General features: G+C 44.0%; 37 protein-coding genes and 4 tRNA genes. 6 read left to right on the top strand and 35 right to left on the bottom strand.

The features are described 5' to 3' along the window. The 5 genes from istA to DV872_RS20965 form a co-directional block, all read right to left on the bottom strand. Nucleotides 1-835 (bottom strand): IS21 family transposase (gene istA / locus DV872_RS20985; RefSeq protein WP_158547093.1); only part of this gene is annotated, 835 nt, incomplete at its 3' end. 346 nt (nucleotides 836-1,181) lie between these two features. Then, nucleotides 1,182-1,586, bottom strand: a complete 405-nt coding sequence (locus tag DV872_RS20980; RefSeq protein WP_114631927.1) for an NUDIX domain-containing protein — start codon at nucleotides 1,584-1,586, stop codon at nucleotides 1,182-1,184. A gap of 165 nt (nucleotides 1,587-1,751) precedes the next feature. After that, nucleotides 1,752-2,309, bottom strand: a complete 558-nt coding sequence (locus DV872_RS20975; protein ID WP_114631926.1) for a cyclase family protein — start codon at nucleotides 2,307-2,309, stop codon at nucleotides 1,752-1,754. 648 nt (nucleotides 2,310-2,957) lie between these two features. Next, nucleotides 2,958-3,030, bottom strand: a tRNA-Pro gene (locus tag DV872_RS20970). Nucleotides 3,031-3,079: 49 nt separating this feature from the next. Then, nucleotides 3,080-3,153, bottom strand: a tRNA-Asp gene (locus DV872_RS20965). Nucleotides 3,154-3,373: 220 nt separating this feature from the next. On the opposite strand from DV872_RS20965, the gene DV872_RS20960 reads away from it, so the two are divergent. The 4 genes from DV872_RS20960 to DV872_RS26670 are packed head-to-tail and all read left to right on the top strand — an operon-like array spanning nucleotide 3,374 to nucleotide 7,540. Further along, nucleotides 3,374-4,921, top strand: coding sequence for a SurA N-terminal domain-containing protein (locus DV872_RS20960; protein WP_114631925.1), 1,548 nt, complete (start codon nucleotides 3,374-3,376; stop codon nucleotides 4,919-4,921). Nucleotides 4,922-4,930: 9 nt separating this feature from the next. Further along, on the top strand, nucleotides 4,931-6,523 hold the full coding sequence (locus DV872_RS20955) for a 6-hydroxymethylpterin diphosphokinase MptE-like protein (protein WP_114631924.1): 1,593 nt from the start codon (nucleotides 4,931-4,933) through the stop codon (nucleotides 6,521-6,523). An 18-nt stretch (nucleotides 6,524-6,541) separates the two neighbouring features. Then, on the top strand, nucleotides 6,542-7,390 hold the full coding sequence (locus DV872_RS20950; RefSeq protein WP_114631923.1) for an Ldh family oxidoreductase: 849 nt from the start codon (nucleotides 6,542-6,544) through the stop codon (nucleotides 7,388-7,390). A gap of 12 nt (nucleotides 7,391-7,402) precedes the next feature. Further along, entirely contained in the window at nucleotides 7,403-7,540 is a 138-nt protein-coding gene (locus DV872_RS26670) for a hypothetical protein (RefSeq protein ID WP_158547092.1), read from the top strand. Here DV872_RS26670 and DV872_RS20945 read toward each other — a convergent pair. From DV872_RS20945 to nadC, 13 genes are all read right to left on the bottom strand, one after another. After that, nucleotides 7,537-10,686, bottom strand: coding sequence for a glycoside hydrolase family 38 C-terminal domain-containing protein (locus DV872_RS20945; protein WP_114631922.1), 3,150 nt, complete (start codon nucleotides 10,684-10,686; stop codon nucleotides 7,537-7,539). The two genes, DV872_RS26670 and DV872_RS20945, sit on opposite strands and share 4 nt — an antisense overlap. A 138-nt stretch (nucleotides 10,687-10,824) precedes the next feature. Further along, entirely contained in the window at nucleotides 10,825-12,636 is a 1,812-nt protein-coding gene (gene lepA / locus DV872_RS20940) for a translation elongation factor 4 (RefSeq protein ID WP_114631921.1), read from the bottom strand. A 40-nt stretch (nucleotides 12,637-12,676) separates the two neighbouring features. Beyond that, the gene (locus DV872_RS20935) at nucleotides 12,677-14,476 is read right to left on the bottom strand and encodes a S1C family serine protease (RefSeq protein ID WP_114631920.1); all 1,800 of its coding nucleotides are present in this window, start codon (nucleotides 14,474-14,476) and stop codon (nucleotides 12,677-12,679) included. Further along, nucleotides 14,473-16,077 carry a hypothetical protein gene (locus tag DV872_RS20930; protein ID WP_114631919.1) on the bottom strand — a complete coding sequence of 535 codons (1,605 nt, stop codon included), beginning with the start codon at nucleotides 16,075-16,077 and terminating at the stop codon, nucleotides 14,473-14,475. The genes DV872_RS20935 and DV872_RS20930 overlap by 4 nt, the downstream gene beginning before the upstream one ends. Before the next feature lie 9 nt (nucleotides 16,078-16,086). Further along, nucleotides 16,087-17,958 (bottom strand): ATP-dependent zinc metalloprotease FtsH, encoded by a 1,872-nt coding sequence (ftsH, locus tag DV872_RS20925; protein ID WP_114631918.1) that lies wholly within the window; start codon nucleotides 17,956-17,958, stop codon nucleotides 16,087-16,089. Then, entirely contained in the window at nucleotides 17,945-19,354 is a 1,410-nt protein-coding gene (gene tilS, locus DV872_RS20920; RefSeq protein WP_114631917.1) for a tRNA lysidine(34) synthetase TilS, read from the bottom strand. The genes ftsH and tilS overlap by 14 nt, the downstream gene beginning before the upstream one ends. Further along, nucleotides 19,329-19,958 (bottom strand): aminoacyl-tRNA hydrolase, encoded by a 630-nt coding sequence (gene pth / locus DV872_RS20915; protein WP_147283231.1) that lies wholly within the window; start codon nucleotides 19,956-19,958, stop codon nucleotides 19,329-19,331. Before pth ends, tilS begins: the two co-directional genes overlap by 26 nt. Beyond that, a complete protein-coding gene (locus tag DV872_RS20910; protein ID WP_114631915.1) occupies nucleotides 19,912-20,529 on the bottom strand; it encodes a 50S ribosomal protein L25 in 618 nt (205 codons plus the stop codon). The genes pth and DV872_RS20910 overlap by 47 nt, the downstream gene beginning before the upstream one ends. 27 nt (nucleotides 20,530-20,556) lie before the next feature. Continuing rightward, nucleotides 20,557-20,628: transfer RNA gene (locus DV872_RS20905), tRNA-Gln, on the bottom strand. Between the two features lie 22 nt (nucleotides 20,629-20,650). Then, nucleotides 20,651-20,938, bottom strand: a complete 288-nt coding sequence (spoVG, locus tag DV872_RS20900; RefSeq protein WP_114631914.1) for a septation regulator SpoVG — start codon at nucleotides 20,936-20,938, stop codon at nucleotides 20,651-20,653. A 37-nt stretch (nucleotides 20,939-20,975) separates the two neighbouring features. Further along, a complete protein-coding gene (gene ispE, locus DV872_RS20895) occupies nucleotides 20,976-21,866 on the bottom strand; it encodes a 4-(cytidine 5'-diphospho)-2-C-methyl-D-erythritol kinase (RefSeq protein WP_114631913.1) in 891 nt (296 codons plus the stop codon). Nucleotides 21,867-21,868: 2 nt separating this feature from the next. Beyond that, nucleotides 21,869-23,461, bottom strand: a complete 1,593-nt coding sequence (gene nadB, locus DV872_RS20890) for an L-aspartate oxidase (protein ID WP_230391628.1) — start codon at nucleotides 23,459-23,461, stop codon at nucleotides 21,869-21,871. 3 nt (nucleotides 23,462-23,464) lie between these two features. After that, a complete protein-coding gene (gene nadC, locus DV872_RS20885; protein ID WP_114631912.1) occupies nucleotides 23,465-24,301 on the bottom strand; it encodes a carboxylating nicotinate-nucleotide diphosphorylase in 837 nt (278 codons plus the stop codon). Nucleotides 24,302-24,404: 103 nt separating this feature from the next. Between nadC and DV872_RS20880 the strand changes: the two genes are divergently transcribed. Continuing rightward, nucleotides 24,405-24,671: a hypothetical protein gene (locus DV872_RS20880; protein WP_114631911.1), complete on the top strand. Its 267-nt coding sequence runs from the start codon at nucleotides 24,405-24,407 to the stop codon at nucleotides 24,669-24,671. Between the two features lie 3 nt (nucleotides 24,672-24,674). On the opposite strand, the gene rsfS is transcribed toward DV872_RS20880, so the two are convergent. From rsfS to DV872_RS20830, 10 genes are all read right to left on the bottom strand, one after another. Beyond that, entirely contained in the window at nucleotides 24,675-25,049 is a 375-nt protein-coding gene (gene rsfS / locus DV872_RS20875) for a ribosome silencing factor (protein ID WP_114631910.1), read from the bottom strand. Continuing rightward, nucleotides 25,030-26,208, bottom strand: coding sequence for an LCP family protein (locus DV872_RS20870; protein ID WP_114631909.1), 1,179 nt, complete (start codon nucleotides 26,206-26,208; stop codon nucleotides 25,030-25,032). The genes rsfS and DV872_RS20870 overlap by 20 nt, the downstream gene beginning before the upstream one ends. Further along, entirely contained in the window at nucleotides 26,205-26,783 is a 579-nt protein-coding gene (gene yqeK / locus DV872_RS20865; RefSeq protein ID WP_114631908.1) for a bis(5'-nucleosyl)-tetraphosphatase (symmetrical) YqeK, read from the bottom strand. The genes DV872_RS20870 and yqeK overlap by 4 nt, the downstream gene beginning before the upstream one ends. Beyond that, a complete protein-coding gene (nadD, locus tag DV872_RS20860) occupies nucleotides 26,773-27,345 on the bottom strand; it encodes a nicotinate (nicotinamide) nucleotide adenylyltransferase (RefSeq protein WP_114631907.1) in 573 nt (190 codons plus the stop codon). The genes yqeK and nadD overlap by 11 nt, the downstream gene beginning before the upstream one ends. Before the next feature lies 1 nt (nucleotide 27,346). Further along, complete coding sequence (obgE, locus tag DV872_RS20855) at nucleotides 27,347-28,333, bottom strand: GTPase ObgE (protein WP_114631906.1); 987 nt, start codon at nucleotides 28,331-28,333, stop codon at nucleotides 27,347-27,349. Nucleotides 28,334-28,342: 9 nt separating this feature from the next. Continuing rightward, complete coding sequence (gene rpmA / locus DV872_RS20850) at nucleotides 28,343-28,600, bottom strand: 50S ribosomal protein L27 (RefSeq protein WP_114631905.1); 258 nt, start codon at nucleotides 28,598-28,600, stop codon at nucleotides 28,343-28,345. Beyond that, a complete protein-coding gene (locus tag DV872_RS20845) occupies nucleotides 28,600-28,941 on the bottom strand; it encodes a ribosomal-processing cysteine protease Prp (RefSeq protein ID WP_114631904.1) in 342 nt (113 codons plus the stop codon). The genes rpmA and DV872_RS20845 overlap by 1 nt, the downstream gene beginning before the upstream one ends. Nucleotides 28,942-28,952: 11 nt before the next feature. After that, nucleotides 28,953-29,267 (bottom strand): 50S ribosomal protein L21, encoded by a 315-nt coding sequence (gene rplU / locus DV872_RS20840; RefSeq protein ID WP_114631903.1) that lies wholly within the window; start codon nucleotides 29,265-29,267, stop codon nucleotides 28,953-28,955. Between the two features lie 79 nt (nucleotides 29,268-29,346). After that, nucleotides 29,347-31,095: an arginine--tRNA ligase gene (gene argS, locus DV872_RS20835; protein ID WP_114631902.1), complete on the bottom strand. Its 1,749-nt coding sequence runs from the start codon at nucleotides 31,093-31,095 to the stop codon at nucleotides 29,347-29,349. An 87-nt stretch (nucleotides 31,096-31,182) separates the two neighbouring features. Then, the gene (locus DV872_RS20830; protein ID WP_114631901.1) at nucleotides 31,183-32,904 is read right to left on the bottom strand and encodes a DUF5312 family protein; all 1,722 of its coding nucleotides are present in this window, start codon (nucleotides 32,902-32,904) and stop codon (nucleotides 31,183-31,185) included. Nucleotides 32,905-32,974: 70 nt separating this feature from the next. On the opposite strand from DV872_RS20830, the gene cimA reads away from it, so the two are divergent. Beyond that, complete coding sequence (gene cimA / locus DV872_RS20825; protein WP_114631900.1) at nucleotides 32,975-34,549, top strand: citramalate synthase; 1,575 nt, start codon at nucleotides 32,975-32,977, stop codon at nucleotides 34,547-34,549. Between the two features lie 160 nt (nucleotides 34,550-34,709). Here cimA and carB read toward each other — a convergent pair whose 3' ends face one another. The 7 genes from carB to DV872_RS27010 form a co-directional block, all read right to left on the bottom strand. After that, nucleotides 34,710-37,925, bottom strand: a complete 3,216-nt coding sequence (gene carB, locus DV872_RS20820) for a carbamoyl-phosphate synthase large subunit (protein WP_114631899.1) — start codon at nucleotides 37,923-37,925, stop codon at nucleotides 34,710-34,712. Next, a complete protein-coding gene (carA, locus tag DV872_RS20815) occupies nucleotides 37,925-39,100 on the bottom strand; it encodes a glutamine-hydrolyzing carbamoyl-phosphate synthase small subunit (protein ID WP_114631898.1) in 1,176 nt (391 codons plus the stop codon). The genes carB and carA overlap by 1 nt, the downstream gene beginning before the upstream one ends. Nucleotides 39,101-39,285: 185 nt before the next feature. Further along, nucleotides 39,286-39,357, bottom strand: a tRNA-Gln gene (locus tag DV872_RS20810). 140 nt (nucleotides 39,358-39,497) lie between these two features. After that, on the bottom strand, nucleotides 39,498-40,043 hold the full coding sequence (locus DV872_RS20805; protein ID WP_114631897.1) for an adenine phosphoribosyltransferase: 546 nt from the start codon (nucleotides 40,041-40,043) through the stop codon (nucleotides 39,498-39,500). Nucleotides 40,044-40,167: 124 nt separating this feature from the next. After that, nucleotides 40,168-41,181, bottom strand: coding sequence for a tRNA (adenosine(37)-N6)-threonylcarbamoyltransferase complex transferase subunit TsaD (gene tsaD / locus DV872_RS20800; protein ID WP_114631896.1), 1,014 nt, complete (start codon nucleotides 41,179-41,181; stop codon nucleotides 40,168-40,170). A 45-nt stretch (nucleotides 41,182-41,226) separates the two neighbouring features. Further along, entirely contained in the window at nucleotides 41,227-42,066 is an 840-nt protein-coding gene (locus DV872_RS20795) for an RNA polymerase sigma factor RpoD/SigA (RefSeq protein ID WP_114631895.1), read from the bottom strand. A 292-nt stretch (nucleotides 42,067-42,358) separates the two neighbouring features. Continuing rightward, on the bottom strand, nucleotides 42,359-42,560 hold a 202-nt coding region (locus DV872_RS27010), incomplete at its 5' end, for a hypothetical protein (RefSeq protein WP_216664428.1).

Raw genomic sequence — 42,560 nt, 5'->3', positions numbered from 1 at the left:
TAAGTTGCCTGTTAGCATCACTGAAATTCCTAAATTTACGCAATGGTATGAAATTATTCTTCACGTATTTGACGCCGGATTCCACCTTCCCTTTATGCTCTGGGACGCCAGGTAAACAGGGATCAATTTGAAATCCATAGTGGTTTGCACAATCGGCAAAGCTTCTGTTGGGAAGGGGGTCACAATAGGCCGCCTTGATAATGGCGCTCTTTAGATTATCTGGAATGATAATCTTCACCACACCACCAAAATGTTCAAAAGCATGGACATGGCACTCACACCAAGTCTGAATATTCTGGCTCCTGACAATTTCGTAATAAGCATCTCTTGAGTACCCGAGGACCATTACAAAGACATAGGCCTTGATTTCTTTTTCGGATAGTTCATCATAAATTTTACCGATAGAGCCGAAATCAACCTGAGCAAGTTCTCCCGGTTTGGATTCAATTCGGAATACTGGCCGGTCTTTGAAAATATTATTTTTTGATACGTATCGCATCAACGATGAGTAGCTGCCTGCAAATCCTTTCTCGTCCTGGAGAACCTGAAACAGTCTGACATAATTCTCACATTCAGCTGACAGTTCATCAATGAGATCTGCATTGGTTTCCAGCCAACCATGGTTTTCAGAAAACCGCTCTTTCTTACGAACTGTACGGAACTCTGACATGATTTCCTGAATGTCTCCTCGAATCCATGGCTTTTCATTCAGGACATCCTCCAGATGGTTTCGATACTTTTTGACGGTGTTTTTTGAAACCCTCTGCTGACGGGCAATTTGCTTTATTGGGGTGTTGTCCAATAGAGCTTTTACAGCATCTTCCAACTTGTACATAGCTAACTCCCTCTTGTCCATCAAAGCCTCCATATAGAGAGGTTAAGTGATGGTTATTTGAGGGGTCAAGATACCGAATTTCAGGGGGTCAGTATTGCGAAAACGTGGGGGTCAATTTCTTGGAAATTGACAATCAGCTGTCCTTATTACTTCCGGATAAATGGAAAATTGTCCGGGAGGGACTTACACCCACTGGTATATAAAATGTACGCTTCAAGGCGCACCAAGAATTGTGATCTGCAAGGATGACTGTTGCAAAATATTGATATCTAGTTTTCTTTTCTTATTACTTATCCGATTTTATTTTTCTAAACGGACTATTTTACTTCTTAGTAATCAGCCATTCCTAGTTTTCTAAATATGAATTCAAAACTTCTTTCACTCTGTGACAAGTTTTATACTTTGATAAGGATTTAATTTTGATCATTTCATATTCTTCAATTTCATCAGAATTGCTTTGAATCATTTCTAAATCTATATTCCCTTCAAATATAAAATTGATAAATCTATTTCCATTATCGTATGACATATCAACTGTTCTATAGGTGAGATTCATAATATCTGTACCAAGTTCTTCAAGGATCTCCCTATGAATGCACTCTTCTGGTGTCTCAAAATCTTCAATTTCTCCACCTGGTAGCTCCCAGTAACTAGCAAAAGATTTTTTCATTTTGCTTCTTTTATCTAATAGAATTTTTTCTCTATCAAATGGATCATATAAAATAATTGCTGCACCTACGAATGTTCTCATAACTTCCTTTAATAAATTGAATACTCAATCTAGATAACGGCCACATGAACTGTATAGCCGGCCTGAGGTACTCCGAAGGATTGGCTCGGTACCTGCTTTTGCAGGTATCCGTGCTAAAAGGCTATGACAGTTCCAAGTGATTTGTTAAATGCCCAGAGAAAACAATCAAATATATTTTGCCGTAACCAAACACTTTTTTCCTGTAGAATCAGATGTTTTATCAATCTCAATAATAACGTCTCTTATTGATTCAGCAATATTTCCTGAAACGCAAAGATTTTCAATAACAAAGCAATTATAAAACTCACATTTCTTATCAAATGAAATGTGCTCTTCCCCATGAGCTCCTATACCATAGCTATCGATCATAATGAATGATGGATGCTTTGACAAAAGCTGATCTAAGACATCTTCTTTCAAGATAGTACATTCAGCTCCATATTCAGGTGTTCCATAACCGTTTGTCTCCAAATTTCCTGTATAAAGGAGAACCGCCTTACCTGAAATATCAAGCGATTTTAATTCTTTGCTAGAAGGCATTTTATTTGAGCAGTTTATTGTTACAACTTCTAATTCAAAATGCGATTTATCAGGCTCTTTAGTATAACAATCTATATGAGTTCCTATATGACCAAAAGCATTTACAGAATTAGACTGATTCTTTGCCCAAATATACGAAGGATGTTCTGAGTTAATCTCTATACTTAATTTGCTTTCATTCATACTGTATTCCCCTCACCATGACCCATAATAATCATCAAAATTGACAAATTTAACATTTATACATCAATTTCTAGATTCTTTTCTCATTATTAGAAGATCTGCCAAGGTAAAAGAAAATTTTGCGGTGCATTTAATATAATCAATGAAAATCACTTCTTATACAGCATCATTATGATTCTTTTAAATAAATAGATATTCATTTAAAAACTTTTAATACTTTACTCTCAAATATCCAGGATGCCCACTACTTTTCTTATATCTTAAGTTTCATAGCTGTTAGATGAGTATTTTTACTTAATAAGTGCGCACGGGGTTTAAACAAGAGTTCTAGTTTTCCGGCGATAGAGTCTCCGGTTCAAGATCCTCTCTGGATTGGGGAAAGTGGTTAAGAGTTGTTGGTTATAGAACTGATGAGTGTTTGTGCTTAGGAGGGAATAGTGACGCAGTGAGAGGATTTGCCTTTCGGTCATCGGCATCGTGCCGATGACCGAAAGGCCCTCTTCCATCCCTAATTCGACATCCTGTCGAATTGCGCTCCAGGTTTTCGCGCCGGGATTCCAGTTCAAATTCTCTCAGCTGTTTTATTGCTGATTCTTAGAGGTGTTTATAAATGTATTTGATGTTTTTATGCTTAGTGCGGGAAATTAGTCGGGCTGAGAGGATTTGAACCTCCGACCTCACCGTCCCGAACGGCGTGCGCTAGCCCCTGCGCTACAGCCCGAAATAAACAAAGAATGCCCTATTGCTAGGGCATTCCTTAATAAACTATGCGGAAGCGACGGGCATCGAACCCGCGATCTCCGGCTTGACAGGCCGGCGCGATAACCAGCTTCGCTACGCCTCCGTGCAATGAACGTAATCTAATGTTCTAACGACATATTGTCAACACCTTTGGGAATAAAGATTTTATATTTATTATGCTAATCAAAATAGCTAGATACTTCCTATTATATATACTTACTCATTAAGGGGGCGATTCTTGGCGGTTTCACGTTGACAGCTATACCCTTTCATGGTAATTTTTCGTTGCTTCATTTAATTTAATTATGTTATAAGGACGACTTATGTCTCAAGAAGAAAAAAAGGTTTCAAATATTAAATCTGCAGCTAAGATCAAAGAGCACAAACACAAGAAAAGACAGAAGAACATGATGGTGGGAACTATCATTATTCTGGTTATTGTTGTAATCAGTTTTGTTGTAGTTCCTGCTATGGCAGGTTCCGGTAGCAGCGGCGGTGGTCAGCTGGTTTTCGGAAAATATGGAAAACAGTCTATTACTTTCAAGCAGGGAAATTATTTTTCTCAGCAGGTTGAATCTGTTAATAATATGTATAGAGATTCTCTTGGAACTGATGGGAATGTAGATTTCCTCAGACAGCTTATCTGGCGTTCTGCTTTCAACCAGACAGTAGTAAGAACTGCTATTCTGGATGAAATTGCAGAGTCCGGTATTTCTGTTTCTTCCAGAGGGATTGACCGGGGAATCATTGAGAGCGGTATGTTTAATAACAACGGCCGTTTTGATGAAGACGCTTATATGGCTACTTCCGGTACAAGACTTAAAGAGATAAGAAAATCTTTGGAAGAAGATATTAAGGTTCAGACCTATTACGTTGATACTCTTTATAATCAGAAACGTTCTGCTGCCATGATGGATTTTCTCCTTGATCTTGGTGCAACTGAGAAAAACTTCTCTTATGCACGTCTTGATTACTCTGCCTTTCCCGAAGAGCAGGTTATTAACTTCGGAAAAGATAATGAGAAGCTCTTTCAAAAGATCGATCTTAACAGAATTACAATCAGATCATCAGAAGATGAGGCTGCTTCTATTCTTAAGAAACTTGAAAGCGGTGAAAAATCATTCGGGGATCTTGCAAGAACATATTCTAAGGATACATATGCTGAAGACGGCGGTTCCATGGGTTCCACCTTTAACTATACTCTTCTCAGCTTCCTGAGCGATGAGCAGGCTTCTGCTGTAATGTCTTTGGGTGCAGATAAGCACAGTGATGTAATTGCTACTGAAGGCAGCTGGTATATTTTCCAGGCGGCTGAAGCGGCTGTTGCTCCTGATTACACAGACACTGTTATGGTTTCTACTATCCGTTCTTATATGGAGAGAGAAGAGATCGGTGTGATTGAAGATTACCTTATGATGAAAGCCGAAGAGATGGCTCTTGTCGCTCATATCAGCTCTCTTACAGAAGCAGCGGCACAGTTTGCTACAGACAGTGGAGAGACTGGTTTTATCGCTCCTGTATACGGTGATGTTCCCTTTATTGTGAACAGCCCTGCCAACAAGAAAGACAGCAGCCTCCTCAGTGCTGCGGCTTACAGCGATGAGTTCTTTGCAAAAGTATTCATTCTGAAAACTCCCGGTGAAACATCACAGCCTATGATTCTTGATCGTTCAGTTGTTGTTTTTTCACTGATCGATGAGCAGGAAGGTTTTACTTATCCTGAAGAGTATCAGACATATGTAAGAGCAGAACTTGCCAGTGAACTGTCACAGTATAAACAGAGTGAGCTTCAGGGTATTTTCCTTGATTCACCCAAGTTCAAGGATGAGTTCAACAAGACTTACGGTCGTGTTTTTCCCGAAGAGTCCTGATAAGTTAATATGATAGAAACGGCTGCACTGACACAGAGCTCCAATGGAGAAGCAAATATTCTGTGTCAGGGAAGGCCTCTCTATTCAAGATACTCCCCTTCTGCGGCAGCAGAAAGGGCGGTAAAGCAGATTCCTCTAGAAGAAAACTGCATATATTTGATCCCGTCTCCCCTTCTGGGTTACGGGATCGCTTCATTTATAACAGAGATCCCTGAGAGCTCAATACTTGTGGGGATTGAATCGGATCAGTCTCTTATGGCTGTATGCGCCCCCTTTCTGGATGCATTATCAGAGGATAGGAAATTCATCTGTTATAGAACCGACAGCAGTTCGGGTCTCTATGAAGTGTTTCGTCAGCTGCAGGATGGAAATTACCGTCACTGCAGACTTATCCCCCTGAACAGCGGGTATCAGCTTCACAAGGCTGTTTATGACAACATGTTCTCTATCCTTCAGCATTTTTTGAGAAACTACTGGCAGAACCGCCTCACCATGGCTCGGATGGGGACCCTCTGGATCAGAAACCTTATCTCGAATCTGAAATATCTCAAAGAAAAAAATATTGATGCCTTTTCGACTGATAAGGCTGTCGTTCTTTGCGGTGCGGGGGAATCACTTGAAAAAACGGTTCCTCTTATCAGGAAAAACAGAGACCGTATTTATCTGTTGGCTGTGGATACGGCAGTCCAGTGCTTAAGCCGTCAGGGGATTATTCCAGACGGTGTTGTAAACCTTGAGGCTCAGTTCTACAACTTGAAGGATTTTTATCCTCTGTTGAATAAAAAGATCGATCTCTTCTCGGATATTACGGCTTATCCGGCATCTCTGAGACAGGGGATGCATACTCATTATTTTTTTGCATCCTCTTTTCAGGATACACAGCTTCATAAATCATTAAAGGATCAGGATGTTCTGCCCAAAGAGATTCCACCCCTGGGTTCTGTGGGTGTGGCTGCTCTTTATCTGGCGGGAATGATTACCGAAAGAGATGTATTTATTACCGGACTTGATTTTTCCTATGTAGAGGGTAAAACACATGCCCGGGGCACTCCTTTTCATGACTGGTGTTATCTCCAGGAAGGTCGACTGGCAGGGGATGTCTGGTATAGCTTCTCAAAGAGCCGTCCCTCGAAGAAAGCCGATGCCCTACCACCCGGAGCGGTCAGCAACCCCATACTGGAGAGCTATGCACGGCAGCTGGAAGATATTGCCGGAAGTATTCCCAATAATGTTTACAACCTTGCCGAAAGGGGAATGAAATTAAATATTCCTTCTCTGGAGGCAAATGAGTTTTCCGGATATCTGAAAATCGGAGAGGAGATGACCACGGATGAGGCTCCCCGAAGATCTGTATCCGACCTGAATAATCCCCTTCTTATAGATGCTCTGATTAAACAGGAAAAAGAGAAACTCCTGTCTCTCATTGAGTGCTGGGACAAGATATGCAAGGGGAAACTGAATGAGGAAGAGATTATCCCCCTCCTTCTTGGCTGTGATTATCTCTACTTTCATTTTCCTGACAGACAGTCTCTACCCAACACGGCTCCCGCCTTTCTTTTCCGTGTCATGAAAGAAGCACGCAGTCTGTACAGGCGTTTTTAAAGCTAATACAATCAGTTCATGGAAAAGATAAAAGTATACGCGGATCAACTTAAAAAAAATCTTACAGATGCTTTATGCAGTCACGGTTTAGATAAAGAGGGCGCAGCAGTTGTTGCCGGGGTTTATTACAGAGCCACACTCAGGGGTGTGGGTCATCACGAAATAGACAGCCTCCCGGACCGTTATATATATCTTGACAACGGACAGACCAATCCCCGGCCTGATATTAAAAAAATCGGAGGCATGGGAGCCATGGAACTCTATGACGGTGATAACGGTATGGGAGAACTCTGTACCATGCACGTCACCGAGAAGAGCATGGATCTGGCCAAAGAGCACGGAATCGGTTTTGCAACTATCAGAAACAGCAACCACTTTCTTGCCGCCGCACCCTATACGGAGTATGCCGAAGAGAAGGGATTTTTTACAACAGTTATGTCCAAATCTCCGGCGGGCTTAAGCCTCCCGGGAGCTGATAAAGATCTAATGGGAAACAATCCCTTCGGTTACAGTGCCTCAGCAGATGACAGCTCACTGTTGTTTGATATCTGTTTTGCCTACTCTTCCTATGGAAAGATGGGGAAGTATATAAAAGAAGGGAAATCTATTCCTGAATACTGGGGGCGGGATAAAGAGGGAAAGCCCACGACAAATCCTCAGGATGTAATGGACAGCCAGCTCTTTATGCCTATGGCTGAGCATAAGGGATTCGGCCTGGCGATCTGGGTCGAAATGATGAGCTCCGTACTGGCTGGGGGTAATATTCTCAATCAGGACGAGAATGAAACCGGTCTAAGGGGTAATTACTCACAGACCGCTATCAGTATTAATGTGGAGAAACTGCTTGGTCCCGGTGAATTCTCTTAAAGAAATAGTAAAATGAAAACAATACTCCGAGATCTATACCCTGACATCTACTTTCCGGGTCAGGGCAGTCTCAAGAGTAAAGAGTCCATTCTTTCAAAGGGTTTTATTGAGGTGGATAAGGAACTCTGGACGGCAGTTACAGGTCTTTAAAAGTCGTATTTATCCCCTAGACACTGAGCACTCTTCACGGAACAATCCTGATGAGATGCTGTTATTGCATAGATCTTCACTCCTGAATTAGACGGCAGCTGGATACTGACAGCTTTCTCAGGAATCTCGAGGATCTTAGTAAACATATATCCAAACTGATATGGCAACTCTTCTCCTTCATTCAGAGTATGTGTGGAGAACCACTCCAGGCGGTCTCTTTTAACATACCCTCCGTCGATTCCGGTACAGCTGTTAAGCCAGATATAATCTCTCTTCTGTTTTGCTTCATGTCCGGGTATTTTTTTCCAGATTCTCCTGTCCCACTGACCGATAAACTCTGTCATGGAGGATATTTGAACTTCTTCCTTATTCAGGATTTCCCCATCGTTATCCAGAAAGCTGAAGCTTTCACTACAGTCTGTGTCTGCTCCGCAGAGGATGGATAGAGAATTAAAACCCTCAGGGAGGCTGATATTCTGACTTTCACAGCGTACTGTATCATTTTCCCTGCCTTCAGCCAGATTATAACTCAGCCCGCCTGAATCGATCTCTGAGGGGACCTGTTCCGCGGGTAGGAGAGCATCAGATTTTTCTCCCCTGTGAGACATGGTCCCGGCATTGTAAGGCAGATCAAGACTGTGCTGCCTTGTTGATTCAGAGATCTGTCTATCAGTAAATTCCACCAGATAGGAGGCCATGGAACAGGCCGGAAGGGCGGCGGTAAATCCGTTATCGGCAATCTCAACATCCCCCTGTACTTCCTCAAGGCCGTTTATTAACTGGACTCTGCTGACATTTCTTGAAAAAATCAGTTCTGCACTAGAGTTCTCTCCCTTTCGCTCACACAGACGGATGACTGCGGCATCACTGTCTTCTGCTTTCTTTACGGCAAGAACTCCTAAGTCTTCGGAGCTCATCTTAAACAGAAAAGGCTGAATTTCATTTCGCCTTTTTGAGGCGGCAGCTTCACCGGAGATTAAAAAAGAACGAACAGGCTGATTAAAACGCCTAGCCTGTACATCACTGTTTTTCCAGTCACCCTTATGTCCATAGAGGGCATATCGGATTGTATGTTCACCCCAGTCATGACTCTTCTGATCCCTGAAAGGATCTGAAAACTTCAATCCCGGTGTATAGAGCAGAGTCATTCTGAGTTTATTTTCCAAAGGGTGATCGTATCCATATTTTGAGTCTTCCAGGATTGAAAATCCCCAGTCCTGATCACAGCTCAGGTCTGCCCAGTAACGGGAGGGCATTTCATATATTTTCTTATGATTTACATCTCTTTTACTTCTTGAGGTTTCCCAGTTTGTTGTGAAAATTGAGTTCTTCATATCCGATGTGAGGGCCAGCTTGAGAGAGCAGCCGCTTTCCCGCCAGTCGATCTTTTCTGTGAACTCAACAATGTCAGATCCTGCCGAGAGGGAGATCTCTTTATTAAAGCTGGAGGAACCATATTCAGTCTGTATTAGAATTGAGCAGCGCTGTGATCCTTCTTCGCTGATAGAGACCTTGCCGCCCTTCTCAATACGGGCAAAGGGTGGTTTCTGCCTGTCCTTCCAGTCCATATTCCATGCGGGAAATACTCCGGGTACTTCCTTCTGAAATTCATAGGCCATGGGTTCACTCAGGAGTTCACGATCCAGACCCTTGTTCAGAATTGACCTGATCTCGCCGTCCTCAGCCACTGCAATCTTATACCCGGCATTCTCCAGGATATATTCTTCTGAGATTTTACGGACTGTCACAGGAGTGTTTATAGAGGCCTTATCCTCATGGAGAGAGAAACGGGTCCAGCTGAAGGGGCCAAGGTCAGGTACAAAAGTAAGTATCGTTCTTCCCTCTTTATCAGATGTGAGCTGCCCGGCAGTTTCTCTGCTTTCGCCGTCCATCAGGATACATTCACCGATTTTGCCTTTAATCTCATCATTATTACTGAGATCCACTTTAACAGGATCTTTTCTCTGCAGTTCACAGGGATTATATAAAAGGATATTTCCATCTCCCTTCACATGGGGAGCTATGGACTGTGCCGAATCCTCAAGAATAGAAGACCAGAGATTCAAGGCGATCACTTCATCGTTGTGAGAATAAGTATAGGCATTGGGTGTAGATGTCCCCGGGAGAATATCATGCATCTGGCTGCAGAGAACACGCTTCCAGGCCCTGTATATCTTCTGTGAAGGATATTTGCCGCTGTAATTCATAGCCGTCAGGGCTGCTGCCTCCGCGGCGAATGCAAGCTGCTCATTTTTCCTGTTCCAGCGTTTCATGATTGCTGCGGATGTGAGGGTACCGGCGCTGTGCAGTGTCAGGAGGAAGTCTCCTTCGTAGCGGTCCATCTTCTCTTTTTCATCATCCTGCAGTTCTGCAAAGAACTGGTCAGCCGAGCCCTGACGGATAATCAGATCAGTATCTTCTGACCGGCTCTGCTTTATGCCGGCCAGAACACTTTTTACCGATCCCTCTTTGGGAGCTCCGCCGACATCGCCGACTCCGTAATACTGAAAGGATTTCCAGATACCGCTCTTCTTTCCCAGATCATTCAGCCTCTTCAGGCGGTTCCGGTTCAGCTTGAAGGGGAATTTCACCTTGGAAGTATAGGCAGTAGGATTAAGAGCAGAGACCAATTCACTACCATCTTTCCCTCTCCAGATTCCCAGCTCAAATGGGATTCCCACAGCGCTGTGCCATGTCAGTTTCTGGGTGGAAAAACCCTTAATATCACAGTGGGTCAGAACTGTGGGCATGTTTCCGGGAAATCCGAAACAGTCTGGAATCATATAGTCCCGGCTGCTCTTTCCGAATTCTCTGACAGCCCATCGGTCACCATAAAGTATATTCCTCACCATTGATTCTACTGAGGGTACAAGAGCGTCGGTTTCATCCATACAGGTCCCTGCAAGATGCCATCGGCCCTCTTCAATATATTTTTTTATGGATGCGAATTTTTCGGGGTAGTATTCCTTCATCATGGAATAACGGATTGCACCTGTGAAGTTGAACTGATGGCCGGGATACTTCTCAAATCGGCTGATATTATCATCAAGGGTGTTCCTGATGTATTTTTTTATTGTTGTGGGATATTCCCAGCGCCACTGTGTATCAAGATGGGCATAGGGTATTAGAAATATTTCTTTTTTCACTTGAGATCACCTACTTATTTGTTGTGATCCACTATAACAGAAAAAAGATATTTATAATAAAATTATTGGAAAAGGGGATAAAAAAAGGAGCAGAATCGACCTGATCTGCTCCTTCAATAATTCTAAATAATTGGTGTGTTAATCATCATCACTGGTCTTGAGAACCGCAAGAAATGCAGACTGAGGCAACTCAACATTACCCACCATCTTCATTCTCTTCTTACCCTCTTTCTGCTTCTCAAGGAGTTTACGTTTACGGGAGATATCACCTCCGTAACACTTGGATGTTACATCCTTACGAAGTGCGGAAATAGTCTCTCTGGAGATAACCGTATTACCAATGGCCGCCTGAACAGCAATCTTAAACTGCTGACGGGTAATTTCACCCTTCAGTTTCTTACAGACGATTCTTCCCCGGTCATAGGCATTATCCTTGAATACCAGCTGAGACAGGGCATCCACCTTGTCTCCGTTGATCACGATATCGAGTTTAACCAGATTAGTGGGCTTAAACCCTATAACTTCATAGTCAAAAGAGGCATAACCCTTGGAGATGGATTTCAACTTATCGTAGAAGTCAAAAAGAACTTCCGCCAGAGGCATATCAAATTTTATTTCCACACGTTTTTCATCCAGATAATTCATACTGGTCTGAACACCGCGTTTCCCCATACAGAGGGTCATAATGGAACCCAGATAGTCTGTGGGAGTAATGATATCTGCTGTAATATAGGGTTCTTCACTCATCTCGATGGTACCGGGATCAGGAAATTCAGCCGGATTATCCAGATAATATACAGTTCCGTCCTGTCTTGTGAGTCTATAGCGAACCGAGGGAGAAGTCAGGACTATATTCAGACCAAATTCTCTCTCAAGACGTTCCTGAACGACTTCAAGATGAAGAAGGCCGAGGAAACCGCAGCGGAACCCAAAACCGAGTGCCGCGGAAGCATCCTTTTCGTACACCAGTGAGGCGTCATTGAGCCTAAGCTTATCTATAGCCGTATGAAGTTCTTCATACTGGTTTGTATCTACAGCATAAATTGAAGAGAATACGACAGGCTTGACCTCACGGAATCCGGAGAGTGCCTCATCACAGGGATTTTTATTCTGGGTGATTGTATCACCGACTCTGATATCAGAGATTATTTTGATTCCCGCAATAATATACCCGACCTGACCGGCTTTCAAGGTTTTACAGGGATACAGTCCCAGCTTGAAGGTTCCCACTTCCTCAACTTTATAAGTGGCGTTATTGGACATGATGAGGATTTCATCACCCACCGAGATGGAGCCTTCAAAAAGTCTGATATGGATTACGACACCTCTGTAGGCATCATAGTGTGAGTCAAAGATAAGACATTTCAGGGGATTATCCGGGGAGCCTGCGGGTGCAGGTATCCATTTGATCAGACCTTCGATAAGCTCATCAACTTTTTCACCTGTCTTTGCAGATACAGGATAAATCATCTCACGATCAAGACCCAGGTCATGTTCAATCTGGTCGGACACTCTTTCAAGGTCGGCACTGAGCAGGTCCATTTTGTTCACAACCGGAACAATATCCAGATCATGATCCATAGCCATATACATGTTAGAGAGAGTCTGTGCTTCCACACCCTGGGAGGCATCAACTAAAAGGAGGGCTCCCTCGCAGGAGCTGATGGCTCTTGAAACTTCATAGGAAAAGTCTACATGTCCCGGGGTATCAACCAGGTTCAGCTGGTATGTATTTCCATCAACAGATTTATATTCAATGGTAACAGCCTGAGATTTGATTGTAATCCCCCTCTCCCGTTCAATATCCATTGAGTCGAGCATCTGCTCGTGCATATCTCTTTCCGAAACGGAGTGGGATTTCTGCAGGAAACGGTCTGCCAGAGTGGATTTTCCATGGTCAATATGGGCAATTATGCAAAAGTTGCGGATTTTATCCTGTTCGTATTTCATACCTGAGAAATATATAGTAAAACGTTACTTTCTTCAATCGTCAGAAGAAGATAGCGGACTCTAAACCTGCTCCCAACTGAACTGCACTTTCCAGGTATCCGGCTTTTATGCCCTTGAATACAAACTGCATCAGTACGTAGCCGTCTTTCTCATTTACCGTCCACTTTCTGAGTACGATTACATCGTTGGCTGAGATACTGGCCTCGTCGGCTCCACCACCGGTATAGACCTTCTCCACAGTATACTGCTGCTTAGCCACCTGAGAGAGTACCATTCCGAACATGGGGGGAATAAGGTTTTCCCGGGTATCGGCATTGACTGCTTCCTTCAAAGGCACATCCGGGCGCTCTGCAAGAGTGACCCTGGAGTGTTTTTTAATACCCTCTGTGGTCTCCCAGTCCATAGTGATAATAGTACCGGGCGCAAGACCGAGGATAGCATCTCTGACATCCTGATTGCGCTGAACTTTTTTACCGTTGATGGATAGTATTATATCTCCCCGAGCCAGACCGAGGCTGTCTGCGGGAGATCCGGGTGTAACATAGAGTGTTTCCAGATGATCATAGGCCTGATATCCTCCCACACCGATCCATGAATGTTTGATGGCACCGCCGCCATAGAGATGAGGAAGCAGTGTTTTTACATACTCTCCGTCTATGGCAAAATTGACACCTTCAAAACCGGTAATCCCTGCAAATACAATTCCGTTTACCTCAGAGTCACTGTTCATAAGAGGACCGCCGCTGTTTCCCGGGTTTATAGGGACATCGACCTGAATGGATTCACCCATGGTCTGGAGCGGACGCCTGACTGCCGAGACAGAACCGGAGGTAATTGTGTTATTCAACCCACCGGGTGAACCGATGGCAAAAATCTTTTCTCCCAGACTGAACTGATCTATTCCTGCAAATGAGAAAACATAGGGTGCTTCAATCTCTGTTTTAAGCAGGGCGATATCAAAATGTCTGTCCCAACCTACAACCCTGGCGGGAATTTTTTCACCCCGGTCGTCGGAGAGCTTGATAAACAGACGGGAATAACCCTTATATTCGGGGTTCACTTCACTCTCAATTACATGATAATTGGTAAGGATATAACCCTTCTTATCTATAAAAAAACCACTTCCTATACTTCTGTCGGGATATCCGACTCCACGGTCCAGACGCAGTCCCTTATCAACCCAGACAGTAACGGTTCCCTCAAGGAGATCCTCCATCCTGATGGATGCGGAGAGGAATTCTTCGCTGAGAACCTGAGCTGCAAGGCTGCGATTTCCCAGCTCCTTTACGACCTTAGCAAGAGCCTTTCTGTTTTCACCCTTTGTAAAACGCTCTTCAAAATACTGAAGATCTTTATCACTCACATCTTCCAGAGAGACAAAGCCCTGGACTACCATTACGGCTGCGGCTCCGGCCATTTCAAATTCCAGAAGATTTTTTATATATTCAAGTTTAATGTTCTGTTCATCATAATCCCGGCGTATATATGAGGTCTGCCCTACTGCGTCAAGTGAACTGTAGAGAGAGAGGGCCTTCATATATTCCCTGTCATCCATGGACTGCTTGAGCTGTTTGTCCATCTCTTTAAGGGCCTGCTCTTCAAGGTTCGCATAATCAAGTTCAGGGGGATGCTCGCTCCCTCTGTAATGATAAATCCACTGAAGGGCTTCAGAGGGCCTCTCATCTTCCATAAGTGAATCGATCTGCTGAGAAGCGCGGCTTCCCGAATCATAGGCTTCCGATCTGTCTTCCATAGATCCTGATGAGTCTGCTGTTGCACAGGAGAACAGCAGCACTGCCATCATCCCTATAAAAAATATCTTTAATATCTTATTTATCATTGTTCAATCAGCAGCTCGTCCCAGCTGCCGTCTCCCTTCTGTTCTAGTAAAGCGTCGTAAAATCCGTTTTTTGAAAAATCCCATAACTGGTAACGTCTTCGGCTCCAGAGATCCTGATATTCTTCCAATCGGCTCTCTCTGCCTTCATATACAAATCCGGCAAAACGGCCGCTTATGTATTTCTCTTTCAGATCAAATTCACCGTCACTGTCTATATCTCTATAGCCTTCATAGGGCAGCCAGTTTTCAAGCAGTACAGTTCTGTCAAACTGACCGTCAAAGTTTGAATCCTCACGGAAACGTCTGATCATACCATCCACTACAGTATACTCTCTAAAAGGTTTCATTTCATCTTCAGTTACAGAATCAATAAGTGAAAAACAATTTTTAAGAATATCAGATTCATAAGTGAAAACGGGTGCATTCCCCGCAGGTTCCATCAGGAGCTGAACATGAAGGGCATCATCCCCTTCAGCCATTAAAAAGGTAAAACTGCCGGGCAGGTAGTGATATTCCCTGAAATTTCTTAGTCCTCCTGAAATATCAACACGTTCAATATAGGGGTAGTCATAATAATAAAAACTCCGTTTAAGATCATCCTGAATATATGTCACAGACTGAAGAACAGAGAATTCATCCCAGACCATCCTGGTATCAGCAATTCCGTCCTGATCAAAATCGAGTTCCCAGATCATTTCATCCCCTTTTTTCAGAATGGAAAAATCGACAATACCATCACCGCTGCTGTCCAGGGACACATAACTCAGCTCAGACATAAGCAGTCCCATATCGGGATGTTCTTTAACAAAACTCTGCAGAGTCTTAAGGGGCCAGATCCGTCTGCTGTCTGTAAAATCGGGAATATCCGTATCATCAACAGGAAGATTAAGAACTGTTTTTCTGATATACCAGCTGTTCAGATCATTCTCCTGTTCAAGATATAGATAAGCCAGAACCGATGGATTTTTATTTTCTTCAGAAAGAACCGCTCTTGCCAGAAGATCCGGATAAAGCAGGCCCTGACGCTCAATATATTCGGATAGAATTCCCGGATATGATTTATCATCGGTCCAGAGGCTGAGGAGAATCAGAAATCGCTGATCCTGGTATCTATAGACGCCCTCCTCTGCAAGTTTTACCGCACGCTCTGTCCTGCCAAGACGATGGAGGGACATAACTGTATAAAATAGAATTTCCTGACTATCTCTGGTGATCTCATTAATTGTGTAGTAGAGAGATTCCAGTTCACTGTCGTTTCCAAGACGGAAATGCATTTCAAACAGCCAGGCCAGAATATCACGGCTTTTTATATGCTGAGCCTGATATCCGCTGTAAAAAGCCTTGGAAAACCATTGCCTGGCTTCTTCATAATGTCCTGCACTCCGGGCTTCGAGTCCCTTGAAACTGAGAAGATCAGGATTCAGGCCATCATATTCCAGTCCCTTTTCAACAAGATCGGAAAATTCCTGCCACCGGGATGAACCGTAGGCATCCCAGGCATATCGTGCATAGAGTCTGGCAAGTTCTGTATCCTGACTCTGCGCTACGGCAGAACCTATAATACTGAGAAATATAAGAATAAGGATTAGTTTTTTTTTCACTTTTTTTCTTCAGGAATCACTTTTTTTGAATTCCGGTCCAAGTAGATTTCTGATGCTTTTATCGTCCAGAGTCTCTTCAACTAGAAGAGTTCTGGTGATAGATTCCAGCTGATCCCTGTGCTCATCAATAATATTTCTGGCTTTACCCAGATTATCATTCAGGATACGCCTGATTTCACTATCGATCAGGGATGCGGTATCATCAGAATAGTCTTTATGCTGTGCAATTTCCTTTCCGATAAAGATCGGTTCTTCACCACTTCCTAGAGAGATGGGGCCGACTTTACTACTCATGCCCCAATCACAGACCATTTTCCGCGCCATGTCGGTTGCCTGGTCTATATCGTTTTTTGCACCGGTGGTTGTCACATTGTATGTAACTTCCTCCGCTACATAACCACCGTAACATATACAAATACGATCTTCAATCCAGGAACGGCTTCTGGAATAATTATCGTTTTCCGGCAGGGAAAAAGTTACTCCCAGTGCTCTTCCTCTGGGAATTATGGTCACTTTGTGTATGGGATCGGCATTTTCAAGGTAGTAATGGAGCAGTGTGTGCCCTGCTTCATGATAGGCGGTCATTTCTCGTTCATGATGTGTCAGAACCCTGGATTTTCTTGCGACCCCCATCATAACTTTATCACGGGCCTCTTCAAAATCCTGATGCTCTACCACAAGAGCCGCTCTACGGGCGGCAAACAGGGCGGCTTCATTGACTATACTGGCCAAATTTGCACCTGAACTGCCCGGTGTGGCTCTGGCAATGACCGAGAGATCAACATCGGGGGAAAGATTTATCTTTTTACAGTGGATTCCTATAATGGCCTCACGTTCTTTCACATCAGGCATATCAACAACAACCTGCCGGTCAAAACGGCCCGCTCTCAGAAGTGCCGGGTCCAGAACGTCGGGTCGATTGGTAGCAGCAATAATAATAACAGCCTGCTCTGTATTAAATCCATCCATTTCAACAAGCAGCTGATTAAGAGTCTGTTCTCTCTCATCATGGCCGCCGCCGTATCCGGCACCTCTGGTTCGTCCCACAGCATCAATTTCATCTATAAACAGGATACATGGTGCATTTTTACGTCCCTGTTCAAAAAGATCTCTTACACGGCTGGCACCAACACCCACAAACATCTCTACAAAGTCGGAACCTGACATATGAAAAAACGGCACTTCGGCCTCACCGGCCACAGCCTTTGCCAGTAGTGTCTTTCCCGTACCGGGATTTCCTACAAGAAGAACTCCCTTGGGTATTTTAGCGCCGATTTTAGTGAATTTTTCCGGATGTTTGAGAAAGTCGACAACTTCCATCAGTTCAAATTTAGATTCATCCTGACCGGCTACATCATCAAAGGTGATGCTGTCTTTACCATGATCATATCGTTTGGCTTTACTCTTTCCGAAACTGAAGGCCTTATTCCCTCCTCCGCCCTGCATGGAGCGGAACATCCACCAGATAAAGAGAAAACTGATGGCCCAGGGGAGTAGCTGCAGCATTATGATAGCGGGAGAAATGGTTTTATCTCCCCCTTTGATGCTTACTCCCTTATCAATAAGGAGGCCCATAAGATTATCATCGTAATAGGGAATGACCGTCTTGAAGGACATCCCGCTTCGCTGATTATCCGAAGGATTTATATAACGCCCCTCGATTTCCTTTTGATCCAGAATCTGAACATCATAGATCATCCCTTTATTCACATATTCGAGGAACATGGAATAGGGAATTTCATTCATCTCACCCTGTGTTGAAAAAGAGAAGAAGAACATGAAAAAAAGAATGAGAATACCCAGAAACATGAGGGCAGAGCGGTTATTGTTGAAATTGAAATTGTCGTTATTGTTTTTATTACCGTTATCATCCTGGGGCATAATGACCTCTACCCCTAATTATAACACATAGAACATTACTCTTACTGTCAATATTGCTTATTTTTTTTAATTTTCCGTTTTTCGGTAGGATCATTTTTTGTGAATTAAGGGCACAGACAGACCTGTTTCCGCAGAACAGGAGTAGATCGGCGTCTTTAATTTTTACTGGAAAGTTCCTGAGTTCTGACTTCCCCAGAGCCCTTCTGATTACAGGAGTACTGATGCTTTCTGTATCGGGATTAATGTCAATAATACTAAGGATATGGTCACCTTCCTGCAACTCAGAGGCAGTAGATAATTCAATAATATATGATTCGGTCTCGTAAGGATGTTCTTTATCCAGATAGAAAACAGAATAGTGACTCTCTTCTTTTCCATTATCCGGCAAAAGGCTGAGAATAAGCTGTTCTCCTTTTTTCTGGAAAATAATTCCGTGGCCTTTCAGTATTATCCCATTTTTCAGATTGTCTTGAAGTGGTTTGAAAAATGCGGCAGGGATTCGCCTGTCCGATGAATACAGTCCCTTCTGCAGATGATTCATCTGTTCCAGAATCATGCTTTTCCTGCTCACAAAGGGGAGCTGAAAGAATACCTTACTGCTGCAGCCCAGTGATTCACCCATAGAGATCACAGTCCAGGGACAGCTCTTCTTCAGGAGTCCGTTGTAATGCTCTAAAACATCCTTCAGATCATGCTGGAATCTCAGCAGGGAGTCCTGTACAGCCGGAAAAGATTCTGAGATTGTATGAAGCAGATCAAGGCGGACCTTATTCCGCAGAAAATCAGTTTTCAGATTACTCTTGTCAATTACAGGGATAATATCCCGATTTACCAGATATTTCTCAATATCCACTCTATCCGTATTCAGGAGAGGTCTGATATATCTGTCCCGTTTAACGGGTATACCCTTCAGCCCCTCCAGGGAAGAACCAGAAAATAAGCGCATTAAAATGGTTTCTGCCTGATCGTTCTGGTTATGCCCAAGAGCAAATAAAACAGCCCCCCCACTCTGAGCTGCTATTTTTTCAAAATGGTGATATCGGTAAGTTCTTGCAGCCGCTTCAAGGCCGCAGCTTTTCAATTTTGAATAATGTTCCAGAAAACCCGGGGAGCAGCGTTTTTTGTACAGGGGGATTCCTAACTGACGACAGATAGATTCGACCTGCTCCTCCTCGTCTGAGCACTCCTCAGGGGAGCGGATACCATGATTTACATAGGCGGCAGCCAGATCATATGAAAACTGTTTTTGGAATTGACTGAGCAGGAGCAGGAGAGCCGTAGAATCAGGCCCCCCTGAGAATGCAGCAATTATTCTGAAAGGCTCAGTGATTCCCTCGGTAAGAGATGTGAGAGAGGAGAGAAACTCCCCTTCAATTCTTTCTGGAATTGATTTCATTTAACAGCTGCTCCACAGGGGCGTCAGACTGGGCAATAATACTCTTAACAGCCTGCACGATGGCGTTCTGTACTAGAGAATAATCCTCTGAGGGGAATACTCCCAGAACATGATCTACAACAGAGAGATCTTTGGAAGGTCTGCCGATCCCGACATAAAGTCTGAAGAATTTCCCTGTATCCAGATATTGAATTATTGATTTTAAGCCGTTGTGACCCGCGGAGGAGCCTCCGGGCTTCATACGGCATCGACCGGGTGGAAGATCCATATTGTCGGTGACAATAATAATATTTTCGGGTTTCAGAGAATACTTACTCACCAGAGCGGGAAGAATATTTCCGGAACGGTTCATAAATGTAAGAGGTTCCACCAGATGAACCCTACGATTCCCAAGGAAAGTAGAGGCATAGCGGTAGTTTTTAAAAAGGGGTTTCTTTAAAAACAGATTGAGCTGCCCTGAGAGCAGCTCAATAAGATCAAACCCGACATTATGCCGGGTTTGTTCATATTTCGACCCGGGATTCCCCAGGCCGATAATCATCAGCTCAGAATAACTATTATTCTGCGCCTTCTGTTTCAGCAACAGCGTCTTCAGCGTCTTCACCTTCTTCAGTTTCGACGACAACAGCCTTGGGAGCTGTTACAACAACGATTGTCTGTACCTCGGGGTTAAGAATCTTGACACCCTTAGCGACAGCAACCTTACCGACATGGATAGATTCACCCATATTCAGTCCACTGATGTCAATCTCAATAGTGTCAGGAAGGTCTGTAGGAAGACATTCGATTTCAAGCTCATGCAGCTTGTGCTCGAGGTTTCCACCTTCTTTAGTACCGATTGCAACTCCCACCAGACGGATGGGAACACGAGTCTTAAGGGTTTTACCCTTTTCAAACTCGTAAAAGTCAATGTGCTTTACTGTGTCAGTTACAATATCTTCATCAATAGCTTTCACAAGGACTTCAATAGTCTTCTTTCCCAGCTCAAGTTTGATGATTGTATTTTCTGTAACAACTTTGAATTTCTTACCAAATTCAATGGCATTTACCGCAATATGAAGAGGATCTGTATGACCGTAAACAACGGCGGGTATTAACCCTTCGCTCCTCAATTTCTTGGCAGGACCTTTCTTGAATTCTGTTCTTTCAATGACAGAAAGGGATTTCTGCTCCATCTTTTTAACTCCTTAGATAACAGATACCTTGAGCGGCAGGATTCGAACCTGCGAATGCCGGGATCAAAACCCGGTGGCTTACCGCTTGCCGACGCCCAAATTTTGTTTTTATATTTAAATATTAACCTGCACCGTTTTCCATCTCATCGGAATCGGGTTCAAGGTTATTATATTCTTTCAGGATTCTATCCTGTAGGATAGTCCTGAAGTCTGTATTTATCGGATGGGCTACATCCTTATACACACCATTTTTTGTTTTCCTGCTTGGCATTGCAATAAAAACGCCACTGTCCCCTTCAATAATCTTTACATTGTGTACAACAAAAGACTCATCAAAGGTAACCGTTACATACGCCTTTAGTTTGCCGTCAGCATTGACCTTACGAATGCGGATGTCAGTAATCTCCATACAGCTCCTCCTACCGCTTTAATGCAATATATATTCATTATATTACAAGTGCATCAGGAATGCTATTTAAGAAATAAATTCTTTCCACAAAAGGAAACTGCTCTTTCAGAGCCTCTTCCGCTTTATCGATCGATCCATGCTTCGGGAAAATCCCGAACAGGGCACTGCCGCTTCCGGATAAACCGGAAAATACAGCTCCTGAATCATAAAGAAGTTTGTAAATAAACTCAATAGGTTTGAAATGATTTCTGTAAGTTTCCATAAAGCTGTTATAGAAGGGCCATTCCGACGGTGGAAGGCTGTGATATGAAGAGATCATATCTTCTTTTGTCAGAAGACCTTGACTCAGTTTTCCACTACCCATTGCCTCGTCCACAGCCCTGTATGCGGCGGCTGTGGAAATGCCCTCAGCCGAGGCCCTGACAATAAGTCCCTCCAGGGATGGCGGAGTTCCAACATCCTCAAGGATTTCACCTCTGCCGCTAACTGCCGCTGAGGCGGATTTCATAAAAAAAGGAACATCACTGCCCAGAACAGCAGCTATATCCAGCAAAACAGCCTCTCCCGGATCAAAATCGAGAAGGAGTCTGAGGGCTTTCAGGGTTGCTGCAGCATCAGATGAGCCGCCCCCAAGCCCTGCTTCACTTGGTATTTTCTTATCAACTGAAACCTCTATCCCCTCCTTGCCTGCTCCGCTCTTCCTGAAAAGCTGTACTGCCTTGTAGATCAGGTTGCTTTCGGGAGGACAGTTGAAATCTCCGTTGATAATGATCTCACCCGGATGATCTGTGAGGGTAAATGTCAGACGGTCATAGAGGCTGACGGCCTGAAAAAGTGAAAGGATATCATGAAAGCCGTCCGCTCTGGACCGCCCCACCTCAAGATGGAGATTAATCTTGGCAGGAGTCTTGATCTCTACTCTTCTCATTCTCAGCTTTTCTCGTGGGGAGCATCGCCGCGGACAATATAGTGACAACCTCTGGAATGCTGATTATTATAGGCAGCCTTCGTAATAACAGATGCTGTGAGTACAGAGTTACGCAACTCTACCAGATCCCGGGTCAGCCCGGCCTGTCTATAAAAACGGTCAATCCTGTGGGAATGGTAGTTCAGGTCAGCCAGAGCTCTGGCCAGCCGTTTTCTGGAACGGATAATACCCACATAGTTCCACATAAGGGCCTGTATACTGTGAACATCGCTTTTTATCAGAATGGGATCAACCTTGTCTTCATCCTGAGGGAAAATCCACTGAGGAATAGAGCGTCTCAACGCGAGAGACGGTCTTTCAAAGTTATCCGCAATTTCCCATCCCGAACGGAGCCCTAATACAAGACCCTCAAGAAGAGAGATGGAAGCCAGTCTGTTTGCTCCATGGACACCGGTACAGGCTGTTTCACCAACCGCATACAAACCGGGAACACTTGTCTCCCCGTTCATATCCACCTTGATTCCTCCGCAGAAATAGTGTGCCGCAGGAACAACAGGAATGGGCTCTTTAGTTATATCAATGCCTATTTCCAGGCACTTTGCATAGATTCCCGGAAAACGGGATGGAATATCGATCACCATCCGGGGAGTATCAAGATAAACATAAGTGGAGCCGCAGCGCTCCATCTCCATATAGATTGCCCTGGATACTTCATCCCTCGGTGCAAGATCTTTAAGACTGGGGTTATAGCGCTCCATGAAGGGCTCTCCCCTCTTATTGATCAGAACGGCACCTTCACCTCTTACAGCTTCAGAAATAAGGAAGTTCTCTGCATCTCTGTGGTACAGTGTGGTGGGATGAAACTGAACATATTCGGCATTGATAACCGTTGCTCCGGCCTGATAGGCCATGACGATTCCGTCACCTGTTGCAACCGCGGGGTTTGAGGAGTGCTGAAACAGATTCCCTACTCCCCCTGTAGCCAGAATTACGGCTCCTGCAAAAACAGGTGTGACCGTACTGGTTTCACAGTTGAGCATATAGGCACCGATAATGCGGTTTTTACCATAGCGGGCCTGTGTATCTGTGGAGTGATGGCAGCTTGAAATAAGGTCGATGGCCATGTGAAAAGGAAAGATCTGTATCCCTTTCATCTTTTTTACATAATCCAGCATACCTGTCTCAATGGCCTTACCCGTTATATCTCTATCAAAATAGATACGCCGGACCGAATGAACAGCCTCACGGGTGAGCTTCAATGTACCGTCTTCATTTTTGGAAAAATTGATTCCCAGTTTATCCACCAGATATTCATCAACCAGAGCGGGACCTGTCTTAGTCAGGATATCCACGGCCTCTGAATTATTAAGATAATCACCGGCTTTTATGATGTCGTCCGCAAGAAGTTCAGGGCTGTCTTCATCACCGTTCCCTACAATGCCCCCCTGGGCATAATAGGTGTTTGACTCTTCCAGCACATCCGATTTGCTGAAGATTCCTACTTTAAGACCTTTTTCGCTGGCTGTTATCGCCGCGGCAAGGCCGGAAATTCCCATTCCGAGAATAATGACATCAAATTGGTTAATATCAGGCAAAACCTACTCCATTACCAGAGAAAAATCGAATGCAGTTACCGAATGGGTCAGTTTTCCAATAGAAATATAATCCACTCCCGTGTTGTTGTAACGTTTAATCTTCTCAATATCCATATTACCGGAAGCTTCAAACTCAACTTCATTTCTGCGCATCTGTACGGCTTCTTTAGTCATTTCAGGACTCATATTATCCAGCATGATTACATCAGCCTTGTATTCCAGAGCCTCTTCAACTTCCTTCAGGGTTCTGCACTCCACTTCAATTCTGTAGTGGTCACCCCATTTTTCACGAACACTGGAGACAGCCTCACGGATTCCGCCGGCAGCATCAATATGATTGTCCTTGATCATGACCATGTCGTAGAGTCCCATTCTGTGATTCTGACCACCACCCATTTTGACGGCATACTTTGAGAGTGTTCTGTATCCGGGAAGTGTTTTTCTGGTATCCAGAATTGTGACATGCCCCTTATCCTGGGCAGCCTTGATATGATTGGCGGTGCATGTAGCGATCCCCGACATAAAAGAGAGAAAGTTAATGGCTGTTCTCTCGGCTTCCAGTACCGCTGCAACAGGCCCTGTGAGCTCGGCAATTATATCACCGGGTTTAAGAGCATCTCCATCTTCCATCTTTTTGTCGACTATAATCCTTGAATCCACTTTGACAAAGACCTGACAGAAAAATGAGATCCCTGCAAGAACTCCGGTATCCTTACTTTTCAGAAAAGCTTTTGTCATCTGCTTATCATCAAAGATGGCTCTTGATGTTACATCTCCAGCATCGGCCAGATCTTCAGACAGGGCCAGTTTCAATAATTCATTAAAATTTTGATCATTCATAATGAAATTCATTCTAATTAATAAATCGGCGGTTGGCAATATTAGAAAAAAATGGTATTAGTTGATTACTTTTTATTACTATAAAGCTTCAAGGATAGTATGGATGGTTCGGTCTGACACAGAAACAGTTGGGGATTTAGAGTTCCCATATTCGTATTTTGCCGTAGCAGAGGAAGATGAAATCTTCGAAGAAGGCATCGATACATTCGATGAAGAGATGGACAAAGACTACGATGACGGTATTGCACAGTCAGATGTAGATCATCTTGAAGATGAAAGTGAAGAAGATGAAATAGGGGATGACGAAGATAACATCACCCCCTTTGCATATAATGATGAGTTCGCCGATTACGACGAACTCGAGGAGTAATTCTTAAGCTTCTTCTCTGAAAAGAGACTCTGATTCAAACCAGACACCCTCAAGATCGTAATATTCACGAGCTTCAGCTGTCATAATCTGAATAACAAGGCCACCGCAATCCATAAGAATCCACTGATCCTCATTTTTAGTATTCTTATTATTTCTCAGCACCAGATTTTCATCATCTCTCAGCATATCAAGAACCTTCATCTGAATACCTCTGAGGTGCATACGGCTGGTTGCCGTAACAATAATCATATAATCAGCCCAGGAACACTTTCCTTCCAGATCCAGTACAACTGAATTCAGGCCTTTGGCTTCCTGTACAGCTTCCAGGGCTTTTCCCCAGTATATAAAACCTTTTTTACTATTTAACGTATCGTCCATCGAAATCCTTTCCAAGTATAATTATAATATCTACAGTTTCATCACGGTTTTGATCCACATCGGTATGGATCTTTTGACATTTTATCAGATTTGCCACTCTCTGAGCAGCTGCCGGATCGCCCTTTTTGTCTAATATAACTGTATTTTCGTAGCGGCTGGAGTCTGCATTCTTAAGAGATGCTATCTCATAACCGTAACTTTTAAAAATTTGTGCTGTCCGGCTGGCTAATCCATTTCTGGTAGTTCCGTTCTGAATCTCCAGAGAAACAACCAGTTTTTCATCCTTCAGCACATCAAAATCCGACAGAGAATCCTGCATCTGTTTAACAGTTTCCCTTAAAAGTTTCCCGTCGTAATGGGGGAAATAAAGAATCTGAGAATCCACCTTACGCCTTGTTCCCAGCACCTGCTGGAAAACAACGCGATCCAATTCCAGGGATGTTATCTCCTGGAGAAAGGAATCAAAGGATTTGCTGTCCAGATTTGTATTAATAACAGGAAACAGATATTTCTGAAATGCCTCTGAGAACTTTGCATCATACATATGACTCAATTTTTTCAGAAGCCCGATAACAAGATCATGCTCCCGCTTGATTCGGTCATCTGCAGATTCACCTTCAATTTTATAACACAGATAATCTACAGCCTTGTCTCCGTCAAGATTCACACTTCCCGAGGGGAGTAGAATCTGCTGTTCATCATTCTGAATAATCACCGGATTGGGAAGGAAAATATCGACCCCTTCCAGAAAATCGACAAGACTCACCAGGTTCTCTTTTTTTATCTGCAGATAAAAATCAGGGACAATTCCCGTTAGAATCCCTATCTGTTCAAGATAATAGGATGGATCCTCCGTATTATAGAGAGTATCAATCCTGTCCACTCTATTGAGAGAGCGAATAAGAGCGCCTGTCTCTTCAGGTATATTCAGCAGAGCACCTTTCTTAGTCTCGGGATGATAAAAATAGACTTCTGTCACCAGAGGTTTATCATCCTCTTCGATTATGATCAGGGTTGTAATAAGCTTCTGATCAATGACCATTTCCTTATAGTCGTCGATTTTCATAGTAAGCAGAATATATACAGAAAGTCCTGCAAGGATGAGGAATACAAGGATCAGTAAAAGCAGTGACAGGTCGGGGGCTCTTCTATCTTTCATAAAGGCTTATTGTAACCTTTCCTGAGCTTTTGATACAACTCCCTGCTGTCAGGAGAGAGCAAGTTGTTCCCGGACTGCAGATGCTCTGCCATGGCATCCAGAATCTGAAGAATCATTGAGTCCAGCGGCTGCACCAGCAGGCTGCTGCGTACGCTGTCATCCAGATGTTTACGACCCGGCTCCATATAGTCCGCTGCAAAGAGAATAAGGCCTGCCTCATCCATCAGAGGATGTCCTGTCGTATGATAACGGACAGCATCCAACAGGGACTGATCAGTGACATTATACTCATTTCGAAGAAGCCAGGCGGCGGCGAAACCATGCTGCAGAACCGGATGCTGCCTATTGAACTCAGACAGAGTCCGCTGATCCTTCAAAGCCGCTTCATGAATCCTTCCTTTATCCCATTCCCTTGCAAGATCATGAGCCAGGGCGGCAATGCGCAGCATACCAGGTTCAACAGAGTAATGCTCAGCCAGAAAAAGTGCATAGTCCGCAGTCCGGAGACAGTGGTTCCAGCGTTTTTTACTGAGATCAGACTCCCCTCTTTTCAGCAGTAGAGATTCAAGCTCCATAGAGCTTCTCCTGCCGGATATAGTTCAGCACATCCTGAGGTAGAAGATTCTGTACATCTCCGCCTGATTTTATTGAATTACGGATATCTGTTGATGATGCTTCAAAAATTGGATTCTCAAAATAGCGGTGAGGATAGGGAAAATCAAGATCTTCCGGTCGGCCTCTGTGACAAACAATGATATCCGCCTCCAGGCACAGCTCGTCAGCCTTATGCCAGCGAGAAAATCCGGGAACAAGATCGTCACCGATAATAAGACCGGGTTTACTGTCCAGAGAGTAGAGCTCTTTAAAATATCTGATTGTATCAATGCTGTAGGATATACCCTTTCGTTCGTACTCACAGGGGGAAACAATGACATGCTCCCAATTCTGAACTGAGAGTTCCACCATTTTCAGTCTCTGCTGAAAGCTGACATCTTCACTTATATTTTTGTGAGCGGGTCTATAGGAGGGAACAAGTACCAGTTTATCATAGCCGAACTTAATTCTTACGGCTTCGGCAATATTGAGGTGTCCCAGATGGGGAGGATTATAAGTCCCCCCCAGCATGACAAGTTTCATTTCAGGTTGCCATTTTCAGCATGGCCAGCTTCAGTTCATCCAGACCTTCCCTGGAAAAAACAGATACGGCTATGACATGCTCCTCAGGATAAAGTCCCTGTAGTTTTTCTAGATTTTCCCGAGCAATTTCCAGATCAATTTTGGTACCGAGAAGCATTCTCGGTTTGTCCAGAAGCTCAGGATTATATTCTTTCAGCTCAACAAGGAGCTTGGAATAGGTATCATGAAAATCGTCTTCTCCCAGATCTATCAAAAAGGCAAGTCCAGCTGTTCTTGAAATATGTTTCAAAAACTGTAACCCGAGACCGAGTCCATGGGATGCACCTTCGATAATTCCTGGAATATCCGCCAGTACAATGTCCTTTTCACCCAGACGAAGCATACCCAGATTGGGAATCTTTGTCGTAAAAGGATAAGAAGCTACGTTTGGATTGGCATTTGTCAGAGCCTTAAGGAGGCTCGATTTACCTACACTTGGAAATCCTACAAAACCGATATCGGCAATCAGATTTAATTCCAGTTTAATTTCTGCATATTCCCCAGGCATTCCAGGCTGAGCAAAACGGGGGGTCTGTTTACGGGATGTTCGAAAGTGCCAGTTTCCCTGACCACCGTTACCGCCCTGCAGAAATGTCCATTCTTCACCATCAACGTTTTCAGAGAAGTCTTTAAGTACATCATTTGTCTGATAATCACGGACAATGGTTCCGGGGGGTACTTCGATAATAACGGCTTCGCCGTTTTTACCATGCATACGCTTACCCTTGCCGCCGTAACCATTAACTGCTCTATATACGTGTTTTCGGCTCAGATGGGATAGTGTTTTCAAGTTATTTTTAACAAGAAAAACAACATTACCCCCACGACCTCCGTCACCACCGTCCGGACCGCCCTGAGGGACGTATTTCTCTCTCCGGAAGGAAACGCTACCAGCGCCTCCCTCACCTGAGTATACTTCAAGACGAGTTTCGTCTATAAATCCTTGCATAGAATATTATTATTCGCCCTTAGCGACAATAGAAACTCTTTTTTTGCCTTTTTTGTCATGAAAGAGAACATTTCCAGCCTCGGTTGCAAAAAGGGTATCATCTTTACCAATACCTACATTTTCACCGGGGTGTACTTTAGTTCCTCTCTGACGGACAAGAATTTCTCCGGATTTAACAAGCTGACCACCAAATCTTTTGACACCCAGTCTCTGAGAATTGGAATCTCTTCCGTTTTTGGAGCTTCCTCCACCTTTCTTATGAGCCATTATCGTTTCCTCACGTCTGTAGTTTTAATTTGAATGCTGCCGGGATACTCTTCTTGTAAATCCCGCAGCCCTAACATTAACATATCAACAGTACCTCTGAACCATTCATGGTACCTGTCAGAAACATCAAGAACCTCAAGTTCAAGATGCCCCTCTCTTTCAGCCCCACCGATGATTTCTATACCATCAGTATGACTAAAGAGCCTGGCAGCCGTTCTCAGCAGAACTGAGACACCCGCACAGGCTTCACTCGGCAGATCAGTTGTTCTATTTGCGTGACCTTGAGATGTCAGGGTCTTTAAAAGACCGGAATCTCCGAAGGTTAGAACAATCCGTATCACAGGTTCGCTTCTTAAGCGCCCAGGATATCTTCTACCGTAAGCAGAGTATAATTCTGACGATGTCCCTGTGTTCTTCTGTAGCCTTTTCTTCTTTTAAACTTGAATACTTTGACTTTAGGGTCTTTGACATTACTTTTGACAACGGCAGTAACTTTTGCTCCATCCACATAAGGTGAACCTACGATAGGATCTCCCTCACCGGAAATAAGCAGTACGGAATCGAATTCCACTTTGTCACCGGACTGTTTGTCAAATTTGTCGACCTTTAACACAGCACCTTTTTCAGCTTTATACTGTTTGCCTTTGATTTCTACTAGTGCATACATTTCAGTTAACCTCAACAATCTATTATTTTGGCACTCAATGGGTATACCATTTAGGCGTAACTTGGTCAAGTGCCGACATTTACATCTTACTGAGGAATGGAATGTTCACCAGTTCAAATCCGTTCTTAAGTACCTGCAGTGCAGATCGAGTTAGCTCTATTCTGCTTATGGTCAGCACCTTGTCATCAATGCCCAGGATGGGGCAGTCATGATAAAAACGGCTGAAACTTTTAGCCGTGTCATAGAGATGACAGGCTACAGCTGAAGGGTTCAGATCTGAGGCCGCAGAGCGTACTGCTCCGGGGAAAGAACTCAGGTTTTTCACCAGTTCCCACTCAGCATCAGAACTGAGAACAGAATAATCGGGGGCAATACCTTCATAGTCCCCTTTCTGTTCCTCAAATTTTTCAAGCATAGAGCTGATACGGGCACTCATATACTGCAGATAAGGTCCTGTATTCCCGTTAAATGACAGTGATTCTTTAGGATTAAAGATCATATCCTTATAAGGTGACACCTGGAGAAGGAAATAATGAAGAGCTGCAAGAGCAATTTTATGCCCCGTCTCTTCCACATCACCTACAGTGTCGGCTCTTTCTTTATTTCTTATCTCGTCACTTGCCATTTCGGAGAGTGTTTTAAGCAGATCATCCGCATCCACCACAGTCCCCTCTCTGGACTTCATCTTCCCCTCGGGAAGATTGACCATACCGTAGGAGAGATGGAAAAGCATTTCCGCCCATGAATAACCTAAGCTCTTGAGTGCATGGAACAGAACCTGGAAGTGATACTCCTGTTCGGCACCCACAACATAAATCAGCCTGTCAAAGGGAAAATCTCCGTGTCTGGCAATGGCTGTACCCAGGTCCTGAGTCATGTAGACCGAAGTACCGTCAGAGCGGAGCATAACCTTGGTATCCATTCCGATATCTGAAAGATCCAGGCGGATACTGCCGTCGTCATCCTTATAAAAGACTCCCGCTTCCAACCCTTTCACCACCTCATCCCTTCCGGAAAGATAGGTGTCGCTTTCATAATAATATTTGTCAAAAGAGATATTGGTATTTTTATAGGTTTCAGAAATACCGTCAATGGTCCATTTATTCATCCGTTTCCAGAGGGCAACAATTTCCTTATCACCCTCTTCCCATTTACGAAGCATATCCTGAGCCTGTGTTTCGGCTGTTTCATCCTCCTTGGACCACTGATTGAATTTTACATAGTAATCACCAACCAGATGATCACCCTTCCGGCCGGTTGATTCGGGTGTAGCACCCTCGCCAAATTTCTGATAAGCCAGCATGGACTTGCAAATATGGACACCCCGGTTATTAATAAGGTTCACTTTCTGAACCTCCGCACCCGAGGCGATTAATATTCTTGATATACTTTCACCGATGGCATCGTTTCTCAGATGACCGAGGTGGAGTGGTTTATTTGTATTGGGACATGAGAATTCAACCATAATTTTCTGACCGGCAAGAAGATCAGAGTATCCATACTCACTGGTGCTGCTCTCTTCAATAAGGTCTGCAATCAGAGCAGGCCTGTCCAGAAAAATATTTACATAGGGACCTGCTGTTTTTACTGAGCCGGGAATATCGGAACCCAAAGCCTCCACAACTGCTGCTGCAATAGCGGGAGGTGCTGTTCTGAAATCTTTAGCAAAAGGAAACATGGGAAAAGCCAGGTCTCCCATTTCGGGTCGGGGTGGATGCTCAACAATAATTCTACTGGAGAAATCAGACAGATCCAGTCCTTTCTCTTTTGCTGCACTTTCCAGAGCCTGTGACATCAGTTCAAGCCATTGTTTTTTCTGTTTATCCATATCCGCCTCGCATGTTTCTCGGTTTAAAGGATTTAAGCAGAATTAGTCTGAATAGTCAATAAAACAGCCTGAAAGGTGGGGAGAGAACTACTCTCTCTCCTCCTTTGAAAATTCTCTCAGTTTTTCTTTCTCCAACTGGAATAGATCCTGAAGCCCATGGGTAATTTTATGAATATCATCAGCCGACTCGGTTACACTCTGTCTCAGCTCATCATTACTACGGCCGCCCAGCTCAGAAAAATTAGAAATGGTATCATAACTTCCACCATTACCCATAACCACACCGTTCATCAGCTTACCCATACTTTCAAGACAGGCAATTGAATCTTCCAGTATAAGCTCGGCATCCCGGTTGAGTCTGTTACAAAGGCTTAGAATCTTCAGGTCCATCTCCTCAGGGTTGTCCCTGTATTCATGACTGGCCTTTCTTATTGCCCCCGATGTATCCCCTTCGGGGGCCAGTTTGCTTGAGAACCATCTCAGACGGTCTCCGAATTTTACAAGGATCTGAAAAGTTTTTTCGTACTCTTCCCGATTATTCTTTTTATAGAAGTTACCATCCACCAGAATAATCTTCATGGGATAGTAAAGTTTCTTCTGATAATTCTCCTCAAAAAAAGTATTCAGCGCCGCCATGGAGTAGGCAAAGGCCATATATTTTTCATTAGGACTGTATTCGGGGATAAAACTGAGCTCGGGAAGATCCCAGTAGCGCTGCAATTCCAAGGCGAGTTCCCCAAGCTTCTTCTCCCGGGTAAAGATTCTAAACTGTTCCGACAGGGAATCCATCCAGAACTGCCTGTAGAAATAGAACCAGTCCTCTCCTCCTACGGAGACAGGAATCTGATAAAAAGGATCTTCCATAAGAACTTTCATCAGCTCTGAGAGAGGAACTGCATTATTAAACTCACGTATTTTCTGAAAAAGTGTATTACACCTTTCGATGCTTTCAGTAATTTTCTCATCAAGTGAAGATTCATCCGATTCATCATCTGAATAATAAAGGAGAAACACAGCTTCAAGCAGCTTGATCGAAGGCACAGTCTTAAAGGATTTCAGAATAGCTGCCAATTGCACAAGTGAATCTTTCACATTGGAGAAACCTGCGGCAAGCAGGGTTCCGTCAGGAGAGTCGGGAAACTGGCTGGTAATCTGGTCATAGGGAAAGAGACTTAACTGATAAAGCGTATTGAGAGTCCTGGTGGTCTCCATCATTCTCATGCGGTCTTCTCTCCCTATCTGAGCAAGAAGCACCTCCGTATCCTCACTGATCTTTTTCCTGATTGCAGGGCCGCCCATATTGGGATTTTTCCGTCCCATATCCAGTGGATCAACCTTATCTTTGAGAGAATCATGGAGCTGCTGGAATTCCAACTGTCCGATCAAGGCATAGAACTTAACCTTATCAATACCAAAGCAACCTGAAAGAGGATGTTTAATAAAGCTTGCCGAATATTCTACATCTTTCAGTTTTTTACAGAACTCTCCGGACAGAGCCTGATGTTTTACATCAATAAGATCGGGACTGAGGTAAGACAACTGCCTCGCAACAGCCTTTACCACATGCTTTTTTGTCAATTCCAGCTTATCTTTCATCAAAAATAGCGATTGCAGAAATATTATCATCTTATCTAACCAAGGAAGTGCCTTATATTCGTCTTCTATTGACTGAATAGACTCATTTTCAACGTGATTATCCATTGGTTCTTGACTAACATGGATATTTTCTTCCATTTTTTCGATCATTTTACGTCTTTCTTCGGAAGAAAGGTCTTTCACAAGCCTGTCAAATACATTATCTTTACCCATAAAACTATTTTATTGCTATTTAACATGATTAGCAACGAGTTCTTTTATTTAGAACCTGAGAGGTATAAGCATGGGACAATCTGAAATTGCTGTATTTGATACTACTTTACGGGATGGTACACAGGGTACGGGAATCAACTTTACCCTGAAAGACAAACTTGAGATTGCAGAAATGCTCGACAGCTTCGGAATTGACTATATTGAAGGCGGATTTCCTCTGGCTTCCGAACGGGAAACTGCTTTTTTCAAAGAAGTCCGTTCTCTCAACCTGAAGCACTCAAAGATCTGTGCATTCGGCTCCACCCGCAAACCCGATGGTAAAGCCTCCCAGGATGCTCATATCAGCGCCCTGCTTCAGGCCGAAACTCCCACAGTAGTTATTGTGGGTAAGGCTTGGGATGCCCATGCTCAGGAAGTTCTGAATACAAGCCTGGAAGAGAATCTGAACATGATTTTTGACTCAGTCAGCTATCTAAAAGGTGAAGGACGTGAAATAATTTTTGACCTGGAGCATTTCTTTGACGGTTATATCCATAATAAGGAATATGCGTTGAAAGTTCTGCAGACAGCAAGCGAAGCCGGTGCAGATTGTCTGGTAATGTGTGACACAAACGGCGGAACACTTCCCCAGACAGCTATTGCTACAATAAATCAGCTGCATGGTATGAACCTGGCGCCCCTGGGAGTTCATTTCCATGATGATACCGGAACAGCGGTTGCCTCCACCATCCTTTCTGTTGATGCAGGAGCAGTACACGTACAGGGAACAATCAACGGCTGGGGAGAGAGAGTCGGAAACGCCAACCTCTGTGCCATCATCCCCAATCTGGTTCTTAAAATGGATAAAAAGATCCATGCAGGGGAACACCTGAAAGAGCTGACTAAACTTTCCCGCTTCACAGCAGAAAAAGCGAATATCATTCCTGAAAAGAATCAGGCCTATGTGGGAGAGTCAGCATTCAGTCACAAAGCCGGACAGCACGCTGATGTTCTGGCCAAGGCTGAACACCTTATGGAACATATGGACAGTGCCCTGGTTGGAAACTCAAGACGCATTCTCCTTTCAGAACTGGCCGGAAAATCTACCATAGTAAGAAAACTGGCAAAATACGGTGATTTCAACAAGAACTCCCATATCGTAGCTTCTCTGACTGACACTCTGAAGAAGAAAGAGATGGAAGGATATGAATACGAAGCGGCGGAAGCCTCATTTGACGTGATCATGAGAAAGGCTCTGGACAAATTCACTCCCCTGTTTGAGCTTAAGAACTATCATCTTGAGTCCTACAAGACCATGGACAGCAAGAGCAAGACAGTGGGACGTATGTTTCTTAATGCCGGTGGCATTGAACATATGGGAGCGGCAGTCGGTGAAGGTCCCGTTGATACACTGAACGCCTCGGTTCGTGATGCCCTGATCCCCAGTTTCCCCTTCTTGAAGAATATTCACCTCTCGGACTACAGGGTTCGTGTTCTCAACCCCGAAGAGGCGACAGCCGCAAAGGTCAGAGTATTTATTACTTTCACCGACAATAAATCAACATGGGACTCAGTAGGTGTTTCGGAAAACATCATTGAGGCTTCATGGGAAGCTCTGATCGATGCGATCAACTTCTACTACAACAATGTGGTTCTTGAAGAATAATTATTTATTCCGATTAGAATATAGTTTTGACAAAAACAATGGGGCTGCCCTCCGGATTCCGGAAGGCAGCCCCCTCTTTATTTATAAGACTTAATCAATATCTGCTGAAAAACCCTGAGCTGAACAAGATATTCATACCTCCTTCAGCCTTATTGTTTTCCTACCAGCTGCCGGGAAGAGGATTACAGGTAACAGTTTCCCCTCTCAGATATTTGATCCCGATAACCGCTGCCTTAGCGGCACTCGTGGTGGTTGTATAGGGAATCTTCCGTTTAACTGCCTCGGTCCTGATCTCTTCATCCTCAATCTGAGAAGAACGTCCCAGAGGTGTATTGATCAGCATGTCGATACGACCGCTGCTCATATGATCCACTACAGAGGGATGCCCCTGGTGCAGCTTGAGTATGACCTCAGAGAAGATACCGTTTTTATAGAGGAAGTCTGCGGTCCCCCTGGTGGCGGCAATCTCAAATCCCATCTCTACAAGATCTTTAACAATGGGGAGTATGATCTGCTTATCCTTATCCGTAACTGTTACAAAAACTCTCCCCTTGATAGGAAGATAGCAGCCTACGGCAGCCTGTACCTTGGCAAAGGCCTCTCCATAGCTCTCTCCTATACCGATGGCCTCTCCGGTAGACTTCATCTCCGGTCCGAGAACCGGATCAAGTCCGGAAAAGCGGTCAAATGAGAAGACTGCTTCTTTTATAGCCCATCCTGTCTGACAGTATCCCTGTCCTACACCGCTTTTCTTATCCACAAGCCCCTGTTTCATAAGATCTGTTCCATTCCACAGCTTAACTGCAGCCTGAATCAGATTGACACCTGATGTCTTGGAAAGAAAGGGAACCGTTCTGGAGGCTCTGGGGTTGACTTCAAGGATATAGAGAACATCATCCTTTACAGCAAACTGTATATTCAGAAATCCCTTGACCTGAAACTCACGGGCAATGGACACTGCCGCATCGGCCATCTCGTTGAGTATCTCGGGAGTCGATTTATAGGGAGGGAACACACAGGCAGAGTCACCGGAGTGAATCCCCGCTGCCTCGATATGCTGCATAATACCACCGACATATACATTTTCACCATCAGATACGGCATCAAGATCATATTCAAAGGCATCTTCCAGGAACTGGTCCACCAGTACGGGTCTGTCATCGGAGATTGGAATCCCTTTGGAGAGGAAAATATCCAGTTCATCTTCCGAGTAGGCGATAAACATGCTTCTGCCACCCAGAACAAACGAGGGTCTCAGAAGTACGGGAAATCCGATCTCCCTTGAAAACTGTGCCACTTCTTCTCTGTTATAGGCACTCTTGTTCCTGGGTTGATTCAGTTCCAACTTGCCCATGGCTTCTGAGAACAGTTTTCTGTCCTCCGCCTTGTTGATATTATCCACTGCCGTACCTACGACGATGGCTCCAGCCTCTTCAAGCTCCTCCACCATATTAAGTGGAGTCTGACCGCCAAGCTGAACAACAATCTTGTTAACCTGTTCTTTCTTCATAATCTGCTTTACAGATTCTGCAGTCAGAGGCTCCATATAGAGACGGTCTGATATATTAAAGTCCGTAGAGACAGTTTCAGGATTGGAGTTGATCATGATTGTCTTGACTCCCTCTTCCCTGAGACTCATGGATGCAAGAGTACAGCATGTGTCAAACTCAAGACCCTGGCCGATTCTGTTGGGTCCGGATGCAAGGATTATGACTCCCTCATCTCCTGTTGGTGTACCTTCATCAATCTCACCCCAGGTGGAGTAGAAATAAGGAGTTTTTGCGTTGATCTCCCCTGCACAGGTATCTACAAAGTGATAACTGGGCTCTATCCCCATGGACAGTCTCAGTTTTTCAACGGCTGCAGTAGATTCTGATGTCAGTTCGCCGATTCTGCTGTCAGAGAGACCGCATTTCTTGGCTTCCATCATAAGAGATTCATCCAGTTTGGAAGCTGCTGCAATTCTGTTTTCGAGTTTTACCTGCTGCTGCAGCTGATAGAGAAACCAGATATTGAACCCTGTCTTTTCAGAGAGTTCTTCAAGAGATCCCTTGGGATTCCATTTTATCCAGGTATAGGCACCCATGAGTCTTCGAGGATGTGCTGTCGTAAGGATTCTTTCGAGCTCCTCATCGGACACCCGCATTTCAGTCAATCCGTCATGCCCTGTTTCAGCGGCTCTCAGTGCTTTATTCAAGGCCTCGAGAGCTGTTCTCCCAAGAGCCAGTGCCTCACCTACTGATTTCATCTGTGTACCCAGGGCGGAATAGCCGGTGGGGAACTTTTCGGTCTCAAAACGGGGAACCTTTACAGCACAGTAATCCAGTGCAGGTTCAAAACAGGATGCTGTTTTACCGGTAATTTCGTTTGTTACCTCATCCAGGGTATAACCGACTGCCAGTTTGGCGGAACAGCGAGCGATAGGAAATCCAGTGGCCTTACTCGCAAGTGCCGAAGAACGTGAGACACGGGGATTCATTTCAATAACAATCATCCGGCCTGTATCGGGCTTAACGGCAAACTGTACATTTGAACCGCCGCAGTCCACACCGATGGCCCGCAAAATATCGATGGATGCAGTTCTCATTTTCTGAAATGCCCTGTCATCCAGGGTCTGTATGGGAGCTATGGTGATACTGTCACCTGTATGGACTCCCATGGGGTCTATATTTTCTATGGAACAGACGATAATGGCGTTATCAGCCTTATCTCTCATAACTTCCATTTCAAACTCTTTCCAGCCGATAAGGGACTCTTCAATAAGGGCCTCACTCACAGGACTCTCAAGGAGTGCCCTCTCTACAAGAGACTTAAGTTCGTCATGATCATAGGCAATGCTTCCCCCCATTCCACCCAGTGTGAAACTGGGGCGAATTACCAGGGGAAGTCCCACTTCTTTTTCGAGCTTAAGGGCTCCGGCAACAGTCTTTGTTGTAATGGATCTGGGAGATTCCAGTCCAAGGCTTTCAACAACCTTCTTAAACTCACCCCTGTCTTCAGCTTTGAAGATAGAGTCGGTTTTTGCACCGATAACTTCCACTCCATATTCTTCCAGAACACCCTCTTCTGCCAGATCCAGAGTCAGGTTCAGAGCAGTCTGTCCTCCCATGGTGGAGAGAACTGCATCAGGGCGTTCCTTACGGATGATTTCTGTTACATATTTAACAGTGAGGGGCTCAACGTAAATCCTGTCGGCAATACCGGGAGTCGTCATAACGGTTGCGGGATTGGGGTTAACAAGAATGACTTCATACCCTTCTTCTTTAAGGGCTTTAACCGCCTGGCTTCCGGAATAATCAAACTCACAGGCCTGACCGATAATAATCGGACCTGATCCGATAATAAGTATTTTATGTAAATCTTTTCTGGCAGGCATTATTTCTCCTTCACCTCAGTCATATCATTCTTTTTCACAACATCAAGAAAGGCATCAAAAATCCAGGATGAATCTACAGGACCCGGGGCGGCTTCGGGATGAAACTGCACACAGAGCAGATTTTTATCCTTCCACTCCAGCCCTTCAATAGATCCGTCATTGGCATTTCTGAAACGAACAGTCACTCCCTCAGGAAGAGATTCTTCATTCACCGCAAAACCATGGTTCTGGGAAGTCACGAATACTCGTCCGCTCTCTTCATCCCGAACAGGGTGGTTGCAGCCGTGATGTCCGAACTTCATCTTGAAGGTTTCTGCTCCGATGGACTGTCCAAGAATCTGATGTCCAAGACAGATACCCACCAGGGGGTATTCACCCAGAAGATTCCGAGCCAGATCAACCTGTTTCTTCAGTACTCCCGGGTCTCCGGGACCGTTTGAAAGAAAGACCCCCTGAGGATTCAGTTTTCTTATATCTTCTATTGAAGCATCCGAGGGAATCAGACTTATCCTGCAGCCCCTCTGTTCCAGCTCTCTGATGATATTGGCTTTAATTCCACAGTCTAAAAGTGCAATGTGTGATCCTGCACCGTCTATGGTAACCATCCGGGAAGTACCCACATCTGCAATCAGATTCTGTCCTTCCATGGAGGGAAGTTTTTTAAGGTAGTCCTGACAGAGTTTCAGATCATCATCACTCAGTCCGGATTCAGAGCGGGAAGATTTTACAAGTACTGCATTACAGCTTCCCTCATCTCTTAGCATCAGAGTGAGTCTTCTTGTATCGACTCCGCTGATACCGCAGATACCGTTTCTATCCAGATATTCAGGTAGTTTTATACGGCCTTCGGGGACCGGTCCATCATAAAGATCACGGACAACCAAGGCTGAGACTTTTACATCTTTTCGGCTTTCATCTTCGGGTCCGTTTTCAGACCAGAGATCATCACATCCGTAGTTTCCTATATGAGGATATGTCATTGTGACAATCTGTCCCGTATAGGAAGGATCAGTCAGGATCTCATGATACCCTGACATTCCAGTGTTAAAAACAAGCTCTCCGTACGGAAGCTCCATCCCATCAGTGAGATCACTCACCGACGGAAGCTCGGCTCCGAAACAGCTGCCGGGAAAGACAAAACCGTTTTCCAGAACCAGATAAGCTCTTTTCTGCATAAACCACCCCTCAGTTAAATATTTATACAACATTTTTCGATAAATATACATTAGCAAAAACGTATATTTACAAAAAAGCCGGCTTTACCAGCCGGCTTTCAATCCCTATGAATTTTTAAAAACTCAAATACAATAGTTGAATATCATCTTGCTGATATTCTTAAAGCAAGGGACTTCTGTTTAAACATCCCGGGGAGGACTCGAACCCCCAAAGGCAGTACCAGAAACTGCAGTGTTACCAATTACACTACCAGGATATATTTCACAAACAATCCCCAACATCCTGTGCTCCCTTGAAGCAACCAGACAAGTTCGTTGTTTGATCTGCGGGCATGATATTAAAATTGACTTTTTATGTCAAGCGATACCCGCAAATTGTTTAAAAAATTAAGTCTGCTTAATCACCGACCTTTTCACTATTATATTCAATAAGAGTTTTAATCTCGATACCGGGAAGCTTATCTGCATATTTCAGAAAGGGAAGACCGATAATTCCAAAAATATGTTTAACATCGGCACCGCCCATAGTCAGCAGCTCAACAGCAGCACCCATGGTTCCACCAGTAGCAAGCAGATCATCAACGAGAAGGACATTTTTCCCCTGGGGAACATCACTCTGATGAATCTCAACTTCAGCCTTACCGTATTCAAGCTGATAAGATTTTTTCAGAGTTACACCGGGAAGTTTACCGGCTTTTCTTACTAGAATCAGGGGAATATGCATAGCCTTGGCAAAGGGTGCAGAGAAAATAAAACCTCTGGACTCAACAGCGGCTACAGCATCTATATTCTTATCTTTATAGTACTCAACCATCTGATCAATACACCATGAAAATGCTTCCGGATTAGTCAGAATGCTTGTGATATCAAAATACCGAATTCCTTTATGAGGAAAATCATTAATTTTTCTTATGGAATCATCAAGATTAAAGTCTTTGGACATGGATTAGCTCCCGTACTTATTTTTCGGTTTATCTCAATTTCAGGCATATAACAATATGTAAAGAAGTTAAAATACCGACTTAGTAAAATACCCTGAAACAGGACAGATCATCAAGAGGAAAATCTTAGGGGTAACCTCTTTTAAAGGATGGGACCCTGGCACGGGCGTTCTCGGAAAAATCTGATCCTTTGCCCTCCTTAAGATACTGATACCCGATTCCCGCAATCATAGCCGCATTATCGGTACAAAGCTCAAGGGAGGGATAATAGCACTTTACGTCCCACATCGCCTCAAGAGAGGATCTCATATAGGAATTTGCGGTAACACCACCGCCGGCAACAACAGTTCTTATTCCTGTACTCTTTACTGCTTTTTGGACTTTCTTCACCAGGATATCAACAGCCCGCTTCTGGAAGGAGGCAGCAATGTTCTCTTTTGATTTCTCGTATCCGGGATTAAGAAACTGATCAAGCTGATTGATAACAGCAGTCTTCAGACCGGAATAGGAAACATCATATTCATGATCTCCCTTATGGAGATTGGGACTGGGGAAACGGAATGCTTTGGGATCACCCTTAACCGCCAGACGATCGATGGCGACTCCTCCGGGATATCCCAGCTCATAATGTTTGGCAATTTTATCAAAGGCCTCACCGCAGGCATCGTCTATGGTTGTTCCCAGAACTTCAATCTGATCAAAACCTCTGACAATGGCAATAACCGTATGACCACCTGAAACGAGAAGTCCCAGATATGGATAAGTAATGTCATTTTCAAGATGAGGAGCATAAAGATGGGCTCTTATGTGATCAACTCCGATAAAAGGAATATCCAGAGACCAGGCCAGCCCCTTGGCAAAGGAGAGACCTACAAGAAGTGAACCAACCAGACCGGGTCTGTTTGTTACGGCAATGCCGTCAAGATCCTTCTTTTCAATCCCGGCTATAGTCAGAGCCTCTTCGACAACAGACCAGATCCATCTGGTATGAATACGGGATGCGATCTCGGGGACCACACCCTGCCAGGGTTTGTGATCCTCAATCTGGGTGGCTATTATATTACTGAGCACAACATTGCCGTCTTTCACTACAGAAGCGGCGCATTCGTCACATGATGATTCGATTCCTAATACATACATAAAAGAGAATCTAGGACGGATTCACTACTTGGTCAAGGCAGAAGGCTATGCAAACATATACTCTTTCAGCTCCGGGGCTTCTTCTTTCAACTTTTTAAGAGCCCTGATCTCAATCTGACGGACAGTCTCGGGAGATATACCCATCTGCTCACCGATTGTTTTCAGTGTATGTTTCTTACCATCTACAAAGTTGTAACGGTAGCGGATAATATTCCGTTCATTATCTTTAAGTTTGTAAAGGGAATTTCTTGTATCCTGTTCGGCACACTTTTTGAAAAGCTCACCATCGGGATTGTAATTATCATCCACCAGGATATCCATAAGAGTTCCGTTTTCAATATTTGTTTCTGCATACAGTGAAATCGGATTAGCTGAAAATTCCATAATGGATACAACATCGTTATATTTAACCTTGGTTCCATCGGATATTTCATGTAATGAAGGAGATCTCTTATGCTCAATACTAAAATGGTGCATGAAATCCTGAATATGCCGTAGTGCCTCTTCTTTCCTATAGGGCAGTCTTATGGATCTGCTTCTATCTGTTAAATAACGTGTTATGGCCTGTTTTATCCACCACGCGGCATATGTACAGAATCTGACATTCTTTCTGAAGTCATAACGCTCAGCTGCTTTAATAAGCCCCAGATTCCCTTCCTGTATCAGATCCATAAGACTTACACCAGAAATCTGGTAGCCTCTGGCCATTTTTACAACGAGTCTAAGATTGGAATTTATCATTCTCTGACGTGCCGCTTCATCGCCGTCAGCTATCTTTTCTGCAAGTTCCACTTCTTCTTCAAAAGTGAGCAGTTGGTAACGGGAAATCTCATCCAGGTAAAATTTTAAACTGGAATCATATGATGTATCTGTCTTGTATTTCATGGCATTACACCCCTTGCAGAGTGTAACGCAATCTCCATGCCAAAAACATACAAAAATCAATCAAAACGTATAATTACTTACATTATATATATTTAAAAAACATACAACTTTCCGATCATTTCCAATCAATAACAATTATATGTATCTTTTTGTATACACCCTCATATTTTATAACTCACAAATTACTATGATTTTGATATTATCAGTCTATTATTCGCCTTTAATCAGCAGAGGAGGGCAATTAAGTAGGGTGAAAAGAGACCTTTTCTCAAAGAGTCTCTTTTCATCCCTCTTACAGAACCGTACGTACGGACCTCGTATACGGCTCCTGTTCAAAATATCCCGAAATAGGGACGACTAGACCAGTATTCACATCAGTCAAATGAAACAGACCAAGATCTTTAAACCATGCGTTAGGCATGGCCATATTAGCAAGAACACTACCGGAGTTTCTCCAGCAGGACATTTTAATCAATAGGTAGTCACCATTATGA

Origin of the sequence: Oceanispirochaeta sp. M1 (genome assembly GCF_003346715.1) — a bacterium.
Lineage (GTDB): Bacteria > Spirochaetota > Spirochaetia > DSM-2461 > DSM-2461 > Oceanispirochaeta.
Note: the sequence above shows the minus strand (reverse complement) of the source record. Positions and strands in the feature narration are given on the sequence as shown.

What these genes read in the sequence shown, in the direction of transcription:
- DV872_RS20980 (WP_114631927.1), bottom strand. Translation starts at nt 1,586, where the DNA reads ATGAGAACATTCGTAGGTGCAGCAATTATTTTATATGATCCATTTGAT.
- DV872_RS20975 (WP_114631926.1), bottom strand. Translation starts at nt 2,309, where the DNA reads ATGAATGAAAGCAAATTAAGTATAGAGATTAACTCAGAACATCCTTCG.
- DV872_RS20960 (WP_114631925.1), top strand. Translation starts at nt 3,374, where the DNA reads ATGTCTCAAGAAGAAAAAAAGGTTTCAAATATTAAATCTGCAGCTAAG.
- DV872_RS20955 (WP_114631924.1), top strand. Translation starts at nt 4,931, where the DNA reads ATGATAGAAACGGCTGCACTGACACAGAGCTCCAATGGAGAAGCAAAT.
- DV872_RS20950 (WP_114631923.1), top strand. Translation starts at nt 6,542, where the DNA reads ATGGAAAAGATAAAAGTATACGCGGATCAACTTAAAAAAAATCTTACA.
- DV872_RS26670 (WP_158547092.1), top strand. Translation starts at nt 7,403, where the DNA reads ATGAAAACAATACTCCGAGATCTATACCCTGACATCTACTTTCCGGGT.
- lepA (WP_114631921.1), bottom strand. Translation starts at nt 12,636, where the DNA reads ATGAAATACGAACAGGATAAAATCCGCAACTTTTGCATAATTGCCCAT.
- DV872_RS20935 (WP_114631920.1), bottom strand. Translation starts at nt 14,476, where the DNA reads ATGATAAATAAGATATTAAAGATATTTTTTATAGGGATGATGGCAGTG.
- ftsH (WP_114631918.1), bottom strand. Translation starts at nt 17,958, where the DNA reads ATGCCCCAGGATGATAACGGTAATAAAAACAATAACGACAATTTCAAT.
- tilS (WP_114631917.1), bottom strand. Translation starts at nt 19,354, where the DNA reads ATGAAATCAATTCCAGAAAGAATTGAAGGGGAGTTTCTCTCCTCTCTC.
- DV872_RS20910 (WP_114631915.1), bottom strand. Translation starts at nt 20,529, where the DNA reads ATGGAGCAGAAATCCCTTTCTGTCATTGAAAGAACAGAATTCAAGAAA.
- spoVG (WP_114631914.1), bottom strand. Translation starts at nt 20,938, where the DNA reads ATGGAGATTACTGACATCCGCATTCGTAAGGTCAATGCTGACGGCAAA.
- ispE (WP_114631913.1), bottom strand. Translation starts at nt 21,866, where the DNA reads ATGAGAAGAGTAGAGATCAAGACTCCTGCCAAGATTAATCTCCATCTT.
- nadC (WP_114631912.1), bottom strand. Translation starts at nt 24,301, where the DNA reads ATGAATGATCAAAATTTTAATGAATTATTGAAACTGGCCCTGTCTGAA.
- DV872_RS20880 (WP_114631911.1), top strand. Translation starts at nt 24,405, where the DNA reads ATGGTTCGGTCTGACACAGAAACAGTTGGGGATTTAGAGTTCCCATAT.
- rsfS (WP_114631910.1), bottom strand. Translation starts at nt 25,049, where the DNA reads ATGGACGATACGTTAAATAGTAAAAAAGGTTTTATATACTGGGGAAAA.
- DV872_RS20870 (WP_114631909.1), bottom strand. Translation starts at nt 26,208, where the DNA reads ATGAAAGATAGAAGAGCCCCCGACCTGTCACTGCTTTTACTGATCCTT.
- yqeK (WP_114631908.1), bottom strand. Translation starts at nt 26,783, where the DNA reads ATGGAGCTTGAATCTCTACTGCTGAAAAGAGGGGAGTCTGATCTCAGT.
- nadD (WP_114631907.1), bottom strand. Translation starts at nt 27,345, where the DNA reads ATGAAACTTGTCATGCTGGGGGGGACTTATAATCCTCCCCATCTGGGA.
- obgE (WP_114631906.1), bottom strand. Translation starts at nt 28,333, where the DNA reads ATGCAAGGATTTATAGACGAAACTCGTCTTGAAGTATACTCAGGTGAG.
- rpmA (WP_114631905.1), bottom strand. Translation starts at nt 28,600, where the DNA reads ATGGCTCATAAGAAAGGTGGAGGAAGCTCCAAAAACGGAAGAGATTCC.
- rplU (WP_114631903.1), bottom strand. Translation starts at nt 29,267, where the DNA reads ATGTATGCACTAGTAGAAATCAAAGGCAAACAGTATAAAGCTGAAAAA.
- argS (WP_114631902.1), bottom strand. Translation starts at nt 31,095, where the DNA reads ATGGATAAACAGAAAAAACAATGGCTTGAACTGATGTCACAGGCTCTG.
- DV872_RS20830 (WP_114631901.1), bottom strand. Translation starts at nt 32,904, where the DNA reads ATGGGTAAAGATAATGTATTTGACAGGCTTGTGAAAGACCTTTCTTCC.
- cimA (WP_114631900.1), top strand. Translation starts at nt 32,975, where the DNA reads ATGGGACAATCTGAAATTGCTGTATTTGATACTACTTTACGGGATGGT.
- carB (WP_114631899.1), bottom strand. Translation starts at nt 37,925, where the DNA reads ATGCCTGCCAGAAAAGATTTACATAAAATACTTATTATCGGATCAGGT.
- carA (WP_114631898.1), bottom strand. Translation starts at nt 39,100, where the DNA reads ATGCAGAAAAGAGCTTATCTGGTTCTGGAAAACGGTTTTGTCTTTCCC.
- DV872_RS20805 (WP_114631897.1), bottom strand. Translation starts at nt 40,043, where the DNA reads ATGTCCAAAGACTTTAATCTTGATGATTCCATAAGAAAAATTAATGAT.
- tsaD (WP_114631896.1), bottom strand. Translation starts at nt 41,181, where the DNA reads ATGTATGTATTAGGAATCGAATCATCATGTGACGAATGCGCCGCTTCT.
- DV872_RS20795 (WP_114631895.1), bottom strand. Translation starts at nt 42,066, where the DNA reads ATGAAATACAAGACAGATACATCATATGATTCCAGTTTAAAATTTTAC.